Raw genomic sequence first — 54322 nt, forward strand, 5'->3', positions numbered from 1 at the left:
GCCACCGCCCGGAAAGTTGTCGCACACGTACAGATGGGGCCGGGACGGGCCGCGGGACCGGGACGCGGGCCGGGCGTCGGCCGCTGCTGGCCGGTGTCGAACCGGGCCTGCGGGGCGCTGGGCGCCTCGCCGCGGGCGGCCTCGGGCTCCTGTCGCGGCTGCTGGTGCGGCTGTCGAAGCTGCTGCTGCTGAGGCATCGGCACCGGCGGGCGAGGCGTGCCGCCTGCCGGGCCGGGACGCGGACCGGGCTTGGGCCCGGGACGCGGAGGTGATGAGGGGACCGACGCCTGAGGGGCGCCGTTTCCGGCCTGGCTGTCCGCCGGCCGGGGGGCAGCCTTCGGCGGCTGCGGTTTGCGGGACGGCGAACCGCCGCCCCTCGAGGGCGCGCCCTTCGACGCACCCAGAGCTTCGGTGAGCCTGCGGACCACCGGCGCTTCGATGGTGGAGGACGCCGAACGGACGAACTCCCCCATCTCCTGGAGCTTGGCCATGACGACCTTGCTCTCTACGCCGAACTCCTTAGCGAGCTCGTATACCCGGACCTTCGCCACTGCACTCCCTAACTCGGCCCGGGAGGCTGGCTGTGCCGTCCGGACCGTCGCTACCTTGACGTCTTCATCGCCGCGTGCTCATCAGGCGCTCATAGCAATCTGACTCCGCCCCATCAACTCGGCGTCCTACATGACATTTCGTGGTTCTCCTTCAGGTGTGCCCGCACGCGCGAGACGTCGAGCGGCCCCGGCACGCGAAACGCGCGCGGGAACGCCCGGCGACGCTCGGCGAGCTCCAGACAGTTCATGGACGGGTGCAGCGATGCACCCCTGCCAGGAAGCTGTCCTCGCTGGTCGGGGACCACCTGGTCCTCGACCAGCACCAGTCGGAGCAGCTCGGACTTGTCCGTGCGAACCCTGCAGCCCACACAGGTGCGCTGTGGGGCCGCGTGGCAACCATATTCCAGATTACCGTGTCGACGCATCTACGGAACCGGCGGCATCCTCTGCCTGGGTGTCGGGACGGATGTCGATCCGCCAGCCTGTCAGCCGCGCGGCAAGCCGGGCATTCTGCCCTTCCTTGCCGATGGCCAGCGAGAGCTGGTAGTCGGGCACGATGACCCGGGCCACCCGTCCGTCGAGATCGAGAACCTCGACATGGGAAACACGGGCGGGCGACAGGGCATTCCCGACGAACTCACCAGGGTCCTCGGACCAGTCGATGATGTCGATCTTCTCGCCGTGCAGCTCGGTCATCACGTTGCGCACCCGCGAGCCCATCGGGCCGATGCAGGCGCCCTTGGCGTTGACGCCGGGCTTGCGCGACCGTACGGCGATCTTGGTGCGGTGGCCGGCCTCGCGCGCCACCGCGGCGATCTCGACGGTGCCGTCGGCGATCTCCGGCACCTCCAGCGCGAACAGCTTCTTCACCAGGCCCGGGTGGGTGCGCGAGAGCGTGACCGACGGGCCCTTGTGGCCCTTCTTCACCTGCACCACGTAGGCGCGGATGCGCTCGCCGTGGGTGTATTCCTCGCCCGGCACCTGCTCGTGGGCGGGCAGCACGGCCTCGATCTTGCCGAGGTCGACCAGCACCACCCGCGGATCCTTGCCCTGCTGGATCACGCCGGAGACCAGCTCGCCCTCGCGGCTGGCGAACTCGCCGAAGTTGATCTCGTCCTCGGCGTCGCGCAGCTGCTGCAGGATGACCTGCTTGGCGGTGGTGGCCGCGATCCGGCTGAAGTTGCCCGGAGTGTCGTCGTACTCGCGCGCGATCTCGCCGTCCTCGTCGAGCTCGGCCGCCCAGATCGTGACGTGGCCGGTCGCCTTGTCGAGCTCGGCGCGCGCCTTGGCGCCGGCTCCCTCGGTGCGGAAGTAGGCGATCAGCAGCGCGTCTTCGATGGCCTTGACGACCAGGTCGAAGGAGATGTCCTTCTCCCGCTCCAGGCTGCGCAGGACGCTCATGTCGATGTCCACGAGGCTCCCCCTAGCCCTCGTCGCCGTCGACGTCGTCGATGCGGCGAAACTCCACCTGCACCCGCCCGCGGGCCAGGTCTTGATAGTCGAGCCTGCGAGCGGCGCCGTCGACCTCGAGGTCGACTCCGGCGTCGTCGGCTGACAACACCCTGCCCTCGATGAGGCCGCCGTCTCGCATCTCCGCCTTGACCAGCCGCTTGGCGGCGCGCCTCCAGTGGCGCGGCTCGGTCAGCGGACGGTCGACCCCGGGCGAGGACACCTCGAGCGTGTAGGGAGCGGCGCCCATCGCGTCGTCCTCGTCGAGGGCCGCCGAGACGGCCTGGCTCACGTCGGCCACGTCGTCGAGGCTCACGCCGCCGTCACGGTCGACGACCACACGGAGCAGCCGCCGCTTGCCGGCCTTGGTGACCGTCACGTCCTCCAGGTCGAGGCCCTCAGCGGCGACCACGGGCTCCAGGAGCTTCATCAGGTGGTCGCGGGGTGACGCGCTGCCCATATCGACCTCCCCTATTGTCGAGTCACAGCCGGGCGGACCTCGCCACTGGCTCAGCGTCGCCGGCCCGCTCGGCCAGCGACGACAGTTGACACCCTATCTGTTCGGCGGCCTGCGCAGAGCGTCACTCACCCCGCTCACCGTGATCCCCGCACACGCCGCGCCTGACCGCGTGCGGGGGTGCCAGCCCGTACGATGCTCTCTGCGGTCCGCAACAGTGAAAGGTCCTGCTCGTGCGCCAGCCTCACCTCTCCAGGCGAGCCCTGCTGGCGGGCGGGGCCGTCGTGGCGTTGCTCGCGGGCTGCAGCGCGCCGCCCGACCCCCAGCCGGTACGCGACACCCCCGAGCAGGCGCTGGCCCGCGTCCTCATCGCCGACAAGGAGCGGACGATCGCGCTCTACGCGGCGCTGATCGCCGACGGCGGCAAGCTCACCGCCTATCGCGACCGCCACCTCGCCCACCTGGCCGAGCTGCGGCGGCGCTTCCCCGGGCTGACCGCCCGGCCTCCCGCGCAGTCCCCCAGCCCGGCCGCCAGCCCGTCGGCTACAGCATCGGCCACGGCGTCGGTCTCCCCCACCGCCACGGCCGCGCCCAAGATGACGCTGTCGCGGCTGCGGGCGCTAGAGCGCGAGGCGGCGGCGCGGCGGCCCGCCCAGCTCGCGGGTGTGGCGCCCGCCCTGGCCCAGCTGGTGGCGAGCATCGGCGCCTGCGAGGCCCTGCACGCCGCCTCCGTCGTCAAGCCGCCCCGGCCGCCTGCCGCCGGCGCCCACGGCGATCCTGGAGACGTCGAGAAGCTCCGCAAGGCGCTCTCGGCCGAGCACGCCGCGGTCTTCGCGTACGGCCTGATGGGCGCCCGCACCACCGGCTCCCTGCGCACCCGCCTCACCCGCGCCTTCGACGCGCACCGCGACCGCCGCGACCAGTTGCGCCGCCTCATCACCGCCCGCGGCGGGCAGCCCAGCGAGGCCCAGGCCTCCTACGCGCTGCCGTCCGTCCCGTCGAGCGCTGCGGCGGCCTCCCGGCTCGCGGCCCACGTCGAGACCGGGCTCACCGCGTCCTATCTGGAGCTGGTGGCGGCCGGGGACACCGCGCTGCGGCGCTACGCGGCGGTGGCCGTGCAGGAGGCGGTGGTCCGGGCCCACTCCTTCCACCGGGGCGTCACCACGGCCTTCCCGGGCATGCCGGCGCCCGCCGCTCCCGCCCCGTCCGTCACCCCGACTCCCGGCGGCTGACCTTCGGCAGCGTGGTCCGCTCCCTTGGAGGGCTCGGCGAAGTAGTTGACATCGACTAGCCGACGCCGGATAGTTGATCCTGACTACAGGAGGCGTGATGGCGGGGAAGCGCAAAGTGGGAAACCTGCTGGCGCTGGCCGTCCTGTCCTATCTGAGCCGGCGTCCCATGCACCCGTACGAGCTCGGCCGGACCCTGCGCGAGCACGGGGACGCCCGCAGCATCAAGTACAACCACGGCTCGCTCTACATGGTCGTCGGTCAGCTGGCCCGCGCCGGGCTCATCGTCGAGGTCGGCACGAGCCGGCAGGGACAGTTGCCGGAGCGGACCGTGTACGGGCTCACCGACGAAGGGCGGCGGGAGCTGCGTGACTGGCTCAGCGAGCTGGTGGAGCAGCCGAAGCACGAGTATCCGGGGTTCGTGGCCGCGCTGTCGCTGATCGGCGCGCTGCCGCCGGACCAGGTCGTGGAGCTGCTGCGCAGGCGGCTGGAACGGCTCGCCGCGCAGCGCGCGGAGATCGCCGCCCTGATCGAGGACACGGTGGGCTCCGGCATGCCGGAGCTGTTCGTCGTCGAGGAGGAGTATCGGCTCGCGCTCCTGGAGGCCGAGACGGCGTTCGTCGAACGGTTCGTCCGGCGGATCACGGACCCGGAGACCGGCTGGGGCCCCCAGTGGGCGCGGGCGCACGCCGCCTGGAGCGCCGACGGGGGTGGTCCGCCGGGCTGACCCCGCTCAACGGACTGCCGCCACGGCAGGCCCGAGGGGCAGGACCCCGGTGCGGTGCGGGAACACCGCGACCGGGGTCGGCCTCGTATGCAGATCCCGCGGGAACGGAACCCGGTGCACGAGGTCGGCAACCGCAAGGGTAACCGGGATTCCTCCCCGTGGGGCACGTCGATCACTGGAGGAGTTCTGTCATGTTCCGTCCCGCTTACCCGTTAACCGCTCCATGGATGGCCCTGGGGGCGGTCGCCGGGCCCGCGCTGTTCGCGCTGTCCTGGGTCGTGCTCGGCCTGGTCAGCCCGGGCTACACGCTCTTCGGCCACCGGTTCACCGGATACTCGCCCATCAGCCAGCCCGTCAGCGGGCTCGGCATGGGCGTCACCGGGCCCTTCATGAACGCCGCGTTCGTCGTCACCGGGCTGATGCTGATCGCCGGTGTGGCCGGCGTCTTCCGCACGTTCGCGGGGCCCGGCCGCCTGGCCTGCGTGGTGCTGCTCGGGCTGAGCGGCGTGGGCCAGATCCTCTGCGGGATCTTCACCCTTGAGGAGATGATGCCGCACACGCTCGGCTACCTGCTGGCGATCGGCACGCCGGTGATCGGCTTCCTGGTGGCGGGGAGGTACTTCCGCCGGATGCCCGGCCTGCGCCGGTTCGGCACGTGGCTGCTCGTGGGCAGCCCGCTGACGCTGGTGCTGCTCGTGCTGTTCTTCCTGACCTTCCAGCCCACGGCCGACGGGGCCGAGCAGGGGGTGGCCGGGCTGGTGCAGCGGCTGGGGATCGTCGAGGTGCACGCCTGGTTCGCGGCCATGGGCGTGCTTGCCTTCAGGAGGCGGGTATGAGGACCGCCCGCGAGCGCTGACGCGTCGCCGCCTCGCTTCCGGGCGAGGCGGCGACCCTCCCGAAGAGGTCAGCGGCGGCGGCAGATCATGAGCTCGGTGGTCGGGCTCTCGCGGAGCACCCGGACCAGGCGGCGTTCGAGCGGATGCAGCAGGGCGCCGGCCAGCCAGCCTGTGATCTCGGTCAGCGTGACCGCGCGCAGGAAGCCGCCCCACAGCTTGCGCCAGACGGGGTTGGCGTCCACCTGGGCGTTCATCAGGACGAGCATGGGGACGCGGCGCAGCACCTCGAACCCGGCCTCGTCGAGGGCCGCGGTGATCCACGGCAGCGTGTGGTTGACCTGGTAGTCGGAGCGCTGCTCGGGCCGGTGCAGGAAGTTCTCCGACAGCACGAAGACGCCGCCGGGCTTGACCGCCCTGCCGATGTTGGTCAGGGCGGCGCGGTAGCGCGTGTCGTCGGTGATGTGGAAGAGCATGTCCATCGCCGACACGACGTCGTAGGAGGCGTCTTCGAGTGCGTCGCCGGGGTCGGCGATGTCGAGCCGCAGGAACGCGTCGCGGGGGAAGCGGCCGCGCAGGCGGTCGACGGCCGCCTCGGTGAGGTCGCTGCCCGTGATGGACTCGGCGCCCAGCGCCCGCCACTGGCGGACGTAGAAGCCGGTGCCCGACCCGATGTCGAGGACCCGGGACTTGGGCAGGTCGAGACCCAGGGCGGTGACCTCGCGGCGGAAGCCCTCGGCGCGGACTCGGTACATCCAGATGTTGAACGCCCTGCCGAGGGCCTTGTAGCCGACGCCGCTCTCGGTCCAGTCGGACTGCAGGCGTCGCTCCCAGAAGTCTTTCAGTTCGACGTGTGGCTTCACCGGGTCGAGACTTACAGCCCCCCACCGCCCCGTCAAACCGGGGCGGTGTTTCGCCGGAATTGTCAGGATGAGCAGGCGGCGACGACCCGGTCGGCGGCCTCCGCGAGCGGGATCTCCTGCTTCTCGCCGGTCACCCGGTCGCGCAGCTCGGCCACCCCCTGGGCCAGGCCGCGGCCGATCACCACGATCGTCGGGACGCCCAGCAGCTCGGCGTCCTTGAACTTGACGCCGGGCGACACCTGGGGCCGGTCGTCGACGAGCACCCGCAGGCCGCGCGACTCCAGCTCGGCGGCCAGCTCCAGGGCGGCCTCGACCTGGCGGTCCTTGCCGGTGCCGACGATGTGCACGTCGGCGGGGGCGACCTCGCGCGGCCAGACCAGGCCGAGCTCGTCGTGGGCCTGCTCGGCGATGACCGCCACCGCGCGGGAGACGCCGATGCCGTAGGAGCCCATGGTGACGCGGACCGGCTTGCCGTCGGGGCCGAGCGCGTCGAGCCCGGCGGCGTCGGCGTACTTGCGGCCGAGCTGGAAGATGTGGCCGATCTCGATGCCCCGGTCGATGGAGAGCGCCGAGCCGCAGCGGGGGCAGGGGTCGCCGGCGCGCACCTCGGCCGCCTCGACGGTGCCGTCGGGCTCGAAGTCGCGGCCCGCGACGACGTCGGCGGCGTGCTTGCCCGGCTCGTTGGCGCCGGTCACCCAGGCGGTGCCGGTGACGACCCGGGGGTCGACGAGGTAGCGGATGCCGAGCTCGCGCAGCACCTGCGGGCCGATGTAGCCGCGGACCAGGCCGGGATGCCTGGCGAAGTCGTCGGCCTCGAAGATGGCGGGCTCGCCGGGGGCGAGCGCGGCCTCCAGCCGCTTGAAGTCGACCTCGCGGTCGCCGGGCACGCCGATGACCAGGGTCTCGACCTTGTCGGAGCCGGGCGTGGACACCTTGACGACGACGTTCTTGAGCGTCTCGGCGGCGGTGATCGACAGACCGTGGTGCTCGTTGACGTGCGAGACCAGCGACTCGATGGTCGGGGTGTCGGGGGTGTCCATGACGCGCAGGGCGGGCAGCCCGTCGAGGGCGCGGGCGGGCGGCGCGGGAGTGGTGACGGCCTCGGCGTTGGCCGCGTAGCCGCACGAGTGGCAGGCCACGAACGTGTCCTCGCCGGTGGGCGTGGGCGCCAGGAACTCCTCCGAGGCCGACCCGCCCATCGCGCCCGACGTGGCGAACACGATCTTGTAGCGGATGCCGAGCCGGTCGAAGGTGCGGATGTAGGTCTCGCGGTGCTGCTCGTAGGAGTGCTTGAGGCCGTCGTCGTCGAGGTCGAAGGAGTAGGAGTCCTTCATGAGGAACTCACGGCCGCGCAGGATGCCCGCCCGGGGCCTGGCCTCGTCGCGGTATTTGGTCTGGATCTGGTAGAGCGTGACCGGGTAGTCCTTGTAGGAGGAGTATTCGCCCTTGACCATGTCGGTGAAGAGCTCCTCGTGGGTGGGCCCGAGCAGGTAGTCGACGCCCTTGCGGTCGTGCAGCCGGAAGAGCGTGTCGCCGTACTCGGTCCAGCGGCCGGTGGCCTCGTAGTATTCGCGGGGCAGCAGCGCGGGGAAGAGCACCTCCTGGGCGCCCATCCGGTTCATCTCCTCGCGGACGACGCGGGCGATGTTCTCCAGCACCATCTTGCCGAGGGGCAGCCACGAGTAGATTCCGGGCGCTACCCGGCGGACGTATCCGGCGCGAACGAGGAGCTTGTGGCTCGGCACTTCCGCGTCTGCCGGGTCGTCCCGCAGGGTGCGAAGAAACAACGACGACATGCGCAGCAACACGGCTACTCCTTGCTCGAAACCGGCTTGAAGGATTACAGGCTATCGATTCCGAGGAGGCGTACGCGCGGGCTTATCCCCCGGGCAGGACGGCCAGCCCCATGGCGAACAGCCCGGCGATGACGGCGGCCAGCGCGAGAGCGCGCGCCCTGGCCGGCCCCGTGCGGCGCAGCAGGAGCACGGCGGCGGCCGCAAGGGCCCCCACGGGCAGGGCTGGCAGCGGCCAGAAGTACGGCTCGGCGGCGATGAACCCGGGCGTCGCCCGGTCCACGACGTCGGTCACCACGGCGGCGCCGATCACCCCGGCCGCGAGATCGCCCCACCGGTCGTCCCTGCGGGTCGCGTAGGCGAGCAGCCCGAGCCCGACGAGCAGGGCGAACGTCCAGTGGAGCCCGGCCGGCGTGCCGCCCAGAAGGGTGACGTCGAGATCGCCGCGCAGGGCGCCGCCGCCCATGGTGGCCACCACGGTCGACACCGCTGCCAGGAACGTGGTCAGCAGTGCCCAGCCGAAGCCGGTGGCGGTGGCGCCGACGGCGACCGTCAGGGCCAGATAGGCGTACGGGTCGTAGACCTGGCCCGCCCAGCCGGGGATCCGGCCGGCGCCGAGCATGCCGACGAGGCCGACGGCCAGTCCGGCGAAGAAGGCCACCACCAAGTGGATCTCGATGCGTCGCTGACGACGGTCGAATTCGAGAAAGTAGTCGTGGTCGATCGTGCTTGTCTTCATCTCAATACTCAGGTCATCCCTCCTCAGGCAGACGCCGCGGACGACCAGTTCCACATTATGTGACCGTACAAGAAAGGCAAATTTCGGTTAACCGGAAGTAACGTCAGCCGCCCAGGAGTTCTTCCCACGGATGGCGGGTGTTGGTGCGGCGGGTGGTGTCGAGCGCCTCGGCCAGGCGCCAGAGGCCGGGGCGGGCGCGCACTCGTGCCCGGCCCATCGGGTCGATGGCGCGCAGCTCGAAGCGGACGCCCATGACGTCGAGCACGGCGCAGGAGTCGCCGCTCGTGCCCGTCGTGACCAGGCCAGGCATACGGTCGGAGAGCAGGGCCGCCACCTCGGCGGCGAACGGGCCGTCGCGCCACTCGACGTGCCAGCTCGGGTCGGCGCCGCGCCACCAGGTCAGGTCGCGGCAGGATTCGATGAAGTCGGCCTCGGTCGCGAGCGCGGCCATGACCCGGCCGAACGCCTCGTAATGCACCGCGCCGCCGGCCGGCAGGTCGGCCGCGGCGGGCGGCGTGCCGTCCTTCGTCCGTCGCAGCGCGTGCTTTCGCCTCACGGGCAACACTGTGATCGGCGTGGACGCGTTTCCGCAAGGGGCGGGTGGGTCAGAAGTGCGGGGCCCGGCGGCTGCGGACATAGGCCGAGATAGGCGGATATCGACAGACGTCACGTTCGGGCGGTATGCACGAAGGGCGGGGGTTCATCCGTACGGACGATCGGGGATAAATCGATCACACCGGCAGGTTGCACCTGGTGGGGCGTGTGCCCACTGGTACACAATCTCCGGAACGAGGGAGGCAGCGTGACGTTGCGCGTGGCGGTCATCGGATCCGGTCCTGCTGGGATCTACACGGCGGAGGCCTTGATCAAGCAGTCCGGCGGAGCCGTGGAGGTGGACGTCCTCGAACGGCTGCCAACCCCGTACGGGCTGGTCAGGTACGGCGTCGCGCCCGACCACACGTCGATCAAGTCGATCGCCAACTACCTGCGCAAGGTGCTGGAGCAGCCGGAGGTGCGCTTCCTCGGCGGCGTCACGCTGGGCGAGCACGTGACCGTCGAGGACCTGCTGGCCTGCTACGACGCGGTCGTCTACTGCACCGGCGCGATGGTGGACCGGCGGCTGGGCATCCCCGGCGAGGACCTGCCGGGCAGTGTCGCCGCCACCGACTTCGTGAACTGGTACTGCGGCCACCCCGACGTGGACCCGTCGCGGTTCACGCTCGACAGCCCCGAGGTGGCGGTGATCGGCGTCGGCAACGTGGCCGTCGACGTGGTGCGGATCCTGGCCAAGACCTCCGAGGAGCTGAGCGCCACCGACGTGCCCCACGAGGTGCTGGAGCGGCTGGAGAGCAGCCAGGTCAAGGCCATCCACATGATCGGCCGCCGTGGGCCCGAGCACGCCAAGTTCACCCTGAAGGAGCTGCGCGAGCTGGGCGAGCTCGCCAACGCCGACGTGTGCGTGCGCCCCGATGAGGCCGTCGTGCTCGGCGCCGACTTCCCCCGCCAGATCCGGGGCAACATCGAGGTGCTGCGCTCGTGGTCGGAGCGCAGCCCGGCCGGCCGGCCGCGCCGCCTGGACGTGCGGTTCTGGCTGCGTCCGGTGGAGATCCTGGGCACCGAGCGGGTCGAGGGGCTCAAGCTGGAGCGCACGATCCTCTCGCCGGAGGGCCGCGTGGTCGGCACCGGCGAGTACGAGACGCTGCCGGTCGGCATGGTGCTCCGCTCGGTCGGCTACCAGAGCGTCCCGCTGCCCGGGGTGCCGTTCTCGGAGAAGACGATGACCGTGCCGAACGCGGCGGGGCGGGTTCGCGAGCGCGAGTACGTCGCCGGCTGGCTCAAGCGCGGCCCGACCGGCGTGATCGGCACGAACAAGTCCGACGCCGCCGAGACCGTCCGCACGCTGCTGTCCGACCTGTCCGGGCAGGCGCCGCGCGACCTCAGGCCGCTCGACGCGCTGCTGTCCGAGCGCGGGGTGCACCCGGTGACGTACGAGGAATGGCTGGCGATCGAGTCGGCCGAGGCCGAGCTGGCCAAGTCGCTGGGCCGCGGCGAGCGGGTCAAGCTGACCGGCCTGGAGGCGATGCTGCGGGCCTGCCGTCCCTGAGAGGAACGCATGCGTACCACCGTCCCGTCAGGCGTGCCCGGCTTCCCCGAGGTCTACCGGCTGCAGCAGGAGCGCTACCCCGCGGCCGAGCCCGGCTGGCAGCCCGTGCACACCGTGTACGTGCCCGCCGACCGGTTCGGCGCCGGCACCGTGGCCGCGTGGGGCGACGAGGCGCTGGCACTGGCTAAGGCGCACCTGGCCACGCCCGCCGAGCTGGCCGAGGTGTTCGACGTGCCGGCGGAGCTGTCGGCCGCCGTGCACGAGCGGGTGCTGCGCAAGCTCGCCGGCGAGCCGGTCGAGGACCTGCGGGTGGACTTCGAGGACGGGTACGGCGTGCGCCCGGACGAGGAGGACGGCCACGTCGAGCAGGCGGTCGAGGCGCTGGCCGCGATGCGCGCGGCGGGCACGCTGCCGCGCCGGTGGGGGCCTCGGGTGAAGTCGTTCGCCGACGGGGACCCGGAGCGGTCCGTGCGGACGCTCGACGGGTTCGTCACCGGGATCGTCGAGCGGCTCGGCGAGCTGCCGGACGGTTTCGTGGTGACCTTCCCCAAGGTGCTGATGGAGGCGTACCTCGGGCAGTTCGTCGCGTTCCTGGAGCGGCTGGAGCGGGCGCTGGGGCTCTCCCCGCTGCGGTTCGAGATCCAGGTGGAGGCGCCGCAGACCGTGCGGTTCCTGCGCGCCGAGCTGGCCGGCGAGCTGGGCGGGCGGCTGTCGGCGGCGCACTTCGGGGTGTTCGACTACACCGCGGCGCTCGGGCTGCCGCCGCACGAGCAGCGGCTCGACCATCCGGCCTGCGACCACGCGCGGCACGTGACGCAGACGGCGTTCGCGGGCACCGGGGTGGAGCTGTCGGACGGTTCGCTGGCCGCCTCCCCCGCCTCCGGCTCGTCCGCCGACGTGCGGGCGCTGTGGCGGCGGCATGCGGCGCTGGTGCGTCACTCCCTGGCGCACGGGTTCCACCAGGGGTGGGACATGCATCCGTCGCATCTGGTGAGCCGGTTCGCCACCGTCTACGCCTTCCATCTGGCGCGTTACGACGCCTACCGGGAGCGGGTGCGCGCCTGGGAGGAGCGGCGCGCGGCCGGGGGCGGCGTGATGGACGAGCCGGCGACCGTCAAGACGCTGGTGGCGGCCCTGCGCCGGGCCGACGCGGCCCTGCCCTGACCGGCTAGTCGCGTTCGACGAGCGAGCGCCAGCGGCGGACCAGCTGCGCGTCCACCGGGTCCGTCCAGCTCCGCCGGACCGCCGAGCCGACGTGGAAGGCGCGTACGCCGTAGTCCAGCAGGTCCGCCACGTGCCGGGGCCTGAGACCGCCGCCGGCCATGATGATGGAGCCGTCGCCGGCGTCGGCGCGGCCCTTGAGCACGGGCAGCCCGTCCCCCACGCCGTGCGGCGAGCCCGCCGTCAGCACCGTGGCGAGGTTGGGCAGCAGGCGGACGGCCCGCCAGGAGGCCTGTGTGTCGGCCGCGTGGTCGACCGCCCGGTGGAACGTCCAGGGCAGCGGGGACACCGCGTGGATGAGCGCCTCGGTGGCCGCCAGGTCCACGGCTCCCGCCTCGTCCAGGAACCCGAAGACGAACCCGGCCGCGCCCGCCTGCGCCAGCTCGCGGGCGTCGGCGCGCAGCCTTTCCAGCACGTCGCCGTCCGCGGCGAACCCGCCGTCGCAGCGGAGCATCACCATCTGCGGCAGCGGGCACTCGGCTGCGATGGCCGCGACCGTCTCGGGCGCCGGAGTGAGCCCGCCCTCCGCCATCCCGGTGACGACCTCCAGGCGGTCGGCGCCACCTTGTTCAGCCGCCACGGCGTCACGCACGCCGAGCGCGATGACCTCCAGCAGGGATCCCGTCATGCTGGAGAGGGTATAGGCAGCTCTGCCCTGATTTGCCCGCCGAGGTGGGGAAATCCTCCTGGCGGGCCGGCATACGCCGGACACCCGGGGAGCGCGGGCGACGGCCCGCACTCCCTGTCAGCCACCGGCCGGACCGGCCATGCTGTGAACGTGAACATCGCCGGCCACGCGGAACGGATCCGGAGTCAGGCGACGATCAGTTCCGGTGCCGTGAGGTCGCGGAAGGCCGTGATCGCCGGGTCGGCGGCCCTGCGCTGGAACAGCGCGCCCGACGCGCGATGCGGCAGGTCCACCGTGCGCACGTGACGGAAGCCGCGGCGCCGGTAGTAGCTCTGGAGCCCTTCGTTGCGCTTGGCGCAGTCCAGCCGCAGCCACGGCAGTCCCGACCCGTACGCGGTGGCGCCCGCCCAGTCCAGCAGGGCGTCTCCCAGGCCGCTCCCCGACCAGGGCCGCGCCACGGCGAGCTTGTGCACGTACAGGGCGGCGCCGGGGTCGTCGGCCTCGGTCCAGAACTCCGGATCGGCGTGCCCGTCGAGGGCGATGGTGGCGACGAGCGGCGCCGGCCCGTCGGGGTCGAGCGCGCGCAGCTCGTCGTCGAGCAGGAACAGCACGCGCTCCTCGATCAGCGGCAGGATACGGTCCGGGCCGAATCCTTCGCGGGGCCACTGGCGGACGCCCCGCGAGTGCAGCCAGCCGGCCGTGTCGGCGAGGAGGTCGAGAACCCCCCGGAGGTCGACGGGCTCCGCCCGCCGGAGGGTGAGCGGGTGCAGGAGGGTGTTCGTGCGCATGATTCACCTTTCATTGCGATACGCGCGCGTACGAATACGCAAAGTGATCGATGGATGGGATACGAATCCCAAATGGTGGCCTATGGCCCGATATATCCGATAGCCCGATATATACGGATAAATCGCTACAAGGGGAGCATTACGGCTCCCCGCGTCCAGCGAGACGGCAGGCTCGCTGGTACCGCGGCCGGCGGGATCACCCCCAACCGAGCTCTGTCAGCGGCGGTCGAGCTCGTATCTGATCAGATGTTTGTCGGCAGGCAGCACCGACACCGCGACGCGCACCGGCAGTTCGTAACGGTCGTAGCCCACGCGCACATAGACCATGACCGGCGTGCCGAGCTCCAGCTGGAGCCGCTCAGCCTCCTCCTGATTGGGCATCCGCGCCCAGATGTCGTCCACCACGCGCACCTGCTCGTGCCCCAGCTCCTCCAGCACGCGGTTGGCGCCTCTCTCGATGTCGCCCGGCCGGGCGATCGCCGAGTCGGCCACCAGCTTCCGCGGGAAGTAGGAGTCGTTGGTGTTGTAGGGCTGGCCGTCCACGAACCGCAGGCGCCGCCGTACCACGGCGAGCTCCCCGTCGGACAGTTCCAGCCTGCTGGCGATCTCCTCCACCGGAGATACGGTCAGAACCTCTATGTACTGGCTGGGCTCGCGGCCTTCCTGCGTGACGGCGAAGGCGAAGGCCTCGCGCAGCTCTCCAGAAGGCTGCGGCTCCAGCTCGCGCTGCGGGTAGATGAGCAGCGGCCTGCGATCCCTGACCACCGTGCCGCGCCGTGGCGTACGCGTTACGAGCCCTTCATTCACGAGTTCCCCGAGGGCCAATCGGACGGTGTTGCGGCTCACCCCATGGTCTTCCATGAGTTGCGCCTCTGTCGGCAGCTGTGCTCCGGGGCCGAGTACGCCGGAGTAGATGGCCCTTCTCAGCTCCGAAGCCACCTGCTGATACAGCACCGACCTTGCCACTTTCACCCCTTTTGTTCCAACAATTTAGACGATCTGGTTCTAGCAGACCATCTCCCCCTTGACCGGACGGCATCCGCAGCCGCATCATCCATTCGTTGGTACAAATCCATCGAAAGGCCGGTGAGGGGGTGAGGGCCGGTGATGCCGGACCGCGCGGATATGCCGTACGTGCCCTGGCGGGACCCTTGCGAAGCAACACGTTTACTGCGTTACGAGTTGCCTCGCCACGGGTTCCTCCACATCAGCCAGTGCGTCCAGCCCGGCAGTTCCGCGCCTTCCCTGTCAGCCGAGCCGAACGTCCGGTGCGAAGACGGGCCCCTCGCCCACGCGAGGGAAGCGCCCCCGCCTGCGTCCCGGAGCAGTGCGGCCCGACAGGGAAAGTGGCATCGCCGCAGCTAGACCAACACCCGGAGTCCTCGCGAGAGGGTCACTCCCCCACCAACTCCGTGTGCGACCACGCGGTTCAGGACTCCATCCCTCGCCGGAGTCCTGGCACCGCCGCTCACGGGGCAGGAAGCGCGTCCTGGCGGGTCCCCCACGCCCGCCAGGGCGCGCGTTCCTCCTTCGGAGGCCTTCCCCTTCCCGCCGTCCAGCCCGCAGGCGCCGCGTCCCGGCTTTGTGTCCCCGCGGCACGGTGACGGTTCGGCGCGGGGCGGGTGATGCTTTTCTCGCCTGCCCACGCGGCCAGGTTTCCCTATCCGAGGACTGACCGTCCGGGGGATTCGGCGCTGACCGTAATAAGGACCTCGACACCCCCTTGACGAGCGGGAGCTGGACGCCTAGCTTACCAAGCAAGCGCTTGGTAAGAGTCAGGGAGGCGGCCATGGCGCAGACCCGTGAGCTACTCACCCAGGAGCGGCGGCTCGCCTCCCTGCTGTGCAGGCCGCGCCCGGCCGCGAGCGACCCCGTGGACCCCGAGACGTTCCGCGGGGTCCTCGGCCGGTTCGCCACCGGCGTGGTCGCCATCACGGCGCTCGACCGCGAGGGTCGGCCCCACGGCCTCGCGGCCAACTCGTTCACCTCGGTGTCGCTCGACCCGCCGCTCGTGGCGTTCTGCGTGGCGTACAGCAGCACGAGCTGGCCCCGGTTACGGGCGGCCAAGGTGATCACCCTGAACATCCTGGCCGAACACCAGCGGGCCGTCTGTGCCCAGATGGCCACCCGCGGCGGAGACAAGTTCGCGGGCCTGACCTGGAGGGAGTCGCCCGGCGGGAACCCGGTGCTCGATGGCGCGCTGGCCTGGATCGACTGCCGGATAGACGCCGAGCATCCCGCAGGGGACCACGTCATCGTGGTGGCCCGTGTGCTGCAGCTCGACACCCACGCCGACGGCGGCCCGCTGGTGTTCTACAACCGCTCCTATGGCGGCTTCGACCCCATATCTTGACGGGCAATATATGTTGGGGGCATGAACGTCACGGAGCCCATGTTCCTCGCGCTCACGGCGCTGGTGGACGGGCCGCTGCACGGCTACGGCATCGTTCAGGAGGTCGAGCGCATCTCCGGCGGCCGCGTCCAGCTCAAGATCGGGAGCCTGTACGGGGTGCTCGACCGGCTCGCGGCGCAGGGCCTGATCGCGCTCGACCGCGAGGAGGTCCGGCAGGGCCGGCTGCGGCGCTACTACCGGCTGACCGACGAGGGCGCCACCGTCCTCCGTGAGGAGGCCGCCCGCCTGGCCGCCAACGCCGAGGCCGCGAACTCCCGCCTGCGAGCCCGCCCGGCCGGCGGCCTCGCCATCCGGATCGCCGGCACGCCTCACCTGGGAGGTGCCGGGTGAGCGAGCTGCTGGAGCGGCGCTACCGATCCGTGCTGCGCCTGCTGCCGGAGGACTACCGGCGCGAGCGTGAGAGCGAGATGGTGGCCGCGTTTCTGGAGGCGGCCGGCGACGTCTCCAGCGCGGACAACCCGCGCCCCGGGTGGGGCGAAGTGGGCAGCGTGCTCGCGCTCGCCCTGCGGCTGCGGCTCGGAGGCCAGGACTCCGCCCCGCGGGCGTTCGCCCGGGGCGAGGCCGTACGGCTGGTGGCACTGCTCGGCCTGGGGTTCCAGGCCGCGCTGTCCGTCGTCACCACGGCCGGCGGGGTGGCGGAGCCTCTCTTCTTCCTGGCCGCGGCGGAGGCCTGCTGCTGGGTCGTGGCGTTCCTCGCGCTCGTACGCGGGCACCTGCCGACGGCCAAGGGCGCCGCGGTCCTCGCCCTGCTGCCGGTCACCGGAACCGTCGCCTTCCAGGCCTCGGACTCCGCGCAGCCCGCGTCGCAGACAGCCTCGTGGCTCGTCCTCACCGTGGTCCCGGTGATCGCGCTGCTGCTCGCCTACCACCGCGACGTCCTTCCGGTGACGCGGCCGTGGTGGCAGGCGGTGCTGCCGCTCACCGTGGCGGTGTTCGCGGCCTCCCTCGCCCTGCTGCCCCGGGATCCCACGTGGTCGTGGTCGTACCCCTGGACGGATCCGATCGGGCTGGGCGTGCTCGCCCTGGTGGCGGGCGTGGCGGCCGGCGCGATCCGCCGGCCGGCGGCGCCCTGGCGGCTCGCCCTGGGCATGGTCGCGGCGCTGCTGATGGCAGTGCGGCTCCTGGACATGGCGGATATGTACGGCGATCTTCTGGTCACGGGCAGCGTCCAGGTGGTGCTCCTGGCCGTCCTCGCGACCGGTCTCACCATCACGGGAAGGCGCGCGCTACCCGAGCCTGTCTAGGCGGGAAGGGTCGGGCGATCTACCGTCCGGGGTATGAGTTCACGCTCCACCTTCCTGCTCGATGTCCTGATGGCGGAGTTCGGCGCATCGATCAAGCGCGACCCGGCCGCGTTCCGGCGCAAGTTCCGGAAGATGGCGGCCTCCCCGTTCGCGTTCTACCGGGGCAGCGCCTGCCTGTTCTACGCGGACCTCACCTCCGGGTACGCGGACGAGGCGTACCTCGACCCGGCGACCAGCCGCGTGTGGATCCACGGCGATCTGCACGCGGAGAACTTCGGCACGTACATGAACGCCTCTGGCGTCCTGGTGTTCAACGTCAACGACTTCGACGAGGCGTACGTCGGCCCGTACACCTGGGACCTCAAGCGGTTCGCGGCCAGCGTGGCGCTCCTGGGGTACGCCAAGGCGCTGTCGGACGAGGCCATCGGGCGGCTCGTCGGCGACTTCGGCGGCGCCTACCTCACCGAGCTGGCCGCGATCGCGCGGGGCGGCGACGACGCCGTCGGCTCGCTCACCCTGGACACCACCTCGGGAGTGCTGCACCGGGTGCTGCAGACGGCCCGGCTGCGCACCCGGGTGGCGATGCTGGAGATCGAGACGGTCATCGACGACTACGAGCGGCGCTTCGCGTTCATGGAAGGCCGCGAGCCGGTCGCCGACACGACCCGGCAGGCGGTCCGGTCGGCGTTCGAGGACTACCTGACCACGCTGCCCACCCCGTCGAACCCGGTGGAGCACGTGATCAAGGACATCGCGCTGCGTACCGGCGTGGGCATCGGCTCGGCCGGGCTGCCCTCGTACAACCTGCTGCTGGAGGGGCGCTCGCAGGCACTGGAGAACGACGTGATCCTCTACATGAAGCAGGCCCAGGTGCCGGCGGTGGCGCGCCACATCACCGACGAGAAGGTGACCCGCTACTTCCGCCACCAGGGGCACCGGACGGCGGAGTCGCAGCGCGCGCTGCAGGCGTACGCGGACCCGTGGCTCGGCTACACCACCCTGGGCGGCGCCGGACAGCTCGTCGCCGAGGTGTCACCGTACTCGGCCGATCTGGACTGGGACGACGTGAACGAGCCGGAGGAGCTGCACGCGATCATGCTCGACCTGGGCCGGGCGGTGGCGCGCATGCACGCGGTGGCCGACGACGAGTCCGCCCACGACCTGGTCACCTTCTCCACGGAGGAGGCGATCGTGGGCGTGGCGGGGGACGATCGCGCCGGGTTCATCGGGATGCTGGTGGAGTTCGCGCACCGGTACGGGGCCCAGGCCAGGGAGGACCACCAGCGGTTCGTGGACCTGTTCAGGAACGGCCGCCTCCCGGGCATCTGAGAGGGATGGCGACCAACCGGTCGGTATGGCATGCTTCCGGAACATGACTCTGTTCTCGGTGGAAGGCAAGACAGTCGTCGTCACCGGCGGCTCCCGGGGCATCGGACGCATGATCGCGGCCGGGTTCACGGCGGCCGGCGCGAAGGTCGTCATCTCCGCGCGCAAGGCCGCCGAGGTGGAGCGGACCGCCGCCGAACTCGGCTGCACGCCCGTGGTCGCCGACCTGTCCACGCCCGAGGGGGTGGACGCGCTGGTGTCGGCCGTCACGGGGCCGCTGCACGTGCTGGTCAACAACGCGGGCGCGACCTGGGGCGCGCCGCTGGAGGAGTATCCCGAACACGCCTTCGACAAGCTCTGGAACATCAACGTCAAGGGCGCCTTCACGCTCGTCCAGCGCCTGCTGCCGCGGTTGCGCGAGGCGGCGGGCGAGGACGACCCGGCACGGGTGATCAACATCGGCTCGGTCGACGGCATCAGGGTGCCGGTGATGGAGACGTACGCCTACTCCTCCACCAAGGCGGCCGTGCACATGCTGACCCGGCACCTGGCCAGGCAGCTGGCCCCGGAGCACATCACCGTGAACGCGATCGCCCCCGGCCCGTTCGACTCCAAGATGATGGCCTTCGCGCTGGACGACCCGTCGACCCGGGCCTCCATCGCCTCGAACGTGCCGCTCGGCCGCATCGGGCGGCCCGACGACATGGCCGGGGCGGCGATCTTCCTGGCCTCGCGCGCCGGCGCCTACCTGACCGGGACCGTCATCCCGGTGGACGGCGGAATCACGGCCTAGAGCAGCTCGCGCAGCGCCGCGGCGAACGCGGCGGCGGAGCCGGGGACCTGGCGCAGGTAGAGGTACGGCTCGGTCAGCTCCAGCTCGATCAGGGCAGGGGCGCCGCCGGGTAGCCGGACCAGGTCGATCCTGGCGTACAGAAGGGGCTGTGGGATGGCGGCGAGCACCTTCTCGGCGAGTTCGACCTGGTCCGGGGCCGGTGTGCGCGGCTGCGCCCGGATGTTGTCGACGCCCGTCATGCCGGGGGCCAGCATGGGCGAGCGGCGGACGGCATGGCTGAAGCGACGGTTGAAGTAGAGCAGCGAGGTCTCGCCCTCCGCCTCGACCATGTCGAGGTAGGGCTGGACCATGGGGGTGCGGCCGGCGGCCTCGAGCGCGGCGGCGAAGGCCGTCGCCTCGGCGCGGTCGGAGGTCCTGATCGTGTCGCGGGCGCTCGCCGAGACCGTGGGCTTGACGACGTACTCCCGGTGGTCCGGCAGGTCGCGGGAGGACCAGTGGGTGGGCACGATCGGCAGGCCGAGGTCGCGCAGGTAGGTCTTGTCGGTGTTGGACTCCAGGACGGCGGCCGGGTTGAGCAGCCGGGCGACGCGCTCCACACGCCGGGTCCAGGCCAGGAACTCGGCCCTGCGGTCGCAGTAGTCCCAGACGGATCGGACGACGACGGCGTCGTAGGCGCTCCAGTCGGCCTCCGGGTCGTCCCAGCGCTCGGTCCGGCCTTCGAGGCCGGCCTCGCGCCAGGCGGCCAGGACGAGGTCGCGCTCGTCATCGTGGCCATCCGGGTCGTCGAAGGTGACGTAAGCACACAGAACCATCCGGAGATGGTAGCGCCCGCGCCCCCGGGCAGCGCGGGCGCATCCACCTGCTAGTCGACGTCGACGGCCACGCGGGCCCAGCTGCGGTTGGTCGCCACGACCGCGTTGCCGTTGATGTTGGTCACGTTGGTCGCGGCCGAGCCGCCGCGGTTGCTCGTGCCGATGTTGCTGAAGTTGTTGCCCGTCTGCGACGACTCGCTGTTGCGGCTGTCGTTGTCGATCCGGGTGTCGGCGTGAGCGGGGACGGCCATGAGGGCGAGGCCGGCGGCGGTGAACCCGACGAGCGCGAGCTTCTTGATCATTTCTTGGTGGTCCCTTCGGATCAGAAGAAGATGTAGGTGATGGCGGTGCTGCCGTTGGCCGCCGTGATGGCGTAGCCGTTGAGGTTGTTGACGTTGACCGACCGGCCCCAGCCGTGGTTGGCCGAGCCGACGCGGGAGAACGTGTTGCCCGACTGCGACGACGAGGTGTTGGTGCTCCAGTTGTCGGTCCAGCTGTCGGCGTGCGCCGGTGCGGCCAGCACCGTGACGCCGACCGCTGTCGCCACCACGAAGCCCGTGGCGCACAGCTTCTTGATCACTTCAGCTCCTTCGTCGTGTGAGGGCAGGCGAACGCCCTCATTGACCTGCCTTGACCCGGGGGGGTCAAAGCCAAAGCGATCGTATAGCCCTGGGTAGCCAATCAACAGCATATGGTGATCAGAAGATTGTTCTGCGCTATCCCTGACGGAAGACGTCAGTGTCCCGGGCCTAGCGTCACCGCATGATCTACGAGCTTCGCCGCTACACCATGGTGCCCGGCGCCCGTGACGTGCTCATCGACCTGTTCGAGCGGGAGTTCGTCGAGACGCAGGAAGAGGCGGGGATGCGGGTCGTCGGCCACTTCCGCAATCCCGACGACCCCGACCAGTACCCCTGGATCCGCTCATTTCCTGACATGGAGGCACGCAAGGCGGCGCTGACCGCCTTCTACTCGGGGCCCGCCTGGAAGGCGAACCGCGACGCGGCCAACGCCACCATGCTGGACTCCGACGACGTCCTCCTGCTCCGCCCCGTCTCCGCGCCCCACACCCCCGCCTGGTCCTGGCCGCGCCCCCTCGCCCCCACCGGCCCGCGCCCGCCTGTGGGGGCCACCGCTCTCCCCTCTTCCCTGTACGTGGCCACGATCTGCCACGTCGAGGACGGGTTCGCGGCGTACTTCGCCTCCCAGGTGGCGCCCGCCCTGGTGTCGGCCGGGGCGCCGCCTCTCGCCTGTTTCGAGACCGAGCCCGCGGCCAACACCTTCCCTGCGCTTCCCGTACGGGAGGGAGAGAACGTGTTCATCTGGCTGACGCGTTTCGAACGGGCGGCCGACGAACTTCCCCTCCCCACCCTCGACGCTTACCTGACAGCACCCCCACACCGCCTCCCCCTCTCCCCCGCCGCCCGCTCAGCCCTCAGGTAACGAACGCGCCTCCACCTCTCCCCGGCCCGCTCAGCCCTCAAGGTGACCCGCGCCGCCGCCGCCTCTCCGCGTGGCCCTCAGGCGACCGGCGCGCAGCCTCCGCCTCTCCCCGCCGGCCCGCTCAGCCCTCAGGTGATGGGCGTGCCGGCGATTACTTCTGCGGCGGCCTGGCCGCAGACGCGGGCGGCGCCGTAGGTGGCGATGTGGACGGCGCCGAGGTCCGCGCGGTGCGGCAGGCCCATCTCCACCACCACCGCGTCCGGGCGGGCGCTGAGCAGGTGACGCAGCGCCTCGGCCTGCCACGGGTGCCGGTGTGCGTCGCGGACCACGAGCACGAGCCCGCGGCCGGTGATTCGGGCGAGCAGGTCCTCGATCGCGGCCCCGGTTGCCTCGCCGGCGGCGAACCGGGTCGCGGTGGTGCCCGGCAGCAGCTCGGCGAGCGGCCCGGCCACCCCCCATGGAGTGGCCTTGTCGATGGCCATGTGCGTCTCGGGGGCGAGCTCCACGACGTGCGGGGCGTCGGTCAGCGGCAGCACCGGCGGGCTGGCCCGGCGCGTGACGCGCAGCGCCCGCCGCGCCGCCACCATCCCGATCCCACCACCGGCCCGCGTGGTATCCGCGGTACCGCCGGCACCGTCTGTGCTGCCCGGGGAGGTGGTCCAGAGTGCCAGCTCGCGGACCCTGCGGGCGGCGTCGGCCAGTCTCTCCTCGGGCAGCAGCCCTTCGGTCACCGCGGTGAGGATGGCGTCGCGCATCGCGTCGATGGTGGCCTCGTCGTAGCTCTCGCCGCCGACGCAGATGGCGTCCGCGCCGGCGGCGAGGGCGCGGGCGGCGGCACCCCCGATGCCGTACGGACCGGAGACGGAGGTCATCTCGATCCCGTCGGTGACGATCACGCCGTCGAAGCCGAGCTCCTCGCGCAGCAGGCCGGTGAGGACCTTGGGACTGAGCGTGGCGGGCAGGTGCGGGTCGTACGAGGGCACGAGCAGGTGCCCGGTCATGACGGCCCGCACGCCCTCGGCGATGGCCGCGCGGAACGGCCGCAGGGCCTGCTCGATGCCGCCGTCCGCGACGACCGGCACGCCGTGGTGGGAGTCGACCGAGGCGTCCCCGTGCCCGGGGAAGTGCTTGGCGCAGGCCGCGACGCCGGCGGACTGCAGGCCGCGGATGAACGCCCGGGTGTGCCGGGCGACCAGCTCGGGATCGGCGCCGAAGGCACGCAGCCCGATGACGGGGTTGCGGGGGTTGGAGTTCACGTCGGCGGAGGGCGCGAAGTCGATGCCGATCCCGACGGCCGCGAGATCCAGCCCCAGGTCGCGGGCGAGCTCCTCGGTCAGGGCGGGGTCGTCCACGACGCCGAGCGCGTAACCGCCGGGGCGGCTGCTGCCCGTGGCGACCTCCAGCCTGGTCACCTCGCCGGTCTCCTCGTCGGTGCCGACCAGCACGTGCGGGTTCTCGGCGCGCAGGGCCGCCGTGAGGCGGGCCACCTGCTCGGGATCGACGATGTTGCGGGAGAACAGCACCACCCCGGCCAGCCCCTCGGAGAGTCTGCGGCGCAGCCACTCGGGCGGCGTGTGCCCCGCGAAACCCGGCAGGAGGACGGCGTCGGTCATGCGGAGGAGATCGCGGCTCGGAGGCATGAACCGCAATCTAATAGGAAAGTTTCTTATTTGCTAGAGGCGTTCCCGAACGTCACCCCGTCCCCCGTGATGACGAAGTCCGCCACCATCACCCGCGAGCGCCCTTCCGCCTATGAAGTCCCGCTGCCGCCCCGCATCTCTTGGTCGCCGTCAGGGCCGGGAACGAACCGCGCCCACCGCCGAAGGGGCGCGCTGGTGGGGTGGTCCGGTCCGGAGGATCATGCCGTCGGGCAGCGAACCCCGACGCGACGCCGATAGTGAACAGGTTTGCCGTGTGTTCATGGTGACCCGGAAGCGCTGGATAATGGCTGGGAGCGGTGGAATCAACTGTTCACCAAGCGCTTGGTCGAGGGCGCATAATGGTGTCCGTGACAACGCGAAAGAACTCCGGCGACACCGCCACCCAGGCGAAGCGTGCCGGCGCCGCCTCCTCGGGGGCGGCGTCCGAGCGCCGCGAACATCTCGTCAGACTCGCCGCGGAGCTCTTCGCCGCCAAGGGATTCCAGGCCACGACCGTCCGGCAGATCGCCCAGGAGGCGGGCATCCTCTCGGGCAGCCTCTACCACCACTTCGACTCGAAAGAGGCGATCGTCGACGAGGTGCTGTCCACCTTCCTCGACGACGTCACCGCCCGCTACCGCGCCGCCGTCGCGGGCGGCGACGACCCGCTCGCGGTGCTGACGGAGATGGTCCGCATCGGGTTCGGCACGCTGGAGCCGCACCGCGCCGCGATCACCGTGATGCAGAACGACTGGAACTACCTGCGTCAGTTCGAGCGCTTCAACTACCTGGTCAAGGCCGAGGAGGAGGTCGAGCAGATCTGGGTGACGCAGATCAGGGCCGGCCAGGCGGCCGGGCAGCTCCGCGACGACGTCGACCCGAAGCTGACCTACCGGATGATCCGCGACACGATCTGGGTGGCGGTGCGCTGGTTCCGCCCCGACGGCAGGCTCGACACGGCCGCGCTGGCCGAGCACTTCGTCACCGTCCTGTTCGACGGCCTGGCCACCGGCGAGCGGACCTCGCAGCGGGCATGAGCCTGACCGACGAGGTGCGGCTGGCCTTGCGCAAGGCGGCGGAGCCCGGCAAGGCTGCCGCCATGCGGGCCTACATGAAGTCGGCGATGCCGTTCCTCGGCGTCCAGGCCGGGCCGCGGCGGGCCGCGCTCAGGCAGGTGTTCGCCGACCACCCCCTGGAGACGGCGCCCGAGTGGCGGCGGGCGGTGTTGCGGCTGTGGCGCGAGGCCGAGTTCCGCGAGGAGCGCTACGCCGCGATCGAGCTGACCGGCTTCCGCCTCTACCGCGACTTCCAGACCCTCTACACGGTCCCGATGTACGAGGAGATGATCGTCACCGGCGCCTGGTGGGATCTGGTGGACGAGTTGGCCACACACCGCGTCGGCGGATTGCTGACCGCCTTTCCTGAGACGATGCGGCCGCTCATGCTGGAGTGGGCGCACGCCGGCGACCTGTGGAAGCGGCGCACGGCGATCCTGTGCCAGAACCGGTTCAAGGCCCGCACGGACACCGCCCTGCTGTACGCGTGCATCGAGCCGAGCCTGTCCGACAACGACTTCTTCGCACGCAAGGCGATCGGGTGGGCGCTGCGCGAGTACGCCAAGACGAACCCGGACGAGGTGGTGCGTTACGTACGGGCCAAGGGCATCTCGGGGCTGAGCCGCCGGGAGGCGCTGAAGAACATCACTTGACGCGCTCTCCGGCCTGAAGGCCGGACATTCAGCCCGTGCCGCACGTGCGGCACCTCTGTGGCTTCCTGTTTCGCCGGGTCCTGCCCTCCGTCAGGCGGCGGGTCTTACGGTCCCTCCGCAGGCGTTTAGCCTCTCCGCCCGTCCGGCGGCGAGGATGTTGATCGCGGCGTTGACGTCCCGGTCGTGGACCGCTCCGCACGGGCAGATCCACGACCGGATGTTCAGCGGCATCGTGCCCGCCACGGCGCCGCACGCCGAGCACGACTTGCTCGATGGGAAGAACCGGCCGACCTTGGCGAAGCCCCGGCCGTACCGTCCGGCTTTGTACTCCAGCATGGTCACGAACTGCGACCAGCCCGCATCGTGAACGCTCTTGGCCAGCCGGGTGCGGGCCAGGCCCTTCACGCACAGGTCCTCCACGTACACCGCTTGGTTGTCGCGGATGATCCGCGTGGAGAGCTTGTGCGCGAAGTCCCGGCGCGCGTCGGCCACCCTGACGTGAGCACGGGCGACCCGGGCCGCGGCCTTCTTCCGGTTCGCCGACCCCCTGGCCTTGCGGGACAGGGCCTGCTGAGCCTTCTTCAACCGTCGTCCGGCACGGCGCAGAAACCTCGGATTGTCGATCTTCCGGCCGTCTGAGAGCACCGCGAAGTGGGTGAGCCCCAGGTCGATACCGACCTCGTCCGGCGCCTGCGGCAACGGATCTGCGCCGGTCTCGACCACGAACGAGGCGAAGTACCGCCCCGCCGCGTCCTTGATGACCGTCACGCTCGACGGCTCGGCGGGCAGATCACGAGACCATCGCACCGGCACGTCGCCGATCTTCGGCAGGCGCAGCTTCCCGCCCGCCGTGACCGTGAAGCGGGCGTTCCTGGTGAACCGGACCGCCTGCCGGTTGTCCTTGCGGGAGCGGTACCGGGGCGGCGCGACCTTCGATCCTTTCCGCTCGCCCGACAGGGAGGCGAAGAAGTTGCGGTAGGCCGTGTTCAGGTCGGCCAGCGCCTGCTGGAGCACCACGGCGGAGACCTCGCCCAGCCAGGCGCGTTCCGGCGTCTTCTTCGCCTGGGTGATGACCTGCTTGGACAGGTCTCCATCCGAGATGTACGGCAAGCCGCCGGCGTGGGCTTCCTGCCTGGCGCGCAGCCCGTCGTTGAACACCGTCCGTGCGCACCCGAACGCCCGAGCCAGCGCTTGACGCTGACCAGCAGACGGGTGGAGCCGGAAGTTGTACCGGAGCTGCACGCCATGACCTTACCGCTGGTTCATGGCTGAGCATGGGCACATGAGCACAGGTAGACACTGGTTTTCATCCTGCACGCCCACGTGGTTTCCGCGGCCAGGTTCCGGCATCGGGTGTTCACCGGGACCCACCTGGAGCGCATGGAGCAGATCATGCGGCAGGTGTGCGCGGACTTCGAGTGCGAGCCGGCCGAGTTCAACGGCGAGAGCAACCACGTCCACCCGCTGGTGAACTTCCCGCCGAAGGTCGCACTGTCCCACCTGGTCAACCCGCTGAAAGGGGTGTCCTCCAGGCGGCTGCGCACCGAGTTCCCCGGACTGGCCCGCCACTACTACCGGGCGAACAAGCCGTGGTCGGGCTTCTCCTTCGCAGGAAGCGTGGGCGGCGCTGCGGTCAGCGTCCTGCGGCAGTACATCCAGCAACACAACCGCCCGGTCTGAGCCGGGTAGACGCCGGATCGCCTGGGGCGATCCGGCTTTCCCTGCCCCGCTACGCGGGAGAGTCCGCTTCACCCCCGGCCTGAAGGCCGGAGCACTGCGGACGACCCAGTAGCTCATCTGGTCCACAGCGCGTCCTGCATCGCCTGGACGAGCGCCAGCAGCTCGTTCGTGACCCGCTCCCTGGACCAGGCCAGCGCGTACGTGATCTGGAGGTCGGCGCCCTCCAGCGGCACGAACACGACGTCGTCGCGCCGCACGCTCCGCACCAGCAGGTGCGGGATCGGCAGCACCCCCGCCCCGGCGGCCACCAGGTCGAGCGCGGCCCCGAAGTCGTCGTCGCGCACCATGCGCGGATGCCCCGGCAGCCCCGCCCACCGCCGTCCTCCAGGCGTCAGCACCACCAGCCCGGCAAGGTCCGCCGGACGCACCTCGCCCCGTCCGGACTCCGCCGGGCGGGGTTCCGTCGCGCCTGGTTCTTTCCGGAGGGCCTCCGCTGGACGGGGCGTGTCCGGCGTCGTCGTACGGGGTGTGCGGGACGGTCTTGTGAGGTGGGGCTCGGGGGCGCGGGCCGCCAGGGGGTGGGTGGGCGGGACGGCGAGGTGGTCGACGGTCACGTGGAAGCGGGCGGCGGTGGTGAAGCGGGCCGGGGCCGGGGTGGCCAGGATGGCGGCCGACACCTCGCCCGCGTCCAGGGCGGCCGCGGCGGCGGCGCGGCCCGCCGCGTGCAGTTCGACCGCCACCGGTGGAGTGCGGCCGGCCATGCGCCGGGCGATGCGGGCGGCCAGCGGGCCGGCGAGCGGTGGATAAGCCAGGTGAATGACCGGCCGGGCCAGCCGGGACGCCTCCGCCGTGAAGGCCGCCGCCGACTCCAGGACCTGCTCGGCGTACGGCAGCAGCGCCGCCCCGGCCGCCGTGAGCCGCACCGTACGGGCGCTGCGCTCGAAGAGGCGGACGCCGGTGGCGCGTTCGAGCCGGGCCACGGCCTGGCTGACGGCCGGCTGGGACATGCCCAGGTCGGCGGCGGCACGGGAGAAGCTCAGCCGCGCCGCCACCCGGGCGAAGCACTGGATCTCCCTGGCCATAAGCGTCACGAATAGATGATGCACGAGGCGGCCGGAGCCGTGCACGATGCCCGGACGTCCACGATCGTCTTGAGGAGCCTCGATGCCCGCTTTCCCTCAGTCCACCGTGCTCGGATACCCGCGGATCGGCCCCCGCAGGGAGTTGAAGCGCGCCCTGGAGTCGTACTGGGACGGCCGCGCCACCCGTGACGAGCTGGAGGCGGCCGGCGCCGCGATCCGGGCGTCGACCTGGCGCAGGCTGGCCGAGCTGGGCCTGGAGGGGCTGCCGTCGAACACGTTCTCCCTCTACGACCAGGTGCTCGACACGGCCGTGCTGCTGGGCGCGGTGCCGGAGCGCTACCGGGAGGCGGCGGACCCGTACTTCGCGATGGCGCGCGGCGCCGACGGGCTGGCGCCGCTGCGGATGACGAAGTGGTTCGACACGAACTACCACTACATCGTGCCGGAGATCGGCCCGGAGACGGCCTTCAAGCTGGACGCGGCCAAGCCGCTGGGCGAGGTCCGGGAGGCGCGGGCGCTGGGGTACGAGACGCGGCCGGTGGTGGTCGGGCCGGTGACGTTCCTGCTGCTGTCGGCGGACCCCGAGGCGGCGCTGGCGCGGCTGGACGACGTGCTCGCCTGTTACGAGGAGTTGCTCGGGGCGCTGGCGGCCGAGGGCGTGGCATGGGTGCAGCTCGACGAGCCGGCGCTGGTGGCGGACCGGACGCCGGCCGAGCTGGCGGCGGTGCGGACCGCCTACGAGCGGCTGGGGAACGTGGCGGCCCGGCCGGGGCTGTTCGTGGCCTCGTACTTCGGGCATCTCGGGGAGGCGCTGCCGGTGCTGGCGGCGACCCCGGTGGAGGCCGTCGGGGTGGACCTGGTGCGCGGCGGCGCCGACGGGCTGGCCGCGCTGGCGGGCAAGACGGTGGTGGCCGGCGTGGTGTCGGGGCGGGACGTGTGGCGGACGTCGCCGTCGCGGGCGGCGCGCGCCCTGGCTGCGGTGCGCGAGCACGCGGACCAGGTGACGGTCAGCACGTCGTGCTCCCTGCTGCACGTCCCGTACGACGTCACCGCCGAGCCCGGCCTCGACCCGGCGCTCCGGGGCCGCCTCGCCTTCGCCGAGCAGAAGGTCTCCGAGGTCGTGGCCCTCTCCCGTACGGCCCCGCCGGTGCAGGACGGCGGTGAGGACGCGCGGGCACACCGGGCGGGCGCGGCGGATGTGAGCGTGGGCGCGGGGCGGAGTGCGTACGAGGTGCGGGCGCGGGCGCAGGCGGAGCGGCTCAAGCTGCCGCTGCTGCCGGTGACCACCATCGGGTCGTTCCCGCAGACGGGTGAGCTGCGGGCGGCGCGGGCGGGCGTGGCGGCGGGGACGCTCGACGCGGAGGAGTACGAGAGCCGGGTGCGGGCCGAGGTCGAGCGGGTGATCCGGCTGCAGGAGCGCCTCGGCCTGGACGTGCTGGTGCACGGCGAGCCCGAGCGCAACGACATGGTGCAGTACTTCGCCGAGCACCTCGAAGGCTTCGCGGTGACCGCGAACGGCTGGGTCCAGTCGTACGGGTCGCGCTGCACCAGGCCGCCCATCCTGCACGGCGACGTGTCGCGGCCGGAGCCGATCACCGTGCGGTGGGCCGCGTACGCGGGGTCGCTCACGGACCGGCCGGTCAAGGGGATGCTCACCGGCCCGGTGACGATCGTGGCCTGGTCGTTCGTCCGGGACGACCTGCCGCTGCGTGACGTGGTGCGCCAGGTGGCGGACGCGGTGCGGGAGGAGGTGCGCGACCTGGAGGCGGCCGGCGTGCCGATCATCCAGGTGGACGAGCCGGCGCTGCGCGAGCTGCTGCCGCTGCGCCGGTCGGCGCAGGCCGGCTACCTGGAGTGGGCGGTGGCCGCGTACCGCAGGGCGACCTCCGGCGCGGGCGACCGCACGCAGATCCACACCCACCTGTGCTACTCGAACGCCGACCAGATCCTGGCCGCGATCGACGGGCTGGACGCGGACGTGACCACGATCGAGTCGGCCCGGTCGGGGGCGCGGATCCTGGACGCGGTCGGGTCGTTCGGGCGCGGGCTGGGGCCGGGCGTGTACGACATCCACTCGCCGCGGGTGCCCGACGCGGCCGAGGTCGAGGGCCTGCTGCGGCGGACGCTGGCGGTGCTGCCGGCCGGGCGGGTCTGGGTGAACCCGGACTGCGGGCTGAAGACCCGCACCTACGAGGAGGTGGAGGCGTCGCTGGCGAACGTGGTCGCGGCGGCGGCGGGGCTGCGCGCCGAGCTCAGCCGGTGAAGGTCCACTCCAGGTGGGCCAGGGCGGCCTCGGCGTAGCGGGCCGGGCCGGTGCTGAGGCCGTAGGCGAGGTCCTCGATGAGGGCGCAGCGGGCGTAGAACAGCGCCCGCCGCCGGTCCTCGCCGTCGAAGGGCCCGTCGTACGAGGCCAGGACCAGGTCGAGCACCTCCGGTCCGAGGTCACGCAAGATCTTGGCGAAGTCGTGGGCCGGGTCGGTGACGGCGGCGTCGGTCCAGTCGATGACGCCGGTCAGCGTGCTGGTCGCGGCGTCGGCCAGGAGGTGCTCGGCGCCGAGGTCGTTGTGGCAGAAGCGGAGGGTGCTCGGCTCCGGCGGCGGCTCGGCGGCGAGGAACCGCTCCACCAGGGGCCGCTGCCCGGCCGGGACGTGCCGCTCGACGTCGCGGTAGTCGAGCTGGGCGTCGTGCAGCAGGGTCGGCGCGGGGTAGAGGTCGGGCGGCGCCAGCTCGCGCATCCGCTCGACCGGTGCGGCGTGCAGCGCGCTGAGCAGGCCGCCGAGCGGCTCGGCCAGCCGCTTCGGGTCGGGCACGGGGTGCTGGTCGAGGGGCAGCCCCGGCAGCGCGTGGTAGGCGATGACGCCCGCCCGCTCGTCGGCGAACAGCACCTCCGGCACCCGCACCGCGACCAGGTCCTTGACCACGGCCAGCAGGGCGACCTCGCGCCGGACGGAGCCCGGGTCCGAGACGCGGGCGCGGACGATGAGCTCCCCGTTGACCAGATGCACGGTGTTGTCCAGGCCGTCACCGCTGGGCACGGCGGTGTGCACCTCGTAGCCGGGGAGGTGGCGGGCCAGCAACGCGCGGATGTCGCCGATCACATCCTGAAGCGTAGGGCCACCACCTCGTGCACGCGAGCCATATTCATGATTGGTTATTTGAGTGCCCCCGCCGTGAGCCCGGCCTGGATCTGGCGCTGGAAGACCGTGTAGACCACCAGCATCGGCAGGATGGCCAGGGTCAGCGCGGCGAACAGGGCCGCCCAGTCCTGGTCGTAGCCCGCCGCGGTCGAGATGTCGGCGATGCCCTGGGTGAGCACCCACTTGTCGCGCTCCTGCAGCAGCACCAGCGGCAGCTGGTACTGGTTCCACTGGCCGAGCACGTTGAAGATGGTGATGCTCACCAGCCCCGGCTTGGCCATCGGCAGCATGATCTGGAAGAACACGCGGGTGTGCGAGGCCCCGTCGACCCTGGCCGCCTCCGCGACCGCGGTGGGCAGCGTACGGAAGAACGCCGACAGGAAGAACACGGTGAAGGGCATCGAGTACGCGATGTACACCAGCACCAGCCCGGCGTGCGTGTTCAGCCCGATGAACGGGCCGACCAGCGGGACGTTCCCCATGTTCTGCACCACGAAGAACAGCGGCGTCAGCGCCAGGTAGACCGGGAAGGCCAGCCCCGACACGAACAGCAGGTAGACGGCCCGGTTGCCGCGGAACGGGTAGCGGGCCAGCACGTAGGCGGCCATCGACCCGACCAGCATGGTGCCGAACGTGCTGAACGACACGACGACGACGCTGTTGAGCATGTACTGCCCGATCTGTGCCTGTTCCCAGGCGCGGGCGAAGTTGTCCCACTGCAGGGCGGCGGGGAGGGACCAGGCGTCGCCGAAGATCTCCTCCTCGCTCTTCACCGAGGCGAGGAACGTCCACAGGATCGGCACCACGGTCAGCACCGTCCACACCAGCAGGGCGATGTGGGTGAGGATCGACAGCGGCCCGAGCCGCCTGCGGCGTTCGCGGCGGGCGAGACTGCGCGAGTTCGCGACCGTCCATGATGTCGTGGTCATTGTCGTCAGTACTCGATTCGTTCGCGGCGGGACAGGCGCAGCGACAGGATCGCGAAGCCGATGGTGAAGAAGAACATCACGACGCCCAGCGCCGAGGCGTAGCCGAAGCGGAAGTACTGGAACGCGTTGCGGTAGATCTCGGTGGCCATCACGGTGGTGGAGAAGTCGGGCCCGCCGTGCTGGTCGGTCATCACCCACACGATCGCGAACACGTCCAGCGCCAGGATGCCCAGGTAGACCCAGGCGACCTGCACGGTGTCCCAGAGCAGCGGCAGCGTGACGCGGAAGAACAGGCTGAACCGGCCGGCCCCGTCGATCTGGGCCGCCTCGAACATGTCGCGCGGGATCGACGCCAGCCCGGCCGAGAACAGCACCACGTAGAAGCCGACCGCCTGCCACACCATGACGCCCAGGACGGACCAGAACGCGATGTCCGGATCCGACAGGAAGCCGACGGGGTCCATCCCGATGGCCATCAGCGGCGCGTTCAGCATGCCGCTGTCGTCGGGCCTGAACACCTGCTGGAACAGCACCGCGACCACGGTCACGGCGAGCACCTGCGGGAAGAAGAACACCACCCGGTAGAACCTGGACCCGGCCACGCCCGCCACGCCCCGCCCCTCGCGTCCCACGTTGAGCAGGAACGCGAAGAACAGGGCGATGACGATCGTCAGCAGCGGCAGCAGCACGAGCAGCGCCGCGTTGTGGGTGACCGCCTTCCAGAAGATGCCGTCGGAGAACAACCGGATGAAGTTGTCGAACCCGATGAAGTTGGGTGTGGCGGTCACCCCCCGCCAGTCGGTCATCGCGATGTAGAACGCCTGCATGTACGGCGAGATCACGTAGACCAGGTAGAGCGTGACGGGCGCCGCCAGGAAGGACAGGATGAACAGGCCCCGGCGGTACGTGTTGAACATCAGCGCTTGTACTTCTTGATCGCGGAGTCGGCCTTCAGCTCGTCCGCCTTCTTCTGCAGCCGCTCCACGTACTTCTCGGGCGTGACGCCGCCGGTCATGAGCTGGCCGGTGGCGGCCACGGCCTCGTCGTGCAGCTGGCCGTACCAGCTGCGCCAGCGGTAGTAGACGGTGTTGGCGCCGGCGGCGGCGAGCGCCTCGGTGGCGCTCTTGGCGCCCGGCGACAGGTCGCGGCCCTCGCCCGCGCCCTTCACCACGGAGACGGTGCTGACGAGCTCGCTGAAGTCGCCGGCCGCCTTCTTCGACAGCATCGCCCGCAGGTACTCCATGCCGCCCTGCGGGTTGGCGCCCCGCGACGGCACGATGAACGACTCTCCCGGTTGGGTGTGCAGGGTGCCGTACGGCATCTTGTCGGAGGCGGTGAAGTCGGGGATGGGGAACATGCCGTACTCGAAGCCCTCGGGCGTGGTGGTCTTCTGCTCGTTCTCCAGCCACGAGCCGCACGGCAGCATGGCGACCTCGTTCTTGTTCTGCGCCGTCTGGGTCTGCACGTGGTCGAGGCCGGCCGTGCCCTGCATCAGGTACTTGGCGCCGACCTCGGCCCAGGCTTCGGCCGCCTGCCGCACCGGCTCGGCGGACCAGGCGCCGTCCTCCAGGTTGTCGATGTTGACCAGCACCTCGTTGCCGCCGATCTTGGCGGCCATGGTGAGAAGCGGCTCGTACAGGTACTGCGGGTGCTTGCCCGCGTATGTGAACGGCGCCATCTTGCCGGCCTTCTTGATCGTCTCGCAGAGGGCGAGGAACTCGTCCCAGGTCTTCGGCACGGTCCAGCCGTTGTCCCTGAAGGTCTTCTGCGAATACCAGATGCCGTGGATGTAGTTGACGTAGCCGAGCACGTGGAACTTGCCGTCGTAGGTGCCGAACTCGACGACGGCCGGGTCCAAGGTGTCCTTGACCTTGACGTTCGGGTCGTCCCAGCTCGGCGCGTCCAGCAGCGGGGCGAGGTCCTGGAGCTGGCCGTCCTGGGCGAGCGCGCCCATGTCCATGGCGTTCGCGCCGGAGTTGTCGATCACGTCGGGCGGGTTGCCGCCGGCGAACCGCGGCTGCAGGACCTTGGTGATCTCCTTGGTGACGTTGTGCTTGATCTCGGCGTCGGGGTACTTGGTCTTGAACAGCGGCTGGTGGATGTCGGTGGCGTAGGCGTTGCCGAAGCCGCCGTCGAAGATCCACACCTCCAGCGGCTTCTTGGCGTCGACGCCGAGCGGGTTGGCCGCGCTGGTGGCCGCCGGGGCCGCCGACGAGGCCGGCGCCTGGGTCTGCGGGGTGGCGCAGGCGGCGAGCGCGCCGGCCACGGGGACCAGCGCCGCGGCGCGGAGAAGGCCGCGCCGGGTGATGTGGGGGGTGTTCGCCATAGGTACTACTCCTGACTTGTCTGGCTCAACGTCGGATGCGCCCTGCGTACCGGCTCTCCAGGGCTCTGTTGTGCTCGTCGCCGCCGGCCACGTTGGCCGACAGGTAGACGGGCGGCGTCTCGCCGAGCGCCACCAGCCGCTCGACCGTCTGGGTGACCATCAGCTGTGCGAGCAGCGCCGAGGTGATCGTGGAGACCGCGCCGTAGGTTCCCCCGCCCGGCAGCTCCAGCACCGCGTCGCCGTACGGGGCGCCGTTGTCGAGGACCACGTCGGCCAGGTCGAGCAGCTTGCCGCCCGACGGGTGGCGTGAGGTCATCTGGACGCTGTGCCTGACCGAGGTGATCGCGATGAGCGGGTGTCCGCGCTCCTTGACGATCGTGGCGAGCTCGACCACCGCGCCGTTCACGCCGGAGCTGGAGATCAGTACGAACACGTCGCGCGGGTCCACGGGCGCCAGCGCGTAGATCCGGTGCGCGATCGCCGGGTCGCGCTCCAGCTCGGAGGTGAGCACGCCGGGCGGCTCTCCCCCGAACAGGACGAGGTCTCTGGGCGAGAGCCGGTTGCTCGGCACCAGCCCGCCCGCGCGTCCGGCGATCTCCATGGCGATGGCCTCGGAATGGCCGGAACCGAAAGCGTTTACCACACCGCCCGCGCGGAGCCCGGCGACCAGCGCCGCGGCGGCCCGCCCGACCGGCTCCGCCTGGCTCTCCGCGACCTGACGGGCCAGCTCCAGTGCCACGGTTGCGTACGTCATTCAGCCTCTCTCCACCCGGTGACTCTCGACAGCAGTGATCGTCAGCTCGAACGCCTCGTTGGTGCGCTCGTACGTCCGCTGCGCGACCGCCACGTACACCGCGTCCAGCACGAACAGCTGGGAGTGCACGGCGGCCAGCCCGCCGAGCCGGAACGTCGTCTCCCTGCTGGCGGTGGTCAGCACCAGGTCGGCCAGCTCCGCGAGCGGTGAGCGGGCGAACGAGGTGACGGCCACGGTCAGCGCGCCGTGGCTCCCGGCCTCGGCCAGCGACTCCATCACCTCGCGGGTGCGGCCTCTGTGGCTGATGCCGATGGCCACGTCGCCGCCGCGCAGCAGCGCCGCCTCGGACAGGGCCACGTGCGCGTCGTACGCGCTCCAGCACGGGATGCCGATGCGGCGCAGCCGGCCCTCCAGCATGGTCGCCACGTTGCCGCTGGTGGAGACCCCGACCAGGAGCACCCGGCGGGCGGCCACCACGGCGTCGGCGACCTTCGAGACCACCTCGGGATCGAGCTGGGCGGCGGTGTCCTGGATGAGCCGGGTGTCGGCGGCGGCCATCACCTCGATGGCGGCGTCGATCGGGTCGTCGGGGCCGATCTCGTGGCCCACGCCCGCGCCCCAGCCGGCCTGCGCGGCCCTGCCGGTCTCGGTGGCCAGCGCCACCCGCAGCTCGGCGTAGCCGGAGAAGCCGAACGCCCGGCAGAAGCGCGTCACGGTCGCGGGCGAGCTGCCGGCCCGCTCGGCCAGCGCGATGATGGTCGAGCGCGCGGCCTCGGCCGGGTCCTCGAGAATCGCCTCGCCGACCCTGCGCAACGCCTCGGGCAGAGCGGGGAGCTCGGTCTCGATGCGGCCCAGGGCACCTGGAGTCACGAACATTCCTTCCGAACATCCGGCCTTTCGGCGAAAATTATTCTTGCTTACCGGTCACGTCAAGACCCACAATCTGATCGTGACTATTTCGCTCGTGGTCGGGATCGACGCCGGTGCCACCGCCACCCGGGTGGCGGTCCACACCCTCGACGGCGCCCGGGTCGGGTACGCGCGAGCGGGCGCGGGCAACCCGACCGCGCACGGGCTGAACAAGGCGGTGGCCGCCATCACCGGCGCGCTGCGCGAGGCCCTCTCCGGCCACGACGGCTCCCGGGTGGTGGCCTCGCTCGCCGGGGTCGCCGGGCACGTCGAGCAGATGGCGCCCGACCTGGCCAAGGCCTGGGCCGACCTGGGCATCCCGTCCGCGCCCCGGCTGACGGGCGACGTCGAGATCGCCTACACCGCGGGCACCCCCGCCCCCGACGGCTCGCTCCTGCTCTCGGGCACCGGAGCGGTGGCGTCGGCCATCAGGTCCTACCGGCTGCACCGGATCGCCGACGGGCTCGGCTGGCTGCTGGGCGACAAGGGCTCCGGCTTCTGGATCGGTCGCGCCGCCGCCCAGCACACCGCCGCCGCCTTCGACGTTCCCTCCACCCCCGCCTCTGGCGGGCTGGCCGATCTGGTGGTGACCCACTTCCTCGGCGACTGGCGAGGCGCCACGGCGCGCGAGACCGACGACCGGTTCGTCCGCCTGATCCAGGGCGACCACATGCGCCTGGCCGAGCTCGCCCCGCTCGTGAGCCGCGCCGCCGCCGACGGGGACCCGGCCGCGCTGGCGATCACCCGGCGGGCCGCCGAACACCTGGCCTCCACCGTACGGAGAATCCACGTCTCGGGCCCCGTGGTGCTCGCCGGGAGCGTCCTCACCAACGACGGCCCCGTACGCGAGCACGTCCTCGACCTGCTGGCCGGCGAGCAGGTCCGCACGGCGGGCGACGCGGCGGGCGCGGCGGCCTGGCTGGCGGCCCGCGACCACCTGCCGGAGGACCGCGCGAAGGAGGCCCACGCCGCGTTCACCTCCCCCGCCTGAGCCCGCGGCGCGTCAGCCTTTGACGGCGCCCGCGGTCATGCCCGTGCCGACGCGGCGTTGCAGGAAGAGGAAGAGCAGCAGGACCGGCAGGGCGAAGAGGCCCGCCGCCGCCATCGTCGCTCCCCAGTCCGTGCCGAAGACGTCGCGGAAGGACGACAGCCAGACCGGCAGCGTGCGTTTGTCCTGGTCCTTGATGATGAGCACGTTCACGAACGCGAACTCGTTCCACGCCGTGATGAACCCGAACAGCGACGTCGCCATCAGCCCCGGCGCCAGCAGCGGGAACGTCACCCGCCGGAACGCCACCAGCCGCGAGCACCCGTCCACCTGCGCCGCCTCCTCCAGCTCCGGCGGGATCGCGGCGAGGAAGCCGCGGAGCGTGACGATGGTGAAGGGCAGGGTGATCATGAAGTACACCCCGGTCAGCATGGCCAGCGAGTCCAGCAGGTCGGTGTCCCTGGCGATGATGAACACCGGCACCAGCAGCGCCTCCCACGGCGCCATCTGGGCGGCGAACACCATGACCACGAACGCGCCGCGGCCCCGCCACCGCATCCGCGTCGCCGCGAACGCCGCCGCCATCGCCACCACCAGCGCCAGCAGCACGGCCGCCACCGTCACCAGCAGGCTGTTGCGCCAGAAGGTCCAGAACCCCGGCGCGTTCACGGCCGTGACGAAGTGGTCGAGCGTCGGCGAGGAGGGCCAGAAGGTGGGGGTGGCCGCCTGGATGTCCCGGGTCGGCTTGAACGCCGTCAGATACATCCAGTAGACCGGGAAGATCGTCACCACCAGCACGGCCAGCGCGACGGCGTTCAGGGCGAGCCTTCTCATGATCCGACCATCCGTCGCAGGTTGCTGATCAGGGCCACGACCAGGATCAGCACGGTGAGCATGGCGACCGCCGAGCCGAGGTCGTACCGGTGCAGCACCCTGGCGATCTTGAACGCGTACACCGGCAGGGTGGTCGTGGCGTCGCCCGGCCCGCCCTGGCTGAGCACCCAGATCTGCGGGAAGCACTTGGCCACCCAGATCACCTCCAGCGAGACGATCAGGGCGAAGAGGGTGCGCAGCATCGGCAGCGTGACCTGCCAGAAGATCTGCCACCCGGTGCCGCCGTCGATCCGCGCCGACTCGTACAGCTCGGCGGGAATGGTGGTCAGCCCGGCGTAGAGGGTGAGCGCCGCGAACGGCACCGACTGCCAGACCACCAGCACGACGAGCACCGCGAAGGTGGCGTCGCCGTCGGCGAACCAGGTGTAGCCGCGGAAGGAGTCGAGGCCGAGCGTGACCAGCAGCCAGTTGACCACGCCCAGCTCCGACTGGAACAGCCACTGGAAGACGGTGGTGGCCGCGATGATCGGGGTGGCCCAGGCCAGCGCCAGCGCGCTCATCAGGGCCAGCCGCATGCCGCGCCGCAGCCGTACGAGCAGCAGCGCGACGGCGGTGGACAGGACCACGATGAGCACCACGTTCACCGCGGTCCACCAGACGGTGCGCAGCAGCACCGCCCAGAACTCGTCCCCGGACAGCAGCTCCGCGTAGTTGCCGAAGCCGATGAAGGCGGCCCCGCCCTTGATCAGCTCGCCCATGCGGAAGTGCTGGAGGGAGATCACCGCCGCCTTGGCGACCGGGTAGAGCAGGAGGAAGGCCCCACCGGCCACCGTGGGCGCGATGAGCAGGTAGGGCCAGAAGGGACGGCCGCGCACTCAGGACCCGCTGTTGAGGGTGGCCGTGATGGACTCCGACGTCTTCCTCGCCTCCGCCGCGGGGTCGCCGCCGGTGAGCACCGCGGTCATGTACTGCTTGATGACCGAGGTGGCCTCGACGGCGGCCCAGTTGGGGGTGTTGGGGGTGGCCCGGCCGTTGGCGGCGCCGGTGGCCATGGCGGCGGTGCCCTCGTCGCCGGAGAGCACGCCGGCGAGCGAGGTGCGGTTCGGCACGAAGCTCATGGCCTTGGCCAGGTCGGTCTGGAACTCCTCCCCGGCCAGCGCCTTGACGACCTCGTACGCCTCCTCCTGGTGCTGGGAGGCGACCGGGACGATCAGGTCGGAGCCGCCGGTGAACACCGAGCCGGGCTTGTCGGGCGTCTTCCCCGGGATCGGGAAATATCCGATCTTGTCCTTGAGCTCCGGCTCGACCTCCAGGACGCGGGCGGCGATGCCGGGCACCGCGATGATCTGCGCGACCTTGCCCTGGGCGAACACCTCGTGCTGCGGCGGGTTGGCCTCGTCGGCGTCCTTGGGGCCCTTGCCGAGAGCCTGGAGGCGCTGGTAGAACTCCATGCCGGCGAGGGCCTGCGGGGTGTCGAGCGCGCCCTTCCACCGGCCGCCCTCCTGGACGGCGAGGTCGCCGCCCTCGTCCCAGATGAAGCCGGCCAGCGCGTACCAGGTCTGCCCGGTCAGGTAGATGCCCTGGTTACCCCCTTGATTCAGCTTTTTCGTGATTTCCAGCCATTCATCACGGGTTTTCGGTGGCTGGACGTCGGCCTTCGCGAACAGGTCCTTGTGGTAGACCACCACCCGGTTCGCCGCGTACCAGGGGATCCCGTACTGCTTGCCGTCGATGTTCCCCGGCTGGGCCAGGCCGGGCAGCCAGTCCTCGCCCCTGAGGTCGGCGACCTTGGCGGTGAGGTCGGTGACGCCGCCGCTGGCCGCGTACTGGGCGACCTGGGTGTTGCCGACCTCGATCACGTCCGGCGCGTCGGTGCTGGCCAGCGCGGCCGTCACCCGCTCGCCGATGCCGTCCCAGGCCTGGATCTGGATGTCCAGGTCCACCTCAGGATGGGCGGCCTCGTAGCCGGTCTCGAACGTCTTGAGCAGGTCCTGCGTGACGCTGCCGTCCATGATCCAGACGGTCAGCCCGGCGGGGCCGCTGCTCTCGGGCGCCGCGCCGGTCCCGGCGTCCGAGCCGCACGCCGCCGCGGCCAGGGCCAGGGCCGCCACCGCGGCGGTGAGTCGGTGCTTCATCGCGCTCTCTCAGGAGTTGGGGACGGTGTCGCGGAACGAGGTGCCCTCGGCGCGCAGGTCGCCGACCCGGCTCAGCACGCCGGCGGGCGAGACGACCTCGTTCCTGGCGTGGTAGACCCAGTCGACCTGCTGGCGGTAGGTGCGGGTGCCGGTGGCGGCCTGGAGGTCGATGAACCACTGGTTGAACATGATCCACATGGGTGTCTCGGGGTAGTGGATCCCGCCGTGGTCGGCGAACAGGCGGCCGTCCACGTAGTACTTGATCCGCCCGCCCGACACCTGGATCACCAGGTCGTGCCAGCCGGCGAAGCTCGCGCGCTCCTCGGTGTGGGTGTTCACCGCCTGCCACGGCTCACCCTGGTAGGTCTCCCAGCTCGTGGCGTAGAGGATGTTCGAGGGCTCGCCCCAGCCGCCGTTCGGCAGATACTCGAAGTCCAGCTCGCCGTAGTCCGGGTCGAGGTTGAAGCGGAGCGGGGTGATGGTGAAGAACGTCTGCACGACGTGCTCGCCGTCCGGGCCGCTGGTCGGGGCGTCGCTGAAGCGCACCCTGGCCGCGTACGTGCCCTCGAAGAACTTCCGGCCGGCCGTCGACAGCTCGGTGTGCACGGTCCCGCCGGCGGTGCCGTCGGTGCGCGAGTCGAGCGTCAGCAGCCCGCCGGGGAACGTGATCGCCGACGGCGACCAGGTGGCCCCGGGCACGCCCGGCCCGCCGGAGCTGGAGCGCACGGTCCAGCCGCGCTGGGCCAGTCGCGGGTCGGACGAGTTCGTGTACGAGAAGTCGTCGAACAGCACGCCGCCGGGGCCGGGCGGCGGGTCCGTCGGCGTGGGCGTCGGGCCGGGGTCGCTGCCCGAGGGGGTGCCCCAGGCCAGGGTGCCGCCGACGTACACGGTGACCTTGTCCCAGTCGGTGTAGGAGGTCTGGGGGCCGTAGGAGTAGTCGTCGCTCTGGGTGAACGTCTGCCAGTCTGCGCGGTAGAAGCGGAGCTGCAGGTCGCGGGTGCTCGCGCCGGGGGCCAGGGTGCCCGAGGTGAAGCCCACCTCCAGGTACTGGGCCGGGCCCTCCTGGTCGACGAAGTGTCCCGTCACGGTCGAGCATCCGACCACGGCCCAGGAGCAGGCGAAGCGGTAGGTCTCGGTGCCGGTGAGGTAGTAGCGGATCTTGACCTGGTTCAGCTGGATCGTGGTGGTGCCGTCGTTGATCAGCTGGAGCCAGGGCTCTGCCTGGGCGGTGGTCGCGCCGGGGGCGCTGGTGCGGTACTGGAGGCGTACCGACTGGGCGGCGCCCGCCGGGGAGGCCACGAGGGTGGTGATGAGGAGGGCGAGGGGGAGGGTTAAGGACAGCAGGATTTTTCCGACATTTCGTGACATGGGTGGGCTTCTCCTTGGTGTGCGGTCCCCCGATGTCGAACGGTCCCCCGAGATCGTGGTCAGGTGCCGCGGCGCAGGCGGCCCTCGTACAGCGCTTCGAGCTTGAGGTTGTGCTCGTCGCCCCCGGGCACGTTGGCGGACAGGTAGACGGGCGGCGCCTGCCCCGCCTCCAGCAGGTCGCGTACGGTCCGCGCCACGACGAGCTGGGCGATGAGCGCGGAGGTGATGGTGGAGACCGCGCCGGTGGCGCCGCCGCCGGGCAGCGGCAGCACCGCGTCCCCGTACGGCGCCCGGTTGTCGAGCACGACGTCGGCGAGGTCGGTGAGCTTGCGGCCCGAGGGGTGACGGGAGGCGACCGCGCCGCTGTGGGCCTGCGAGGTGATGGCGACCAGGTCGTGGCCGTGCTCCTTGACCAGCGTCGCCAGCTCGACCACGACGCCGTTGACGCCGGAGTTCGAGATGACGACGAACAGGTCCTCTTGCTCGACCGGGGCCAGGTCGAGGATGGTGCGGGCGACGGCCGGGTCGCGTTCGAGGTCGTAGCGGTCGAGCGTCTCCCGGGGGGCGTTCCCGTACAGGACGAGGTCCCTGAGCGCGAGACGGTTGGTGGGGACGAGGCCGCCGGCCCGGCCGGCGATTTCCATGGCGACGGCCTCGGAGTGGCCGGAGCCGAAGGCGTGGATGACGCCGCCGCTGGTCAACGCCTTGACGAAGAGGTCGGCGGCTTTCTGGATGGCGGGGTCGGCGGGGATCTGTTCGACGAGGTCGGCGATATGGTCGGCGAATTTTTCCGGATTTATCGTCATGAATCACCTTCCGAGAGGCGGTGCCCCGCCACGGCCCTGACCGTCACGTCGAAGGCCTGCTTGGTCCGCTCGTACGTACGCTGCGCGACCGACACGTAGACCACGTCCAGCACGAGCAGCTGCGAGTGGATCGCGGCGAACCCGTCGGACCGGAACGTCGTCTCCCTGCTGGCGGTGGTCAGCACCAGCTCGGCCACCTCGGCCAGCGGCGAGCGCGGGTTCGACGTCACGGCCACGGTGATCGCGCCGTGGCTGCCGGCCTCGGCCAGCACCTCGATCGCCTCGCGCGTCCGGCCGCTGTGGGAGATGCCGATCGCCACGTCGCCCTGCCCGAGCAGCGCCGCGTCGGTGAGCGCGCTGTGCGCGTCGGACCTGCTCCAGGTGGGGATGCGGATGCGCTGCAGCCGGTACTCCATCTCGCTGGCCACGGCCGCGCTGCTCGACACCCCGAACAGCAGCACCCGCCCCGCCCGCGCGATGGCCTGCGCCACCTTCTCCACCACGGCCAGGTCGAGCTGGTCGCCCGTCTCCTGGATGAGCCGGATGTCGTTGCCCGACACCACGCCCAGCACCTTCTCCAGGGTGTCGCCGGGCAGGATCTCCTGGCCGATGTCGGTCTGCCAGGTCTGCTGGTTGACCCGTCCCATCTCGGTGGCCACGGCGACCCGCAGCTCCGCGTACCCACCGAAGCCGAGGGCGCGGCAGAAGCGGGTGATGGTGGCGGTGGAGGTGCCGCTGCGCTCGGCGAGATCGACGATGGTCAGGCGGGCGGCCGCGGCGGGGTTCTCCAAGATGGCGTCGGCCACCTTGCGCAGCGCGTCGGGCATCTCATGCCGCTCGGTCCTGATCCGGCCAAGGAGCTCCATGCGGTGAAAATTATGCTCAGACAGGCCCCCAGTCAAGCGGTGCAAATAATAATTCTTGACCAAAGCGCGTTCTTGCACCTTGACGTAATCTTGCGATCACTTGGAGTCACCGAGGCCGCGAGAGGAGACCACGCCGATGGGCGGGAAGCACGCAGGGGAACCGAAGAAGGACAAGCCGCTCAAGCCCGGCCAGGAGCCGAAGGACGACAGCTGGCCGGGCGGGAAGGGCAGGCATGCCAAGGGCGACGGGAAGGACGAGAAGAAAAAATGATCAGCTCCCGCAACAGCGCCGAGGCACTCATCCAGAATCTCGGCCCCCTGGACCGGCGGGTGGCCGACGCCATGCGCGCGGTGCCGCGCCACCTGTTCGTGCCGCCCGTCGCCCTGGCCTGCCCCGACGACGGAGACGAACACGTCATCGACCGGGAGGCCGACCCCGCCGCCTGGTGGGAGGCGGTCTACTCCGACATCCCCATCGTCGCGCAGCTTGACGACGGCTCCACCGATATCAGGGCCGCCTCCGGCCGCCACACGTCGGCGTCCTCCGCACCCTGCATCATCGCCCGCTTCCTGGAGTGGCTCAACCCCGAGCCGGGCCACCGGGTGCTGGAGATCGGCACCGGCACCGGCTGGACCGCCGCCCTGCTCTCCCATATCGTCGGCGCGGCCAACGTGACCTCGATCGAGGTCGATCCCGTGGTGGCGGAGCAGGCGGCGAAGAACCTGGGCGACGCCGGGTTCCAGCCGCACCTGATCGTCGGCGACGGCGCGGAGGGCTGCCCATCGAGGGCGCCGTACGACCGTGTGCACGTCACCTGCGGTGTTCGTACGGTGCCGTACACGTGGGTGGAGCAGTCAAGACCGGGAGCCGTGATCGCGGCGCCCTTCATGCAGGATTTCCAGACCAACTTCGCGCTCCGGCTCGTCGTCACCCCTGACGGCGTCGCCCATGGCCGGTTCCCCGGGCTCGCCTCGTACATGCTGATGCGTGCCCAGCGTTCCCTCCCAGGCCGGCAACCTCATGAGACGGAGAACAAGCGGCACCTCACCACCCGCATCGACCCCCGCACGATCGCCTACGCCCCCATCGGAGCCGATCTCGCCATCGGAGCGATGACCGGGCTCACCGCCCACGGCAGCGACGAACCCGACGAGGACGGGGAGCTCTACCGGATGTGGGTCACCGACCCGCGCAACCCCGACACCTGGGCCGTGATGGACTGGCGGCCGGGCTGCGAGGAGTACGAAGTGTTCCAGGTGGGCGACCGGCCCGTCTGGGAGGAGGTCACGGACGCCTACTTCCGGTGGGTGGGCTGGGGTGAGCCCGACTTCGATCGGTTCGGCATGACGGTCGGGCCGGACGGGCAGCGGATCTGGCTGGACCGGCCGGGGCACCCGCTCACCGGCCGTTTGTCCGGCAACTGACATGTCGCCCGGTGCGGCTCCGGGCCGGGCGACATGGCACACGTCCAGGGACCCCGGTCACCACAGAGCCGGCTCGCACACCATGCTGCCGGCGGTCTCGCAGTTGAGCCGGGCGTCGACGATGTGGACGGCGCGGACCCGCTTGTCGTCGAGGAGCAGGCGCAGCTCGCTCGGAGCGGTGTTGTCGTCGACGTACCCGACGATGCGGCCACGTGCGGCGGCCTCCTGCACGTTCGGCAGTTGAAGCCCCACAGCGGACAGGACGCTCTGGTCGGCCGAGCGGAGCAGGGCGACCCACGCGCGGAACTCTTCGAAGAGGGGCAGGTCCTCACAGTTGCGCGCCACCCGCCGCTCCTCGCATGCCGGGGTCCTGTCCCAGTACAGGGGGACGTCGCCGGCCAGCCCGGAAGAGATCAGGATGTTGTCCCCACGGACTCCGTAAGCGTTCTCGTACTGTTCGGAGGTCATCGGGGTGCGCAGCTCGACGACGGCCGTCACGGCGACACCGTTGCCCAACTGGTCGAGCAGGCCGGCGCTGTCGTCCGGCTGCTTCTCCGCGCCGAGTCGCCGCAGCACCTGGCGCATGCGGGTATCGGGGAACACCGGCTTGTGGATATCGGACGTCCCGGCGGGAGAGATCAGGGTGCTGCCACGGACGTTGCGGTAGATGTCGAATGATTGGACGGAATAGGGCTCCTCCCCGGCGCGGGCCCACTGCGGCTCCGCCGCCACCCGGACGGAATGCTCGTCGGCAGGTCGTCTCGGCCACGACACCGTGGCGAAGCGGAACTCGGGATTCGCGACGGAGATCCCGTTCCTGGCGACGACATAGAAGTGCTCGCGCCCATCGCCCACCTGGACGTCGCGCCCGTCGGACTCGCAGCCGGTCAGGAACACGAGCATCAGCGCGACGGCTACGCACTTCCGCAGAAGGCCGGCACCGGTCACGACATCACCCCAGCCGCCAGGGCAGGCCCCGGCCGGGTTTGGCTGTGTGACTTGCATCAGCTTTCAAGGAGGCTTTTCCAACCTGATCGCGCTGGTCAGCAGGGACGACGCCGGGACCGGTCGACACGAGAAGAGGCTCCCGGTAAGACAGCAGTCGACCAAGATCCGATGCCTCTACCGGAGAGCCTCGTTGCTGTCATACCGTGCCGCGATTCCGCTGTCCAATCGCACCCTGATCCGCCTGGCCGAGTTGATCCGTGCCCAGCGTGCCGAGCGCCGCTGCCGGTGGCGACGCCTGGACCCGTCCCGGCAAGCCCTGCTGGTACTGGCCCACCTGCGCAACGGCGACACCTACGCCCGGCTGGCCGCAGGCTTCCACGTCGGCACCAGCACCGCCTGGCGCTACGTCCGCGAGGCGGCCGACCTGCTCGCCATGCTGGCCGACGACGTCCACGCCGCCGTCTTACGCGCCGGTCGGCTGGCCTACACCATCCTGGACGGCACCCTGATCCCGATCGACCGGCTGGCCGACGAACGGCCGTACTACTCCGGAAAACACCGACGCCACGGCGTGAACGTGCAGGTCCTGGCCGATCCGGCCGGCCGGATCGTCTGGGCCTCACCCGCGTTGCCCGGTGCCACGCACGACCTGACCGCCGCCCGCGCCGCCGGCCTGATCGACGCGCTCACCGCCGCAGGAGTGAAGACCTTCGCCGACAAGGGATATCAAGGCGCGGGCGGCAGCATCCGCACCCCGTTCAAAGGCCACCGGCTGCGGCCGCCACTGTCACGCCATCAGCGCTCGGTCAACCGCGCACACGCCCGCATCCGCGCCTGCGGGGAACGCGCCGTTGCCACTTTGAAAACCTGGAAAGTCCTGTCCCGCCTGCGCTGCTGCCCACACCGCGCCACCACGATCGTGCAGGCCATCCTCGTCCTGCAGCTCATCGAAGAAGGCCGCTACTCAGGATGAAAAGTGCTCAAGGTAGATGGGTGACAAGTATGGCCCACTTGATCCCCTCAGATGCCCGAACGGTGACCTTATGGGTTTCCAGCGGTCCCGAAGGATATCGATCGACCGTATAAGTTGTATAGCCCGAGATGCACTGACGGACGAAATGAAAGGCCTCGACACCATCGATGACCACCTCTCCTTGAGGCCCCACACAATCCACCGCGACCTTGAAAGAGCCGCCAAGCTTCGCCCGGCCCGTCCAGTAGGCATGCTCCCCTTGCTGTCGACGTGAGATAAGGCGATTTTCCCTTTGGCCTTCTTCTTCAGATTCATCAATGGCCGGTCCTCGAAAGGGGGTCGATCAGCCGAGGTCAACGGACGGGCAGGTTCCGGGGCGGAGGATGGAGTTCGTACCGATGTTTCCGGCGCCGAACAGCCCGACAACAGTGCCACAATCACGACAACACTGAGTAATCGATCCACCACATAGCCTTTCTCGTGAGTGGAGCCCTTAAGAGCGGGTTCAGCTTGTCATTCTTGATCATGAGGCGATACTTCGCCAAGCACGGAGAACCGTGATGAACTCTGCTCTCTGCGCTGCGGAGGTGGTGAACCGACTACCTGGAACGAACTGCCCGCTGTGCCATGAGCTCCGACCTCCGGACCAATAGTGGCTGCCGACTCGGGCCGTTCATGAATAGACCCTCGGAACGGCGTCCGTCAAGATCGAGGGCGTCCCCGCAAAGAGCGGGGACGCCCCAGTCGCCGACTCGGTGTTCCTACCCGGCCCTTCCCCGCAGAATCCGCAGCCGCAGCTCCTGAGCAGCCCGACAACCCCTCCACGGGCTTCCGACACCGCACGCCGAATTTTCCTCAGCGAGCCGGCGGACGAACCACAAACCGCCGCCGCTGCACAGTTCGAAGATTGGGAACCGACAGCTGCACGTATGCTTACGAACTCGTACCCGATGCACGAGAGAAAGGCTCGCCCGCCATTCCACCATTTCGGCCTCCGGCAGGAGATCGGCCACGTGCGGCCCGTGGTACGAGTCCATCGGCGAGCGCCGGCCCCGACATTGCCTGTAGAGCCGGGCCAGTCACAGGGGAATATCAGGCATAGAGCCTACCTATCTTGGGCCCAACCTGGCCGCGTAGTCCTGCTGCCGTGGAAATCGATCGAGACGGAATACGAGCGCCCTACCTCCAACTGGCGGACGCGCTGCGCGCCCACGACGAAGCGGGCGAGTTTCGACCTGGACGGAAGGTGCCGTCACAGACGCAGTTGGAGGAGGAGTCCGGGCTATCCCGGAACACCGCGAAGAAGGCCCTACGTGCTCAAGAGCGAGGGCCTGCTCATCACCGCCCGCGGGAGTGGCCTCTTCGTCGCCGGATCCGACAACACGCAGACAACCCCGCACAAGGGCCCTAAGTAGCCCGTGTCGTCCACGGGCAGGCGCTTGCGCCTCCGCATTTCATCCATGGTCAAAGGCTTCGTCAGTTCTACGATCGCAGCGACCTCCTTTCCAGGGCCCCGCACGCCGCAACTCGGCGTCTACATCCGGCGAAACCATAGGAGTTCAGCCCAGGCCTCCGAAGTCGGAGATCTTCCAAGAGGCCGCTTCCGACTGCCTTCCCACCAGGAAGCTATAAGGGTAGTTACGATCGTCATTCGGTGGCTCTTCGTTACACCGCTTGACCTCGATATCAACATAAACCCTTTGAACTTGCCGATAGCCGCCAGGCCCATACTCGTCGGCATGCGGCTCACTCACCTCAAAAACCTTAACGCTTGCCCAGGCATTGATGGGGTTATTGAACCAACCGTGAACGCGCTCGTAATAGGGTGGCGCCGATAATGAACGGACCGCCTCGTCGTCACGCGCCTCAACGGCATTAAGATACGTGCGGACAACCACATCAGCAGGCGCACCATCCTCGGGAAGCACCACCGGCGCCCCCTGAGACAGGGCGCACGTAGCACAGCCGCCGCTCAGATTCATTAAAACTACGATAGCCACCAGGGCAGCCGCGCACTTCGCCCTCATATCTACGCACCTTTCTGCAGGTGAGCGGTGTCAGCGAGCGTGGACGGCCCCCTCTCGGGAACCGCCCACGCCGCAACTGACCTACGCAATCAATACATCACTCTGATTGCATAGATCTTCATGTTGGGATGTTTCTTCTTCGCGGCAGGCAGGGACACTGCCATCGGCCGATAGTCGTATGGATCGCTATGCTGGGCGAGTCTCGACCGAAACCCAACGGGCAAGATTTTCTCGGTAATCGGTAATTCGATCTCCTTATCCAGATTGCTCTCAACGTGTAGTCATATAGCCGCGATCAGTGGTGAATAAATCGGCTCCAACACCGCACCGGTTGTCTGCGACGAGAGTCGACGAGGCCACCGCCTGCGTTCACGTACTTCGCTATGCACGCAGAACCCTGACCTGACGGCCGGACGGCGTGGTGTAAGGCCAGCGGACCAGCACGTCCAGACGTTTGGTGCCCGCGGCGTACTCCCGGTCGAGCTGGCCGCCGCCGTTGACCAGCCGGTGCAGATACGCCATGAGGATGATCTGACAGGCGGCTTCGTGGTAGTTCTCCTGCTGGATGAGCACCTCGCCGTGCTCGCGCCAGAACACGACGAACTCTCGCAGGAGGCGCTCCAGGTCGAAACGGCCGTCTCGCATGACGAAACTAGCGCGGATCGGCCATCACGTACTGTTCCGCCAGGTCGCCCAGCACCCGCAGGACGACCTCCCGGTAGATCGGGTTCGCCACCTCCAGCGGGGGCTTCTGCTTGACCAGGCCCAGGTCGCGGACGTACGACAGCGCGTCGGAGAAGGTGGGGTCGACCTCGGGGAACGATCCGGCCACCACGGGCTCCATCACCCGCTTGACCCGGGGCTCGTGCAGCCGGGCCACCAGCGCGTCGAGATGGGTGGCGCGCGCCCTTATCAACCGCTCCTTGGCCTCGTCCACCTGCCCGGCGGTGACGGCGCCGGTCACCCCCATCTTGATGATGATCTCGTGGGCGAGGGCATTGACCAGCCATGGCTGTCCTTGGGTCAGCTCGAAGGCCCGGTCGACGGCGTCCTTGGTGAACTCTTGGCCGGTCGCCTCGGTGTGCTGGTCGTACAGCTCGCCGATCTGGCCGGCGGTGAAGTCACCCAGGCGCAGCGACTTGGTGACGATGTTGAACGGGCTGATCGGGTTCGACCGGTCGGCGTCGCCACCGCAGGCGACCTTGTAGTCACGCACGTCGCGCAACCCGCACAGCACCACGGACGCGGGAAACGGACGCCCCTTCGGCCGCGAGTTGTGACCGTCACGGAGCTGACTGAGAATGCTGACCATGCTGTTGCCCTGCAGGCCGTCGATCTCGTCCAGGAGCAGCACCACCCGGCGCGGGCTGCGGCGGCACCACTCGGTCAGCGCCGAATCGAGCCTGGTGCCCGCCGGAGCCTGCGGCCAGGAATCCGGTGGCAGCAGCTCCTCCGGCCATCCCGACCACTCGGCGGCCTGGCGGAGGGACTTCAGCAGGATCTCCTCCGCCGCCGCGTAGTCGTCACCGGCCGACTTGGCGCGCTCGCAGGAGAACATCAGGGCGGCGATGTCGCCCTCTGCGGTCAGCTCGGATGCCAGGGCTTCCAGCACGGTCGTCTTGCCGGTCTGCCGGGGCGCGTGGACCACGAAGTACCGGTCCATGTCGATCAGCGCTCGCGCCTGGGGAAGCCGCGGCGTGGGCGGCAGCATGTAGTGGAGCTGGGAGTCACATGGGCCCGCGGTATTGAAGGATCTTGTTCGGGGTGGGCGCATAGTCACATAGTGTCATCTCTCCTTGCGCTGAGTGGGGAGATCATGCGCCGATCCCTGGTTCGATGAGGGCTTCGCGTGCGCTGACCGCCCCGCCGATGGCCGTCTGGCCCGATAGACCCTCGAAACGGCGTTCGTCAAGATCGAGGGCGTCCCCGCGATGAGCAGGGACGCCCCAGTCCCGGGGACGCGGTGGTCAGTTGAAGGGGTTGTCGTACGTGATGCTGCTCCTGGTGCGCATCATGTATCCGCTGCTGCTGAACCAGCCTCCGGTCACGTCGAAGCGGACGTTGCTCACGGTGCCGCCGAACTGCACCTCGGCGTTGTACAGGAAGACCCGCTGGCACCCGGGAGCGGTCGTGGTGCCGGACTCCACGGGCCATGTCGAGTTCGCGCCGTTGACGATGATCTGGAAGTAGGGCGCGGGGTAGGCGCTCTGCCAGCATAGGCGCAGCGCGTAGCGGTACTTCGTGTTCCCGTCGTCGAACGCCACCGTGCCGTCCAGCAGGGCCAGCGCCCCGTAGCCGCCGGTCGCATTGAGCTGCACGTAGACGGGCTGGTCCGGGCCGTATGCCGCGTGTGCGGGGCTGATCGGCAGGAGTGCGACGGCCAGGGCCGCGAGGGCGGCGGCGATCGACGCCGCCAGACGACGTCCTTTCGAGCGTACGGTCAATTCACACCTCTCCGTTTCGGAAGTGCCAGGTGCCCGGAGATTAGGAGGGCGTCGCAGGCCGGTCCAGCACGGCGCGTCGATGCGGCCGATCCGGTCAGCCGCTAAATGCCACTTCAAGGGCGTCCTTGGGAACGCTGTTCATGGTCACCTGGGAAGAGAGGCAGGGCTTCCGGTCGAAATTTGCGACATTACGGTGAAAGTTTCACAGGCCACCCGAGTCCTTCTTCAGCCGTAAAGCTGGTCGTCGTCCTTGGGCCAGGCGGCGGGAACGCATTCGCCGTGTTCATCGTCTTCGCAGTGATCCCGGGTCCGCACGATGTACATGGTCTTGACATGGTTCAGCTTCAGCAGCTTACGCAGAAGAACCGGGTTCGCGTCCTGCTCGATGTAGCCGTACGACTTTCCACTGGCCGCCTTTCTGAGCCGGTCGAGGCTCAAGCCGAAGTGACGCAGCGCCGGCTCGTCAGATGGCTCCAGGCGGTTCACCCAGGCCTCGAAGCTCTGCGTCATCCTGTCGGAGCTACCCTGACAGCTCTGGCAGTACGGCCTCGGGCTGTAGTCCCAGTAGACGATCGGGTCGCGCCGAGTGGGAGGCGCGAGAATCGCGTTGTCGAAATGCAGATGTTTCCTGCTCCGGACGTCCTCAGCGGTCATAGGTTTCTTCCATTCGACGACCGCGGTCACATCCTTTGTCCGGCCGATCTCTTTCAGCACCTCGTCGACTTCCTTCTTCGCCGGTACGGTCTCGGCTCCGGACCTTCCGAGGCGGCGAAGCGTCATGGTCAACGCGGTGGTGTCAGGCAGCGTGTCGAGTTCATGAAGAACGTTCTCGACCTGCAGATGCGCGCGGCCATAGGGTTCCGTGTAGTAGAGGCGTCCTGAGTCGCTGTCCTGGCGGATGAGGAAATTCGCGGAGGCGCCGGTTTCGGGGCCGAGGAGCGGCTCGATGCCCAGTTCGACGGCCATCTCGCCCTCCTCGCGTTCCCATGCCCAGTCGGCGCGCGTCAGCGAATATTCGGGGTGGGTGATCCGGAAGGCGTTGGCGACGACGTGGCCGAACTCCGTGATGTCGGAGTAGCGGTGCCGAGGTTCACCTCGGTCCTGGTCGAGGAAGCCGCACGACATCAGGGTCGCGCAGCATAATCCGGCCAGTACCGGCCGGCTCCATCTTGTGAACATCACGCTCCTGAACGGCCGTTCCTGGATTTCCGGCACCTTCCAAGAAAGGTAGGCGGTGCGGATGACGGGGATTTCCATCAGGCCGAGCAGTTCGTCCCGTCCGGCCACCGTCCTGAGCCGGGACAATAGATGCTTACGGCCGCAGCGGAAAGCCCCCGACTCCGAGTGCCTTGAGAGCCAGGGGCATAGCTGTGCGCGTTACCGGCCGCTCGTCAGTTCGCGGGGCTTGGGGCCGCCGTAGAGGGGGTTGAGGGGCACGCGTTCCTCCGACACGATGAGCCGGACCACGCCGTCGGCGTGCGGTTCGGCGTCCCAGACGATCCAGTCGTCGCCGACGGGAAGCGACTGGTCGTCAGGATCGAGGCCGAATCCCTGGCCGCCCCGGTTCGGCTCGATGATCTGGTAGACCACCTGGAGACCGCGCCGCTCCGCTTCCTTCCGCACCACGCTCACGGGCCGCTCGTCCACCCGGAAGCCGCTCAGCATCCCGCCCGCCTTGGTGGCGGTGCCGTGCGACTTGTACACCTCACCGGGCTTGGCCGCCCGGCCGAGCCTGATGTAGGCGCGGCCGCTCAGGTTCTCGTCCACCTTGATGACCAGATGGCAGCCTTCCTCCCCGATCAGGCAGCCGTCCGGCTCGATGCCGGTGACCAGGGTGTTGGGACCTCCCGACGTCATTACGGACCTTCCCCCACCGAGGTGATGGCCCACGTGGTCGGGTGCGGCCGGCACGATCTCCAGCGTCACGTCGACCCCCACCGCGCGGAACGCCTCCTCGTACAGAGCCCAGTCGGCGTGCGGGTCCTTCACCCTGGCGACCCAGAGGCCGTCCCGCAGTTCGATGTGCATCGCCGCGTTGGCGTACGAGGTCGCGCCGTGCTGGCCGGCCACCAGGGTGGGGCCGACGACGAGGGCCGACGTGAACGCGGCGGCGACCGCGAGCCCGAGGAGCAGGCGGCGCCTCGGCCGGCGCGTCCTCGCCGGGGACGGAGGCTCGGCGGTGAGGATCGCGTCGAAGAGGGCTCGGGCCGCCGGCCCGGTGGATCGGCCCGCCAGGTCCTCGTCACGGACGCGGGCGAGCCCTTGCAGTTCGTTCATGTCGGCTCCACGGCGAATCGGTTGGCGGTGATTCCGTCGTCTTCCAGCGCTTGGGAAAGGCGCTTGCGTGCCCGGTGCAGGCGGATCCGGACGGCGTTGCGGGAGATGTCCAGGACGGTGGCGATCTGGCCGTGGTCCAGCCCTTCCCAGGCGACCAGCGCCAGCAGTTCACGGTCGGCGTCGGGCAGGCCGGCGAACGCCCGGGCGATCACGTCCCGATCGGCGGTGCCCTCCGGTGAGCGGGTGTAGACGTCGGCGATGTCGGCGGTCAGCGTCGCCAGTCTCGACTGCCGGTGCGCCTGGCCCCGGCGGTGGTTGGCGAGCACGTTCCTGGCGACCCCGTACAGCCACAACCTGGCCTCGTCGCCGCGCGGCAGGGAGTCGACGCGCCGCCAGGCGGTGGCGAACGTCTCGGCCACCACGTCGGCGGCGTCCTCGGGAGTGGCGCAGCGCCGTACGGCGTAGCCGAGTATCTGCTCGTAGGTCTGCTGGTACACGGCCTCGAACCGGCGCCTCCGGTCGTCATCCACGGGCGGTCCCCATGGTCGGCCCCCTCATCTCCAGGAATTGTCAGGACATCCCCTACATGTCGGCGAGTGAGGCACCATTTCACCCTTCCGCAATCGACTCCGGGTCTTCACACCCGCTGCCGGGTTCTGTAAGACAGAGGTGCGATCATCTGACTGGCGAGGTGTCCGATGGATCTGCGGCACATCAGGTACGCGATCACGATCGCCCGCGCCGGGAGCCTGCGCCGGGCCGCGGCCGTCCTGCACATCGCCCAGCCCACGCTGTCGGAGCAGCTCAGGGCGCTGGAGAAGGAGATCGGGGTGGAGCTGTTCACCCGGTCCTCAAGCGGGGTCCGGCTCAGCGCGGCCGGGGAGGCGTTCCTGGCGCAGGCGACGGTGGCGGTGGCGGCGTTCGAGCGGGCGGTGGCGGCCGCGCGGCGCACGGATCAGTGCACCCGGCTGGGGGTGGCGGACGGGCTGGGCGACGTGGTGGCGCGGCTGCTGTCGCCGCTGCCGGACGCGCCGCTGCGGGTCGCGCCGATGGGCACGGCGGAGCAGCTCGTCTCGCTGATGGATGGAACGCTTCAGGCGGGGCTCGGGTACGCGCCGGGCTCGCTGCCGCGTGGGGTGGCGCGCATGCTCGTGCATCGCTCCCCCGTGCGCGCCCTGCTTCCCCGCGACCATCGGCTCGCGTCGCGGGGGCGGCTGCCGCTGGCCGCGCTGGCGGCGGAGCCGCTGGTGATGCCGGAGTCGGAGGCGGTGGCGGGGGCGCGGCGGTTCCTGGAGGCGTTCGTGCGGCAACGGCTGCATCCCCGGCTGGGAGCTTCGGGTTCGACGCACGAGCTGGTGATCGCCATGGTGGCCGACGGCGCCGGATACACGTTGTGTGTGCGGGAGGGGACGCCGGTGCCGGAGTCGCTGGCGTTCGTGCCGATCGCGGAGGACGTGCCGCCGATCGAGATCGTGCTGTTGTGGAACCGCCAGGCCGAGGTGCACGATCTACTGGGAGCGGCCCGGCATCTGGCACGGCATGGATAGTGCTACTATCCAACAGATGCGGATGTCCGAGCTGAGCGCCAGGTCCGGCGTCGCCATACCCACGATCAAGTACTACCTGCGCGAGGGGCTGCTCCACCAGGGCGAG

The 54322-nt window shown here is 70.2% G+C and carries 59 protein-coding genes and 1 pseudogene (1 of these 60 cut by a window edge); 22 read left to right on the plus strand and 38 right to left on the minus strand.

Annotated features, from left to right (window positions below; genetic code table 11):
- The 4 genes from ABD999_RS44030 to rimP all read right to left on the minus strand — a co-directional run.
- On the minus strand, positions 1-551 hold a 551-nt coding region (locus tag ABD999_RS44030), incomplete at its 3' end, for a translation initiation factor IF-2 N-terminal domain-containing protein (RefSeq protein ID WP_425571074.1).
- Between the two features lie 113 nt (positions 552-664).
- Positions 665-976: a YlxR family protein gene (locus ABD999_RS36760; RefSeq protein ID WP_219544224.1), complete on the minus strand. Its 312-nt coding sequence runs from the start codon at positions 974-976 to the stop codon at positions 665-667.
- Positions 960-1952, minus strand: a complete 993-nt coding sequence (gene nusA / locus ABD999_RS36765; protein ID WP_148034851.1) for a transcription termination factor NusA — start codon at positions 1950-1952, stop codon at positions 960-962. The genes ABD999_RS36760 and nusA overlap by 17 nt, the downstream gene beginning before the upstream one ends.
- Positions 1953-1974: 22 nt before the next feature.
- Positions 1975-2460: a ribosome maturation factor RimP gene (rimP, locus tag ABD999_RS36770; protein ID WP_148033618.1), complete on the minus strand. Its 486-nt coding sequence runs from the start codon at positions 2458-2460 to the stop codon at positions 1975-1977.
- Positions 2461-2690: 230 nt separating this feature from the next.
- Between rimP and ABD999_RS36775 the strand changes: the two genes are divergently transcribed.
- The 3 genes from ABD999_RS36775 (at position 2691) to ABD999_RS36785 (ending at position 5249) form a co-directional block, all read left to right on the plus strand.
- A complete protein-coding gene (locus tag ABD999_RS36775) occupies positions 2691-3689 on the plus strand; it encodes a DUF4439 domain-containing protein (protein ID WP_271280457.1) in 999 nt (332 codons plus the stop codon).
- A gap of 97 nt (positions 3690-3786) precedes the next feature.
- The gene (locus tag ABD999_RS36780; protein ID WP_148033619.1) at positions 3787-4413 is read left to right on the plus strand and encodes a PadR family transcriptional regulator; all 627 of its coding nucleotides are present in this window, start codon (positions 3787-3789) and stop codon (positions 4411-4413) included.
- Between the two features lie 191 nt (positions 4414-4604).
- Positions 4605-5249, plus strand: coding sequence for a DUF998 domain-containing protein (locus tag ABD999_RS36785; protein WP_148033620.1), 645 nt, complete (start codon positions 4605-4607; stop codon positions 5247-5249).
- A 68-nt stretch (positions 5250-5317) separates the two neighbouring features.
- Here the strand turns inward: ABD999_RS36785 and ABD999_RS36790 are convergent, their stop codons facing one another.
- From ABD999_RS36790 to ABD999_RS36805, 4 genes are all read right to left on the minus strand, one after another.
- Entirely contained in the window at positions 5318-6109 is a 792-nt protein-coding gene (locus ABD999_RS36790) for a class I SAM-dependent DNA methyltransferase (protein ID WP_148033621.1), read from the minus strand.
- A 62-nt stretch (positions 6110-6171) separates the two neighbouring features.
- Positions 6172-7917, minus strand: coding sequence for a proline--tRNA ligase (locus ABD999_RS36795; protein WP_271278519.1), 1746 nt, complete (start codon positions 7915-7917; stop codon positions 6172-6174).
- Between the two features lie 70 nt (positions 7918-7987).
- Entirely contained in the window at positions 7988-8641 is a 654-nt protein-coding gene (locus ABD999_RS36800; RefSeq protein WP_148033623.1) for a hypothetical protein, read from the minus strand.
- Positions 8642-8744: 103 nt separating this feature from the next.
- Positions 8745-9197: a hypothetical protein gene (locus tag ABD999_RS36805; RefSeq protein ID WP_261808768.1), complete on the minus strand. Its 453-nt coding sequence runs from the start codon at positions 9195-9197 to the stop codon at positions 8745-8747.
- A 246-nt stretch (positions 9198-9443) separates the two neighbouring features.
- Here ABD999_RS36805 and ABD999_RS36810 point away from each other — a divergent pair, with 246 nt between their 5' ends.
- Both ABD999_RS36810 and ABD999_RS36815 read left to right on the plus strand, forming a co-directional pair.
- Positions 9444-10745, plus strand: a complete 1302-nt coding sequence (locus tag ABD999_RS36810) for an FAD-dependent oxidoreductase (protein WP_261808769.1) — start codon at positions 9444-9446, stop codon at positions 10743-10745.
- A 9-nt stretch (positions 10746-10754) separates the two neighbouring features.
- Complete coding sequence (locus tag ABD999_RS36815) at positions 10755-11909, plus strand: DUF6986 family protein (RefSeq protein WP_148033625.1); 1155 nt, start codon at positions 10755-10757, stop codon at positions 11907-11909.
- 4 nt (positions 11910-11913) lie between these two features.
- Here ABD999_RS36815 and ABD999_RS36820 read toward each other — a convergent pair whose 3' ends face one another.
- From ABD999_RS36820 to ABD999_RS36835, 4 genes and pseudogenes are all read right to left on the minus strand, one after another.
- On the minus strand, positions 11914-12594 hold the full coding sequence (locus tag ABD999_RS36820) for a copper homeostasis protein CutC (RefSeq protein ID WP_148033626.1): 681 nt from the start codon (positions 12592-12594) through the stop codon (positions 11914-11916).
- A 185-nt stretch (positions 12595-12779) separates the two neighbouring features.
- Positions 12780-13382: a GNAT family N-acetyltransferase gene (locus tag ABD999_RS36825; protein ID WP_148033627.1), complete on the minus strand. Its 603-nt coding sequence runs from the start codon at positions 13380-13382 to the stop codon at positions 12780-12782.
- 216 nt (positions 13383-13598) lie between these two features.
- A complete protein-coding gene (locus tag ABD999_RS36830; protein ID WP_261808886.1) occupies positions 13599-14147 on the minus strand; it encodes a GntR family transcriptional regulator in 549 nt (182 codons plus the stop codon).
- Positions 14148-14153: 6 nt separating this feature from the next.
- Positions 14154-14354: pseudogene (locus ABD999_RS36835) on the minus strand (GntR family transcriptional regulator); the annotation flags it as partial.
- Between the two features lie 817 nt (positions 14355-15171).
- Between ABD999_RS36835 and ABD999_RS36840 the strand changes: the two are divergent.
- From ABD999_RS36840 to ABD999_RS36860, 5 genes are read left to right on the plus strand one after another with little or no spacing between them, the layout of a single operon-like run.
- A complete protein-coding gene (locus tag ABD999_RS36840; protein WP_148033628.1) occupies positions 15172-15735 on the plus strand; it encodes a flavin reductase family protein in 564 nt (187 codons plus the stop codon).
- 21 nt (positions 15736-15756) lie between these two features.
- Positions 15757-16125 (plus strand): PadR family transcriptional regulator, encoded by a 369-nt coding sequence (locus tag ABD999_RS36845; protein WP_148033629.1) that lies wholly within the window; start codon positions 15757-15759, stop codon positions 16123-16125.
- On the plus strand, positions 16122-17039 hold the full coding sequence (locus ABD999_RS36850; RefSeq protein WP_271278518.1) for a hypothetical protein: 918 nt from the start codon (positions 16122-16124) through the stop codon (positions 17037-17039). The genes ABD999_RS36845 and ABD999_RS36850 overlap by 4 nt, the downstream gene beginning before the upstream one ends.
- 33 nt (positions 17040-17072) lie before the next feature.
- Positions 17073-18368, plus strand: coding sequence for a DUF2252 domain-containing protein (locus ABD999_RS36855; RefSeq protein ID WP_271278517.1), 1296 nt, complete (start codon positions 17073-17075; stop codon positions 18366-18368).
- 43 nt (positions 18369-18411) lie between these two features.
- Complete coding sequence (locus tag ABD999_RS36860) at positions 18412-19158, plus strand: SDR family oxidoreductase (RefSeq protein WP_271278516.1); 747 nt, start codon at positions 18412-18414, stop codon at positions 19156-19158.
- Here ABD999_RS36860 and ABD999_RS36865 read toward each other — a convergent pair.
- From ABD999_RS36865 to ABD999_RS36875, 3 genes are read right to left on the minus strand one after another with little or no spacing between them, the layout of a single operon-like run.
- On the minus strand, positions 19155-19970 hold the full coding sequence (locus tag ABD999_RS36865) for an ATP-grasp domain-containing protein (protein ID WP_148033633.1): 816 nt from the start codon (positions 19968-19970) through the stop codon (positions 19155-19157). The genes ABD999_RS36860 and ABD999_RS36865 overlap by 4 nt on opposite strands.
- A 50-nt stretch (positions 19971-20020) precedes the next feature.
- The gene (locus ABD999_RS36870) at positions 20021-20272 is read right to left on the minus strand and encodes a hypothetical protein (RefSeq protein WP_271278515.1); all 252 of its coding nucleotides are present in this window, start codon (positions 20270-20272) and stop codon (positions 20021-20023) included.
- 20 nt (positions 20273-20292) lie between these two features.
- On the minus strand, positions 20293-20550 hold the full coding sequence (locus ABD999_RS36875) for a hypothetical protein (protein ID WP_148033635.1): 258 nt from the start codon (positions 20548-20550) through the stop codon (positions 20293-20295).
- Between the two features lie 182 nt (positions 20551-20732).
- On the opposite strand from ABD999_RS36875, the gene ABD999_RS36880 reads away from it, so the two are divergent.
- Positions 20733-21413 (plus strand): NIPSNAP family protein, encoded by a 681-nt coding sequence (locus ABD999_RS36880; RefSeq protein ID WP_271278514.1) that lies wholly within the window; start codon positions 20733-20735, stop codon positions 21411-21413.
- Between the two features lie 128 nt (positions 21414-21541).
- On the opposite strand, the gene ABD999_RS36885 is transcribed toward ABD999_RS36880, so the two are convergent.
- Positions 21542-23053, minus strand: coding sequence for a glycoside hydrolase family 3 protein (locus ABD999_RS36885; protein ID WP_271278513.1), 1512 nt, complete (start codon positions 23051-23053; stop codon positions 21542-21544).
- A gap of 359 nt (positions 23054-23412) precedes the next feature.
- Between ABD999_RS36885 and ABD999_RS36890 the strand changes: the two genes are divergently transcribed.
- Positions 23413-24090, plus strand: coding sequence for a TetR/AcrR family transcriptional regulator (locus tag ABD999_RS36890; protein ID WP_148033638.1), 678 nt, complete (start codon positions 23413-23415; stop codon positions 24088-24090).
- Positions 24087-24761: a DNA alkylation repair protein gene (locus ABD999_RS36895; RefSeq protein ID WP_148033639.1), complete on the plus strand. Its 675-nt coding sequence runs from the start codon at positions 24087-24089 to the stop codon at positions 24759-24761. The genes ABD999_RS36890 and ABD999_RS36895 overlap by 4 nt, the downstream gene beginning before the upstream one ends.
- A 90-nt stretch (positions 24762-24851) precedes the next feature.
- Here the strand turns inward: ABD999_RS36895 and ABD999_RS36900 are convergent, their stop codons facing one another.
- On the minus strand, positions 24852-26003 hold the full coding sequence (locus ABD999_RS36900; protein WP_271278512.1) for an RNA-guided endonuclease InsQ/TnpB family protein: 1152 nt from the start codon (positions 26001-26003) through the stop codon (positions 24852-24854).
- Positions 26004-26084: 81 nt separating this feature from the next.
- Here ABD999_RS36900 and tnpA point away from each other — a divergent pair, with 81 nt between their 5' ends.
- Positions 26085-26441 (plus strand): IS200/IS605 family transposase, encoded by a 357-nt coding sequence (tnpA, locus tag ABD999_RS36905; RefSeq protein WP_271278511.1) that lies wholly within the window; start codon positions 26085-26087, stop codon positions 26439-26441.
- A gap of 113 nt (positions 26442-26554) precedes the next feature.
- On the opposite strand, the gene ABD999_RS36910 is transcribed toward tnpA, so the two are convergent.
- Entirely contained in the window at positions 26555-27523 is a 969-nt protein-coding gene (locus ABD999_RS36910) for a LysR family transcriptional regulator (RefSeq protein WP_271278520.1), read from the minus strand.
- 82 nt (positions 27524-27605) lie between these two features.
- Between ABD999_RS36910 and metE the strand changes: the two genes are divergently transcribed.
- Entirely contained in the window at positions 27606-29786 is a 2181-nt protein-coding gene (metE, locus tag ABD999_RS36915; RefSeq protein WP_148033641.1) for a 5-methyltetrahydropteroyltriglutamate--homocysteine S-methyltransferase, read from the plus strand.
- Here metE and ABD999_RS36920 read toward each other — a convergent pair.
- Genes ABD999_RS36920 through ABD999_RS36945 form a run of 6 tightly spaced genes read right to left on the minus strand, consistent with a single transcriptional unit; the run spans position 29776 to position 35545 of the window.
- On the minus strand, positions 29776-30621 hold the full coding sequence (locus ABD999_RS36920) for a phosphotransferase family protein (RefSeq protein ID WP_271278510.1): 846 nt from the start codon (positions 30619-30621) through the stop codon (positions 29776-29778). The two genes, metE and ABD999_RS36920, sit on opposite strands and share 11 nt — an antisense overlap.
- Positions 30622-30674: 53 nt before the next feature.
- Positions 30675-31589, minus strand: a complete 915-nt coding sequence (locus ABD999_RS36925; RefSeq protein ID WP_148033643.1) for a carbohydrate ABC transporter permease — start codon at positions 31587-31589, stop codon at positions 30675-30677.
- A gap of 5 nt (positions 31590-31594) precedes the next feature.
- Positions 31595-32506 carry a carbohydrate ABC transporter permease gene (locus ABD999_RS36930; RefSeq protein ID WP_271278509.1) on the minus strand — a complete coding sequence of 304 codons (912 nt, stop codon included), beginning with the start codon at positions 32504-32506 and terminating at the stop codon, positions 31595-31597.
- Positions 32506-33915, minus strand: a complete 1410-nt coding sequence (gene ngcE, locus ABD999_RS36935; protein ID WP_345483128.1) for an N-acetylglucosamine/diacetylchitobiose ABC transporter substrate-binding protein — start codon at positions 33913-33915, stop codon at positions 32506-32508. Before ngcE ends, ABD999_RS36930 begins: the two co-directional genes overlap by 1 nt.
- 25 nt (positions 33916-33940) lie before the next feature.
- Positions 33941-34669: an SIS domain-containing protein gene (locus tag ABD999_RS36940; protein WP_271275995.1), complete on the minus strand. Its 729-nt coding sequence runs from the start codon at positions 34667-34669 to the stop codon at positions 33941-33943.
- Positions 34670-35545 (minus strand): MurR/RpiR family transcriptional regulator, encoded by an 876-nt coding sequence (locus ABD999_RS36945; protein ID WP_219544253.1) that lies wholly within the window; start codon positions 35543-35545, stop codon positions 34670-34672.
- A gap of 73 nt (positions 35546-35618) precedes the next feature.
- On the opposite strand from ABD999_RS36945, the gene ABD999_RS36950 reads away from it, so the two are divergent.
- On the plus strand, positions 35619-36569 hold the full coding sequence (locus tag ABD999_RS36950) for an N-acetylglucosamine kinase (RefSeq protein ID WP_271275996.1): 951 nt from the start codon (positions 35619-35621) through the stop codon (positions 36567-36569).
- A 12-nt stretch (positions 36570-36581) separates the two neighbouring features.
- On the opposite strand, the gene ABD999_RS36955 is transcribed toward ABD999_RS36950, so the two are convergent.
- From ABD999_RS36955 to ABD999_RS36980, 6 genes are read right to left on the minus strand one after another with little or no spacing between them, the layout of a single operon-like run.
- Complete coding sequence (locus tag ABD999_RS36955; RefSeq protein ID WP_271275997.1) at positions 36582-37400, minus strand: carbohydrate ABC transporter permease; 819 nt, start codon at positions 37398-37400, stop codon at positions 36582-36584.
- Positions 37397-38275, minus strand: coding sequence for a carbohydrate ABC transporter permease (locus ABD999_RS36960; protein WP_271275998.1), 879 nt, complete (start codon positions 38273-38275; stop codon positions 37397-37399). The genes ABD999_RS36955 and ABD999_RS36960 overlap by 4 nt, the downstream gene beginning before the upstream one ends.
- Positions 38276-39535 carry an extracellular solute-binding protein gene (locus tag ABD999_RS36965; protein ID WP_271275999.1) on the minus strand — a complete coding sequence of 420 codons (1260 nt, stop codon included), beginning with the start codon at positions 39533-39535 and terminating at the stop codon, positions 38276-38278.
- Positions 39536-39544: 9 nt separating this feature from the next.
- Complete coding sequence (locus ABD999_RS36970) at positions 39545-40903, minus strand: cellulose binding domain-containing protein (protein ID WP_271276000.1); 1359 nt, start codon at positions 40901-40903, stop codon at positions 39545-39547.
- Between the two features lie 59 nt (positions 40904-40962).
- Positions 40963-41709: an SIS domain-containing protein gene (locus ABD999_RS36975; protein ID WP_271276001.1), complete on the minus strand. Its 747-nt coding sequence runs from the start codon at positions 41707-41709 to the stop codon at positions 40963-40965.
- Positions 41706-42575 (minus strand): MurR/RpiR family transcriptional regulator, encoded by an 870-nt coding sequence (locus ABD999_RS36980; protein ID WP_271276002.1) that lies wholly within the window; start codon positions 42573-42575, stop codon positions 41706-41708. The genes ABD999_RS36975 and ABD999_RS36980 overlap by 4 nt, the downstream gene beginning before the upstream one ends.
- 136 nt (positions 42576-42711) lie before the next feature.
- Between ABD999_RS36980 and ABD999_RS36985 the strand changes: the two genes are divergently transcribed.
- Both ABD999_RS36985 and ABD999_RS36990 read left to right on the plus strand, forming a co-directional pair.
- Entirely contained in the window at positions 42712-42846 is a 135-nt protein-coding gene (locus tag ABD999_RS36985) for a hypothetical protein (protein WP_271276003.1), read from the plus strand.
- Positions 42843-44000 (plus strand): methyltransferase domain-containing protein, encoded by a 1158-nt coding sequence (locus ABD999_RS36990; protein ID WP_271276004.1) that lies wholly within the window; start codon positions 42843-42845, stop codon positions 43998-44000. Before ABD999_RS36985 ends, ABD999_RS36990 begins: the two co-directional genes overlap by 4 nt.
- A 57-nt stretch (positions 44001-44057) precedes the next feature.
- On the opposite strand, the gene ABD999_RS36995 is transcribed toward ABD999_RS36990, so the two are convergent.
- Positions 44058-44948: a hypothetical protein gene (locus ABD999_RS36995; RefSeq protein ID WP_271276005.1), complete on the minus strand. Its 891-nt coding sequence runs from the start codon at positions 44946-44948 to the stop codon at positions 44058-44060.
- 190 nt (positions 44949-45138) lie between these two features.
- On the opposite strand from ABD999_RS36995, the gene ABD999_RS37000 reads away from it, so the two are divergent.
- Complete coding sequence (locus ABD999_RS37000; protein WP_271276006.1) at positions 45139-45921, plus strand: transposase family protein; 783 nt, start codon at positions 45139-45141, stop codon at positions 45919-45921.
- A gap of 1147 nt (positions 45922-47068) precedes the next feature.
- Positions 47069-47332: a GntR family transcriptional regulator gene (locus ABD999_RS44035; RefSeq protein ID WP_378525374.1), complete on the plus strand. Its 264-nt coding sequence runs from the start codon at positions 47069-47071 to the stop codon at positions 47330-47332.
- Positions 47333-47480: 148 nt separating this feature from the next.
- Here the strand turns inward: ABD999_RS44035 and ABD999_RS37005 are convergent, their stop codons facing one another.
- The 7 genes from ABD999_RS37005 to ABD999_RS37035 all read right to left on the minus strand — a co-directional run bounded on the left by ABD999_RS37005 (position 47481) and on the right by ABD999_RS37035 (position 53199).
- A complete protein-coding gene (locus ABD999_RS37005; RefSeq protein ID WP_271276007.1) occupies positions 47481-47852 on the minus strand; it encodes a hypothetical protein in 372 nt (123 codons plus the stop codon).
- Between the two features lie 477 nt (positions 47853-48329).
- Positions 48330-48593 carry a hypothetical protein gene (locus ABD999_RS37010; RefSeq protein ID WP_271276008.1) on the minus strand — a complete coding sequence of 88 codons (264 nt, stop codon included), beginning with the start codon at positions 48591-48593 and terminating at the stop codon, positions 48330-48332.
- Positions 48594-48600: 7 nt separating this feature from the next.
- Entirely contained in the window at positions 48601-49659 is a 1059-nt protein-coding gene (locus ABD999_RS37015; RefSeq protein ID WP_271276009.1) for an ATP-binding protein, read from the minus strand.
- 256 nt (positions 49660-49915) lie between these two features.
- Positions 49916-50392 (minus strand): hypothetical protein, encoded by a 477-nt coding sequence (locus ABD999_RS37020; protein ID WP_148033661.1) that lies wholly within the window; start codon positions 50390-50392, stop codon positions 49916-49918.
- A 225-nt stretch (positions 50393-50617) separates the two neighbouring features.
- Positions 50618-51679, minus strand: a complete 1062-nt coding sequence (locus tag ABD999_RS37025; RefSeq protein ID WP_271276010.1) for a hypothetical protein — start codon at positions 51677-51679, stop codon at positions 50618-50620.
- Positions 51680-51769: 90 nt separating this feature from the next.
- Positions 51770-52669 carry a hypothetical protein gene (locus ABD999_RS37030; RefSeq protein ID WP_271276011.1) on the minus strand — a complete coding sequence of 300 codons (900 nt, stop codon included), beginning with the start codon at positions 52667-52669 and terminating at the stop codon, positions 51770-51772.
- Positions 52666-53199, minus strand: a complete 534-nt coding sequence (locus ABD999_RS37035; protein WP_271276012.1) for an RNA polymerase sigma factor — start codon at positions 53197-53199, stop codon at positions 52666-52668. Before ABD999_RS37035 ends, ABD999_RS37030 begins: the two co-directional genes overlap by 4 nt.
- A 168-nt stretch (positions 53200-53367) precedes the next feature.
- Between ABD999_RS37035 and ABD999_RS37040 the strand changes: the two genes are divergently transcribed.
- A complete protein-coding gene (locus tag ABD999_RS37040; protein ID WP_271276013.1) occupies positions 53368-54216 on the plus strand; it encodes a LysR family transcriptional regulator in 849 nt (282 codons plus the stop codon).
- 16 nt (positions 54217-54232) lie between these two features.
- Positions 54233-54322: the beginning of a MerR family transcriptional regulator gene (locus tag ABD999_RS37045; protein WP_271276014.1), read on the plus strand. It continues 552 nt past the right edge of the window; 90 of the gene's 642 nt are visible here — the first part of the coding sequence; it begins with the start codon at positions 54233-54235; its stop codon lies beyond the right edge, outside the window.

Origin of the sequence: Nonomuraea ferruginea, assembly GCF_039540635.1 — a bacterium.
Classification (GTDB): domain Bacteria; phylum Actinomycetota; class Actinomycetes; order Streptosporangiales; family Streptosporangiaceae; genus Nonomuraea; species Nonomuraea ferruginea.

Bases quoted from the DNA above. Each gene is read 5' to 3' on its own strand.
- ABD999_RS36760 (WP_219544224.1), bottom strand. From the start codon at position 976: ATGCGTCGACACGGTAATCTGGAATATGGTTGCCACGCGGCCCCACAG.
- nusA (WP_148034851.1), bottom strand. From the start codon at position 1,952: ATGAGCGTCCTGCGCAGCCTGGAGCGGGAGAAGGACATCTCCTTCGAC.
- rimP (WP_148033618.1), bottom strand. From the start codon at position 2,460: ATGGGCAGCGCGTCACCCCGCGACCACCTGATGAAGCTCCTGGAGCCC.
- ABD999_RS36780 (WP_148033619.1), top strand. From the start codon at position 3,787: ATGGCGGGGAAGCGCAAAGTGGGAAACCTGCTGGCGCTGGCCGTCCTG.
- ABD999_RS36785 (WP_148033620.1), top strand. From the start codon at position 4,605: ATGTTCCGTCCCGCTTACCCGTTAACCGCTCCATGGATGGCCCTGGGG.
- ABD999_RS36800 (WP_148033623.1), bottom strand. From the start codon at position 8,641: ATGAAGACAAGCACGATCGACCACGACTACTTTCTCGAATTCGACCGT.
- ABD999_RS36815 (WP_148033625.1), top strand. From the start codon at position 10,755: ATGCGTACCACCGTCCCGTCAGGCGTGCCCGGCTTCCCCGAGGTCTAC.
- ABD999_RS36820 (WP_148033626.1), bottom strand. From the start codon at position 12,594: ATGACGGGATCCCTGCTGGAGGTCATCGCGCTCGGCGTGCGTGACGCC.
- ABD999_RS36825 (WP_148033627.1), bottom strand. From the start codon at position 13,382: ATGCGCACGAACACCCTCCTGCACCCGCTCACCCTCCGGCGGGCGGAG.
- ABD999_RS36840 (WP_148033628.1), top strand. From the start codon at position 15,172: ATGGCGCAGACCCGTGAGCTACTCACCCAGGAGCGGCGGCTCGCCTCC.
- ABD999_RS36845 (WP_148033629.1), top strand. From the start codon at position 15,757: ATGAACGTCACGGAGCCCATGTTCCTCGCGCTCACGGCGCTGGTGGAC.
- ABD999_RS36855 (WP_271278517.1), top strand. From the start codon at position 17,073: ATGAGTTCACGCTCCACCTTCCTGCTCGATGTCCTGATGGCGGAGTTC.
- ABD999_RS36860 (WP_271278516.1), top strand. From the start codon at position 18,412: ATGACTCTGTTCTCGGTGGAAGGCAAGACAGTCGTCGTCACCGGCGGC.
- ABD999_RS36865 (WP_148033633.1), bottom strand. From the start codon at position 19,970: ATGGTTCTGTGTGCTTACGTCACCTTCGACGACCCGGATGGCCACGAT.
- ABD999_RS36870 (WP_271278515.1), bottom strand. From the start codon at position 20,272: ATGATCAAGAAGCTCGCGCTCGTCGGGTTCACCGCCGCCGGCCTCGCC.
- ABD999_RS36880 (WP_271278514.1), top strand. From the start codon at position 20,733: ATGATCTACGAGCTTCGCCGCTACACCATGGTGCCCGGCGCCCGTGAC.
- ABD999_RS36885 (WP_271278513.1), bottom strand. From the start codon at position 23,053: ATGCCTCCGAGCCGCGATCTCCTCCGCATGACCGACGCCGTCCTCCTG.
- ABD999_RS36890 (WP_148033638.1), top strand. From the start codon at position 23,413: ATGGTGTCCGTGACAACGCGAAAGAACTCCGGCGACACCGCCACCCAG.
- ABD999_RS36895 (WP_148033639.1), top strand. From the start codon at position 24,087: ATGAGCCTGACCGACGAGGTGCGGCTGGCCTTGCGCAAGGCGGCGGAG.
- ABD999_RS36910 (WP_271278520.1), bottom strand. From the start codon at position 27,523: ATGGCCAGGGAGATCCAGTGCTTCGCCCGGGTGGCGGCGCGGCTGAGC.
- metE (WP_148033641.1), top strand. From the start codon at position 27,606: ATGCCCGCTTTCCCTCAGTCCACCGTGCTCGGATACCCGCGGATCGGC.
- ABD999_RS36925 (WP_148033643.1), bottom strand. From the start codon at position 31,589: ATGACCACGACATCATGGACGGTCGCGAACTCGCGCAGTCTCGCCCGC.
- ABD999_RS36930 (WP_271278509.1), bottom strand. From the start codon at position 32,506: ATGTTCAACACGTACCGCCGGGGCCTGTTCATCCTGTCCTTCCTGGCG.
- ngcE (WP_345483128.1), bottom strand. From the start codon at position 33,915: ATGGCGAACACCCCCCACATCACCCGGCGCGGCCTTCTCCGCGCCGCG.
- ABD999_RS36940 (WP_271275995.1), bottom strand. From the start codon at position 34,669: ATGACGTACGCAACCGTGGCACTGGAGCTGGCCCGTCAGGTCGCGGAG.
- ABD999_RS36945 (WP_219544253.1), bottom strand. From the start codon at position 35,545: ATGTTCGTGACTCCAGGTGCCCTGGGCCGCATCGAGACCGAGCTCCCC.
- ABD999_RS36955 (WP_271275997.1), bottom strand. From the start codon at position 37,400: ATGAGAAGGCTCGCCCTGAACGCCGTCGCGCTGGCCGTGCTGGTGGTG.
- ABD999_RS36965 (WP_271275999.1), bottom strand. From the start codon at position 39,535: ATGAAGCACCGACTCACCGCCGCGGTGGCGGCCCTGGCCCTGGCCGCG.
- ABD999_RS36970 (WP_271276000.1), bottom strand. From the start codon at position 40,903: ATGTCACGAAATGTCGGAAAAATCCTGCTGTCCTTAACCCTCCCCCTC.
- ABD999_RS36975 (WP_271276001.1), bottom strand. From the start codon at position 41,709: ATGACGATAAATCCGGAAAAATTCGCCGACCATATCGCCGACCTCGTC.
- ABD999_RS36980 (WP_271276002.1), bottom strand. From the start codon at position 42,575: ATGGAGCTCCTTGGCCGGATCAGGACCGAGCGGCATGAGATGCCCGAC.
- ABD999_RS36985 (WP_271276003.1), top strand. From the start codon at position 42,712: ATGGGCGGGAAGCACGCAGGGGAACCGAAGAAGGACAAGCCGCTCAAG.
- ABD999_RS36990 (WP_271276004.1), top strand. From the start codon at position 42,843: ATGATCAGCTCCCGCAACAGCGCCGAGGCACTCATCCAGAATCTCGGC.
- ABD999_RS37010 (WP_271276008.1), bottom strand. From the start codon at position 48,593: ATGCGAGACGGCCGTTTCGACCTGGAGCGCCTCCTGCGAGAGTTCGTC.
- ABD999_RS37015 (WP_271276009.1), bottom strand. From the start codon at position 49,659: ATGCTGCCGCCCACGCCGCGGCTTCCCCAGGCGCGAGCGCTGATCGAC.
- ABD999_RS37030 (WP_271276011.1), bottom strand. From the start codon at position 52,669: ATGAACGAACTGCAAGGGCTCGCCCGCGTCCGTGACGAGGACCTGGCG.
- ABD999_RS37040 (WP_271276013.1), top strand. From the start codon at position 53,368: ATGGATCTGCGGCACATCAGGTACGCGATCACGATCGCCCGCGCCGGG.